The organism is Pseudarthrobacter sulfonivorans (assembly GCF_001484605.1).
GTDB lineage: Bacteria > Actinomycetota > Actinomycetes > Actinomycetales > Micrococcaceae > Arthrobacter > Arthrobacter sulfonivorans_A.
Genome location: NZ_CP013747.1, coordinates 749038 through 805732, shown reverse-complemented (window position 1 = coordinate 805732; position 56695 = coordinate 749038). Strand labels below are relative to the sequence as shown.

Below are 56695 nucleotides of genomic sequence, written 5' to 3'. Positions count from 1 at the left end.
CGGGCAGACCGCGGCTGAACGGGCAGCTGACCTACGCCAGGGGACCCCAATGGGCCCGGCGCGCCGATTTGCCCGCCTTTGCGACAATGGACAAGTGACTGTTACCGCAACGCCTCCCGCCCCCAAGCTGGAACTCCCGCCCCTGAAGCTGGGCCCCATCACGGTGGACACCCCCGTGATCCTGGCTCCGATGGCGGGCATCACCAACTCCGCTTTTCGTCGCTTGTGCCGTGAATACGGCGGCGGCCTGTACGTGGCGGAGATGGTCACCTCGCGCGCCCTCGTAGAACGCACGCCCGAATCACTGCGCATCATCTCCCACGATGACGACGAAAAAGTCCGCTCCGTCCAGCTGTACGGCGTGGACCCCGTTACGGTGGGCCAGGCAGTGCGCATGCTGGTTGAAGAGGACCGTGCGGACCACATCGACCTGAACTTCGGCTGCCCCGTTCCCAAAGTGACCCGGCGCGGCGGCGGCTCCGCCCTGCCCTGGAAGACCGACCTCTTCACGTCGATTGTCCAGACCGCGGTCAAGGAAGCGTCCAAGGGCAATGTCCCGCTCACCATCAAGATGCGCAAGGGCATCGACGATGACCACCTGACGTACCTCGACGCCGGCCGGATCGCCCGCGATGCCGGGGTCGCCGCCGTCGCGCTTCACGGCCGCACCGCGGCGCAGTTCTACTCCGGCCAGGCCGACTGGACCGCAATCGCCCGCCTGCGTGAGGCGCTGCCGGATATTCCCGTCCTGGGTAACGGCGATATCTGGTCCGCGGAAGATGCCGTCCGAATGGTCCGCGAGACCGGCGTCGACGGCGTGGTGGTGGGCCGTGGCTGCCAGGGCCGCCCGTGGCTGTTCGGCGACCTGATGGCGGCCTTCGAGGGAAGCGACGCGCGGCACAAGCCGGCCCTGCGCCAGGTCGCGGAAGGCGTGTACCGCCATGCTGAGCTGATGGTCGAGACCTTCGGCAACGATGAAGGCAAAGCGCTCCGGGAGATCCGCAAGCACATGGCCTGGTATTTCAAGGGCTATGTGGTGGGCAGTGAACTGCGGACCAAACTGGCCATGGTGACCAGCCTGGAGGTGCTGCGCGACACGCTGGACCAGCTGGACCTGGGCTCGCCGTACCCCGGCGTGGATGCCGAAGGCCCGCGCGGCCGCGCAGGCTCGCCCAAAAAGCCGGCCCTGCCCAAGGACTGGCTGGAATCCCGTGCCATGAACGCCGCGCAGTCCCAGGACATCTCCGCCGCGGAGCTGGATGTTTCCGGTGGCTGAGACGCGCACCACGGCACAGGCCCTGCCGGGCTACGAGGCCCACGATTCCGCCCGCTGGGTGGAGGAACCGCCCAAAAACAACTACCGCTCCGACTTTGAGCGGGACCGCGCCCGGGTGCTGCACTCTTCCGCCCTGCGCCGCCTCGGCGCGAAAACGCAGGTAGTTGCCCCGGACACCGACGACTTCGTCCGCACCCGCCTGACCCACAGCCTCGAGGTTGCCCAGGTGGGACGGGAACTGGGCCGCGCCCTGGGCTGCGACCCGGACGTTGTGGACACCGCCTGCCTGAGCCATGACCTGGGGCACCCGCCCTTCGGCCACAACGGCGAGTCCGCCCTGAACGAGGTGGCACATGCCATCGGCGGCTTCGAAGGCAACGCCCAGACCCTCCGGCTCCTCACCCGGCTGGAGCCCAAGGTCCTGGCCACCGACGGGCGCCCGGCCGGCCTGAACCTCACAAGGGCCAGCCTGGACGCGGCGGCGAAATACCCCTGGTCCGCGCTGAACGCGCCGGTCATCCACGGCCAGCGCACCAGCAAGTTCGGCGCCTACGAGGACGATCTGCCCATCTTCAACTGGATCAGGGAGGGTGCGCCGGAACGCCGCTCGTGCCTGGAGGCGCAGGTTATGGACCTGGCCGACGACATTTCCTATTCCGTGCACGACGTCGAGGACGCGATCGTGGCCGGGCACTTCCAGCTGCGCTGGATGGACAACCCGGACCACCGGGCCCGTGTTGTGGGCTACGCCAAGCAGTGGTACCTCCCGCACAACGACCCCGCCGCGATCGATGCCGCCCTGGCCCGGTTGGAAGCCACCGACGTGTGGGTCCGCGAGGCCGACGGCAGCCGGAAATCCATGGCCGCCCTGAAGGACATGACCAGCCAGCTGATCGGCCGGTTCTGCCAGAGCGCACTGGAGGCCACGCGTGCCGTCTACGGCCCGGAAAACCTCACCCGGTACAGCGCCGAGCTGATGGTCCCGGACGAGACAGTCATGGAGATCGCGGTGATGAAGGGCCTGGCCACCACGTTTGTGATGACCACCGAACACCGCCAGCCCATCTACGAGCGCCAGCGCGAGGTTCTGCACGCCCTGGTCACCGCCCTGAACGCCACGGGCGACCGCCACCTGGAGCCAATGTTCGCGGCCGACTGGCGGGACGCGCCCGACGACGGCGCACGGCTCAGGGTGGTCATCGACCAGGTGGCGTCGCTGACAGACGGCTCGGCGCTGGCTATGTACGAACGGCTCGTGGGGAGCCTGCCGTCGCTGTGGTGACAGACGCCATAGCGACGCGTTCGCTGTCAGACCCCGGGACTAGGATGGCTCTGTGGCTGGCCTGATCAAACGTGAAGACATAGACGAAGTACGCCAGCGCACGGACATCAAGGAAGTGGTTGACGGCTACGTCACGCTCAAGGGTGCCGGGCTGGGAACCTACAAGGGCCTGTGCCCCTTCCACGACGAACGGTCGCCATCGTTCACCGTGCGCCCCCAGGTGGGCAGGTACCACTGCTTCGGGTGCGGCGAAGACGGGGACGTCATCGCCTTTGTGCAGAAACAGGACCACACCTCATTCCACGAGGCAGTGGAAAAGCTGGCTGCCCGCATCGGGTACGAACTGCGCTACGAAGACGGCGGCACCGGCCCCAACCGTGAGGAAGTCGGCAAGCGCCAGCGCCTCCTGGATGCCCACAAAATCGCCGATGAGTTCTTCCGCGCCCAGCTGCTGACGCCCGGAGCCGCCGAAGGCCGGAACTTCCTGTTCGGCCGTGGCTTTGACCGCGCCGCCTCGGAGCAGTTCGGCGTGGGCTACGCACCGCAGGGCTGGGACGCGCTGCTGAAACACCTCCGCGGCCGCGGCTTCACGGACCAGGAGCTGAAGCTGACGGGCATGTTCTCCGAAGGCAACCGGGGCATCTACGACCGGTTCCGTGGCAGGCTCATCTGGCCCATCCGCGACATCGCCGGCGACACCATCGGCTTCGGTGCCCGCAAGCTGTATGAGGACGACCAGGGCCCCAAGTACCTCAACACCCCCGAAACCACGCTGTACAAGAAGTCCCAGGTGCTCTACGGGATCGACCTCGCCAAGCGCAGCATCGCCAAAGACCGCCAGCTCGTGGTGGTGGAGGGATACACGGACGTGATGGCCTGCCACCTGGCGGGTATTCCGACGGCGGTGGCCACCTGCGGCACGGCATTCGGCACCGAGCACATCAAGATCGCCCGCCGCCTGCTGTCCGACGACGGCAGCGGGGGAGAGGTCATCTTCACTTTTGACGGTGACGCCGCCGGGCAGAAGGCGGCACTGCGCGCCTTCGAGGAAGACCAGCGCTTTACCGCCCAGACCTATGTGGCGGTGGAGCCCACCGGCGCCGACCCCTGCGACCTGCGCCAAAGCAGGGGCGACGCCGCCGTGCGGGACCTGATCGCCACCCGCCGGCCGCTGTTCGAGTTTGCCATCAAAGCCACGCTCAGGCGCCACAACCTGGACACCGTGGAGGGCCGGGTGGCCGCGCTGCGGGAATCCGCTCCGGTGGTGGCCCAGATCCGCGACGCAGCCATCAGGCCCGAGTATGCCCGGGAACTGGCCGGCTGGCTCGGCATCTCGGTTGAAGACGTCAGCCGGGCTGTGGGCGTCGCCATGAAGCGTGCCGCCCCGGGCGGGCCGGCTGCACCGGGGACGCTCGCCGGTGCCCCAGGCCAGATGGCGTCCGCCCAGTCGGGGGCCGTGCAGGCGGGTTCCGCCCAGGCGGGCGGACCCGGCGTGGCTGCCGGGCCGACGTCGGGCGCTGTCCCTTCGTACCAGCGGCCCGACCCCCGGGACCCCGTGGCCTCCATGGAGCGGCAGGCGCTGGAAGTGGCGCTGCAGGAGTCCGCCCTCCTGGGCGGCGGCATCTGGGAGCGCTTCGCGGCCGCACGGTTCGTCACGCCGGCGTTCCAGGCTGTCCATGACGCCATGCGCGCCTCCGGTCCCGGATTGATCGGTGAGCCCCTGCGCTGGGTGGAACAAGTGATGCACGAAGTCCCGGAACCCCTCCGGCCGCTCGTGTCCGAGCTTTCTGTGGTGCCGCTTCCCGCGAGCACCGCGGAAGCCGTACAGAAGTACTGCAAGGACATTCTGTCCCGGCTGTTCGAGCTCCAGATCACGCGGGTCAAGGCGGACAAGATGGGCCAGCTGCAACGGCTGGATCCGGCAGCGAACCCGGAGGATTTCCAGCGGCTCAACAGGGAACTGATGATGCTCGAAATGGAACGCCGGGCACTGCGCTCGGACGCCTGAAACGCGCCGATTTCACTCCCTGCGGGGACTTTGCTAGGCTGGTACCCGCTTCATTCCTCCTTAGCTCAATTGGCAGAGCATTCGACTGTTAATCGAAGGGTTGCTGGTTCAAGTCCAGCAGGAGGAGCGCACAATCCCCGTTCCGGGTCTCCGGAACGGGGATTTTTTTATACCCGGGGAGGGTATTTCGTCTTGCGCCGCGGCCGATTTCACATTCCCGGGAAACCTTTGCTAATGTCATACCTGCTTCATTCCTCCTTAGCTCAATTGGCAGAGCATTCGACTGTTAATCGAAGGGTTGCTGGTTCAAGTCCAGCAGGAGGAGCAGACAAACAAAAAATCCCCGTCCTCTCTGTGAGGGCGGGGATTTTTTGCATTCACACAAAGTCCATTTCCACCTGCAGGAACCGCTCAGCCTCGGCTATGGCCGCGCGGAAGGCGTCCTGCTCGGTGGGGTACTTGCGGGGCTCGCGCGGATGCCATTCATGGGGTGCTGAGTACACCCGGACGAAGCCGGAGGCCGGTGGTGCGTAGAAGATCCCGAAGCGCTGCACGGGCCACTCAGGCGAGGTCTCCGGGGCCACCAGGAGGGCGGCGTTGAAGGCGGCGTTGAACCATTGCGCGATGGGCCGCCGCCGGTCGTCCGTGAAGAGTCCGGCGGCATAGAGGGCCGCGGACTGCTGGCCGGTTTGGGCGCACAGCCGGTCCCACCACATGGGCAATATACCTGAGTCGCAACGTTGCCAGGTGGCCGGGGGCGGCGAGTGGAACTTCCAGCTGGGCACGGAATTATTTTATCGTGGGAAAGCTCCCGGGCGGCAGGGGTGGGCCCTCCCCGGTGGACCGGGATTTGGCGGCACGTCCCAACAGCTAGGGACGGTTCCAAGGGCCTGGGTTGACCCGGTACAGCAGGGCAGCACCTGCAAGCGCGCCGAGGATGATGCCGATGGCGCCACTGCCGAACACTCGCCCAAGGAAGTAACCGGCGACGGCGCCCAGCACCGCCCCGAGGAACAGTCCCCGGGGGTTGCGGTGCGGTTTGCGTTTTATGGGTTTCATCATTGGGTCGACGGGGTTCAGTGGATCGAGGGCACGGTGCGGGGTCTGACGACCAGCCAGAGGCCCGCTATCGCCACCAGTATGCACGCGGCCTGCACGGCGCCCATGGGCGTGGAGCTGGTGATGCCCAGCCACCCCGCCACCGGTGAAACCAGGCCGGCCATCAGGAAGGTCGCGGCACCCAGGAGGGACGCGGCCGTCCCGGCCTGTGCGCCGTGGCTGCTCAGGGCCAGCACCTGCACGCAGGGGAACGTAAAGCCTGCGCCCATGATGTAGAACCAGAGCGGAACCATCACGCCCCAGAGCCCCAGGCCGGCCTGGTCAAAGACCACGATCAGCAGGGCCATAAGGAACATCCAGGCCGTGGAACAAGCAAGGATCCATTGCGGCGGGACAGTACGGATGAGCCTGGAGCTGGTCTGGACGCCGGCCACAATGCCCAGGGAATTGATGCCGAACAGCAAGCCGTATTCCTGCGGCGAGAACCCGAAAATGTCCTGGAACAGGAACGGCGACGCGGACAGGTAGGTGAAGAGGCCAGCGAAGTTCATGCCGCCCACCACCAGCAGGCCCACGAAGATCCGGTCCGTAAAAAGAACCTTGTAGCGCTGGCCGGCGGTCATACCGGTCAGGCCGCGCTTCTCCGGTGGCAGTGTTTCGCGGACCAGGAAGAGCGCGGCGATGATCACCACGGTGCCGTAGCCGGCCAGGAACACGAAGATTCCCGGCCAGGGCATCACCAGGAGCAGCTGTGATCCGATCACCGGGGCCAGGATCGGTGCCAGCCCGTTCACCAGGGCCATACGCGAGAACATCCGGACCATGGCATAGCCGGAGAACAGGTCGCGCACCATTGCCATGGCCACCACGCCGCCGCCCGCAGCACCCACGCCCATGAGGACGCGGAAGAGGCCCAGCGTGGAGATGTCGGTGGACAGGGCTGCTCCCACGGAGGAGACGATGTGCAGGGCGGTGGCCAGGATCAGCGGGAGCCGGCGGCCGAACTTGTCGCTGAAGGGGCCCACCACCAGCTGGCCGAGGGCAAAGCCCACGGTGGTGCCGGCCAGGGTCAGCTGGACCTGAGCCTCGGTGACCCCAAGGCTCGCTTCCAGTGCCGGGAACGCAGGCAGGTACAGGTCGATCGTGAACGGACCCAACGCGGTGAGGGCGCCGAGGAGGAGGATGTACAACAGTTTCCGGCGGCGGGTCAGCGAATCGCCCGGATTGGAGGGAGTGGTCACGGAGATCAATCCTAGGCCCGGAAGTTCCATCTTTCCGGGGTTGCAGGCGCGCCGTGCGGCCAACCCGGAAGTTTGCCCTGAACCTGAATGATAGTTTTGGGGGCGGGACCGTGCTGCCGCGGGCTCCCGCAGGACACGGAAGCCGAACCGACCAGGCAGCAGACTACGCAACAAGTTAGGCGGGAACCGATGAGCGGACGTCACACCGGGCGCACCAGCCAGGGATTGCGGATCACCGCGCTGCCCAGGACGCTGAAACTTCTTTTCCGTCTGGCCCCTCGCCAACTCAACGATGAAATCGCCTTCGCCAAAATCGAGCTCAAGCGCAAGGGCATCCAGGTAGGCGTCGCCGCCGCCTTCTTCGCCGTTGCGCTTATTTTTGTGGCTTTCCTGGTGGTTGGCCTGATCGTGGCCGCCATTATGGGCCTGGCCACCATCATGCCGGCGTGGCTCGCCGCGCTGCTCGTCTGCGCCCTGTTTCTGGTCATTGCCCTCATTGGCGGCCTGATCGGCGTCCGCAAATTCAAGCAGGCCATGCCCCTGGTCCCGGCCGAGACCATCCGCGGCATCAAACACGATCTCGGCATCGTCAAGGAAGGCTCGGACTTCAACGCCGCGCTGCTCGATCCGGCCAGCCCGGAGGCCAAGGCCGCCAAGGCTGCCAAGGACGAGGCTGCCGCGAAGGCCAAGGCCGAGAAGGCAGCCAAGGCCGAGGCGCACAAAAAAGAGTTCCCGCAGGCGTCCGAGCCCGAGCTTCACCGCCGCCTGGAACAGCGCCGGCGCCACCTGGCCCAGGTCCGCGACGAACTGGATACCGAGCTCGACATCAAGCCGCAGGCCATGTTCCTGCTGGGCGCTGCCAAGGAAAAACTGGGGGAGGGCAAGGCTGCCGTTGAACATGGCGCTGCCAAGGCCAGCCAAAAGTACGCTGACTTCTCCGGATCCCCGGACGGCGCCGGCCTCCGCTGGAAGCCACTTGCCGCACTTGCAGCCTCCGCAACGATCTTTGTGGTGCTCCTGCGCAGGCTGCTGCGGAACCCCTAACAACACAAATACGTCACGCTGGGCTCTGAAGTCACACTGGGCTCTAAGGAAGGGGGACGGATTGAGGTTCATCGGCGCTGGTGCGCGGCCCGGCCGCCCCCAGGTTGACCACGACCGCGTCTTCACCATCCCCAACGCCCTGACAGTGCTGCGCTTTATGGGCGTACCACTTTTTGTCTGGCTCGTGCTGGCCCAAAAGGAATATGGGACTGCCGTTGTGGTCCTGGTGGTCATGGCGGGAACCGACTGGATTGATGGCTACGTGGCCCGCCGCTTCGACCAGGCGTCCAAGCTCGGCCGCGTCATGGATCCGCTGGCTGACCGGCTTGCCCTGATAGCGGTGGCGGTCACCCTGGTGATTGCCGGCGTCGTCCATTGGCTGTACCTGGCCGCACTCCTGGTGCCTGACGCCGTGCTCCTGGTGCTGACGCTCTCCTACTTCCGGGGCCATCCGGACCTGCCAGTGAGCCGTGTGGGCAAAGTCCGCACCGGACTCCTGCTCCTGGGCACACCCCTGCTCGTCCTGTCGCGATTGGACACCCCGTTTGCCGGGCCGCTGTACATTGCAGCCTGGATCGTGCTGGGACTTGGGCTCACCGGCCACTGGATTGCCGCGTACAACTATTTCTGGGCCATTCTGCGGAAGGGCCGTCAGCAGTCCCATCACGACGGCGGCACCGCCTGATGGTATGGGTGGCGGTCCTGCTGGCGGTGCTTGGGGCATTCTGCCTTGCCCTGGGTGCGCAGAAGCAGGGGAGCGCCGTCAAAGCCGACACCGGCGGGCTGGCGCTGAGTTCAAACGGCTTCCTCCGTCTGCTCCGCAATCCGCGGTGGGTGCTGGGACTTCTCCTGCTGTGCCTCGGGATGGGAATGAACGCGGTGGCCCTGGTCTCCGCGCCGCTGACGGTGGTGCAGCCGATCGGCGCCATTGCGCTTGTCATTACCACCGTGGTGAACGCCCGCGACCAGGACATCACCATCAACCGGGCCACCATGGTGTCCATCGCGGCCTGCGTGACCGGCTCCGCACTCTTTGTCCTGCTCGCCGTCAACGTGACGCAGGAGAACCACCATGTGAGCCAGGAGGACGAGCTCACCATTGTGCTGCTGCTGGCGCTGGCGGTCGGCGTGTTCGGCACCCTGGCGGTCATGTTCCGGCACCGGATGAGCGCGTTTGTCTACATCCTCGGCGCCGGCGTCCTGTTCGGCTTTGTCGCGGTGCTGACGCGCATCATCGGCAAGCACCTGCTCGACCCGAACGGGCTGGCGCTGCTCAATGTCCAGTGGTATTCGGTGGTGGCCATCGCGGCGGCTGGCGGCCTGGGTTCCTGGTTTGTGCAGAGCGCCTACTCGGGCGGCCCGCCGGACCTTGTCATCGCCGGGCTGACAGTCATCGACCCGATTGTGGGCATCGCCATCGGCATCGTGATCCTGGGCGAGCTGCGCCCGGACGTCCACGCCGTGATGGCGATTGCCATGGCTACGGCTGCTTCGCTTGCTATCGTGGGGGTGATCGCCCTTTCCAGGCACCATCCCGAGGTCACCAAGCGCAGGAAAGATGCGCGGAAGGCGGCGGGCAGGGCGTCCCACTAGCTTGTTACCCAACTCGCGCACTTTCATGACCAGCCGATTCCAAGAGGCCCCGCGCTACCGTGCCGGCGGCCAACCGGTGCGGCCAGCGACAGCTGCCCGTGCCGTGACCTTCAGGAGCTCTTCACGTGACAACGCCCTCTGACCAGCCTCCCCTGACCATCCTGATTGCCGCGGATACGTACCCGCCCCACATCAACGGGGCCGCGCAGTTCAGCTACCGTCTGGCCAACGGCATGAGCGGACGCGGCCACAACGTGCATGTGCTGGCTTGCCGTGCGGACGACGGCGCGAGCTTCACCGAGTTCCGCTCCGAGGCCACCGTGCACCGGCTCCGTTCCCACGGGGTCTTCACCCACGAGTACTTCCGTATCTGCTTCCCTTGGGAAATCAAGAAGGAGATCGGCCTCCTTTTCGATCGGATCAAGCCCGATGTGGTGCACATCCAAAGCCACTACATGATCGGCGAGCACGTCCTCTACGAAGCGGCGAAGCGGGGCATCAGGATCGTGGCCACCAACCACTTCATGCCGGAGAACCTGAACCCGTTCCTGCCGTTCCCGCAGTGGTTCAAGGACATCATCGGCAAGATCTCCTGGAAGGACATGGGCAAGGTCATGGGGCAGGCCGACGTCGTCACCACGCCCACACCCCTGGCCGCCAAGGCCATGCACCAGCACGCTTTCCTGCACAAGGTACTGCCACTCTCCAACGGCATTGACTCCGCAGCCTATGAGCTGCAGCCCGGCGAAGTGATCGAACCAAACGCCCACCCAACAGTGGTGTTTGTGGGGCGCCTGGCCGAGGAAAAGCACGTGGACGTGCTCATCAATGCCGTGTCCAAGACGCCCGCAGAGCTCAACGTCCACCTGGAAATTGTGGGCGGCGGCGAAGTCCGCGCGGCTCTTGAAGCGCATGCGGAACGGCTCGGACTGGGGGAGCGGGTGAAATTCCTGGGACTGGCCAGCGATGAGGACCTCCGGGAGGCCTACATCAAGGCGGATCTTTTCTGCATGCCAGGGACCGCCGAGCTTCAGTCCCTGGTGACCCTTGAGGCGATGTCTGCCTCCACGCCCGTCCTGTTGGCGGATGCCATGGCTCTGCCGCACCTGGTGCGCGACGGCGAGAACGGCTATCTGTTCACACCCAACGACAGCGACGACCTCGCAGCCAAGATCACGCGGATCCTCCAGCTGCCAGCCGAGGAACGGGCGGCAATGGGCCAGGCAAGCCGGCGGATGGTGGAACCGCACAGCATCGAGGGCACACTGCAGACCTTCGAGGACCTCTACCGGGGTGCAAGCTACGACGACAAAGCCCTCTGACACTGGTCTCGCAGTGGCCCGCTCCAGCCTGCCCGGACCCCGGCGCCCTAACTGCGTGGTCCTGATGCCCGCCACTGTTTGCTAGAGTGTTTTTGCCCTGCTGAAGCCGAAGTCCTCCGCGGACCACGCCGGCAAGGGCAGGGGGCTATAGCTCAGCTGGTTAGAGCGCGGGACTCATAATCCTAAGGTCCTCGGTTCAAGTCCGAGTAGCCCTACCAAGCACGACACCGCAGGAACCAAACCATCGTGGAACCGCGGCTGACGAGAGATCGTCGGCCGCGGTTTCTTTCGTTTTCCCGCAATCTGCGGTATGTTACTGACCAGTAACTTACCGTGCCGCTGAGTCCCGGCCTGTCCTGCCATGGCTGGCCTGTCCGCGCTGCTGATCTTGCGAGGGAACCAAATGTCCAAAGCCTCTGTTGACATCAACAACCTTCCGTACGCCGACGGCGACTTCTTCGCCTTCGAGCAGCTTCTCACCGCCAAGGAGCAGGACCGGCTCGCCGAGATCCGGGGCTTCCTCGCCCGCGAAGTCCGGCCCATTGCCGTGGACTGCTGGAACCGCGGCGAGTTCCCCATGGAGCTCATTCCCAAGCTGGCCGAAATCGACCTGGTGAGTCCGGTCAGGCGCCAGGGCTACTCCAACCTGTTTGCCGGCCTGGTCCATGCCGAGGCCACGCGCGCCGATACTTCCATCGCCACCTTCATGGGCGTACACGACGGACTGTTTGCCGGCTCCATCGAAGCCCTGGCCTCCCAGGAACAGCAGGACGCCTGGCTCCCGGATATCTATTCGCTGAAGAAGATCGGCGCGTTTGGTCTTACGGAGCCGCTGGGAGGTTCCGACGTAGCCGGCGGCACGCGCACCACAGCACAGCGAAACGGCGACACGTGGATCCTCAATGGCGCCAAGCGCTGGATCGGCAACGCTACTTTCTCGGATTGGGTGGTCGTCTACGCCCGGGACCTCGCCGACAACCAGGTCAAGGGTTTCCTCGTGGATACGGCGCTGCCCGGCTTCAGCGCCACCAAGATTGAAAACAAGATCTCCCTTCGGACCGTCCAGAACGCAGACATCGTCCTGGAGAACGTGGTGGTTCCGGACTTCTTCAAGCTGGCGGGCGCCAACAGCTTCCGCGACACCAACAAGGTCTTGAAGGTCACGCGGCTGTCCGTCGGCTGGCAGGCAGTCGGACAGCAGCTGGCAGCCTTTGACGTGGCCCGCCGCTATGCCGTGGAACGCCACCAGTTCGGCCGCCCGCTCGCGTCGTTCCAGCTCGTCCAAAGCCAACTGGTGCAGATCCTCGGGAACGCCGTGAGCTCCATGGGCATGATGGTCCGGCTTTCCCAGCTGGAGGATGCCGGCCAGGCCAAGGATGAACAGTCCGCCCTGGCCAAGGCATTTACCACCGCCCGGATGCGCGAGAGCGTGGCGATCGGCCGTAGCCTCCTGGGCGGCAACGGCATCGTGACCGACTTCGAGATGGCCAAGATCTTTGCCGACGCTGAAGCCATCTACTCGTATGAGGGAACCCACGAGATCAACACCCTCGTGACCGGCCGAGCCATCACCGGGATCTCGGCGATCGTCTAGAGCCGTCAGCCGTCAGCCGTCAGCCGTCAGCCGTCAGCGCTCGGCGGTCAGCCAGTGTCCAGCCCCAGGGGCAGCAGGATGGACGGGCGGAGGTCGGTGACGAATTCCAGCGGATTGACGTAGGTGTCCCCCTGCCTGACGCCCCAATGGACGCAGGCAAGAGCGCCGCAGTGCCCGGGTTGCAGCGTTCCGATCATCTCGCCCTTCGCCACCACGGCCCCGGCCGTGAGCGGGCTTTCGACTGGCTCAAAACTGCTGCGGAGACCGCCCCCGTGATCGATGGTGATCACGGGGCGGTCCACCACTACTCCCGCGAAACTGACGGTGCCGGACTCCGGCGAGGTGACCGGGACGCCGTCGTGCGTTGCCTCGAGGTCCACGCCACGGTGCCCGCTCATCCACGGTTTGTCCGGCGGGTCAAAGGCGCGCAGCACCGCGGGCCTGGGGGATAGCGGCCACTCCCAGGAAGCGCGCGGCGCTGTATCCGCTGGAGCCGCCGCGACGGGCAGTAAGAGCACTGCCGCGAGGGCAACTATTGCTTTCATAAGCCCAGCTTTGCGTGCCGGATCCCTCAGCGGGAGTGCGCACTTTGGCCATGTGGAAAACGCCCGTCGAAGGCCCTCGGGTTGTCCTTCGGCTATTGGCTCCTGTTGTACACTTGATGGAGCAGTTTGCTGTGCCCTCAACGCTTGCGTCGGCACGCCTCATTCAGGAATGCGGGGGAGCAGCAACTGACTACGCGTATCCAGCCCTCCAAATCTGAAGCCCCGGCTTTGTATGAGGAGGATTGTGTCTCTTGCGGTCAGGGCCTCGCGGTCCTGATAAGAGTCGCAATGGATGCCAGGAGCACGGCCCGCCTTGGGCCACGCTAATTAACCGTCAACTATTGGCAGGGTAAGAGGGCCTGAAAGGCTCTCTCATGAATGACCTGCCGGAAGGAGCGCCGGCATGCCCGTCGTAACTATGCGCCAGCTGCTTGACAGCGGCGTCCACTTTGGACACCAGACCCGCCGTTGGAACCCGAAGATGAAGCGATTCATCTTCACGGAGCGCAACGGCATCTACATCATTGACCTTCAGCAGTCGCTGTCCTACATCGACCGTGCTTACGAGTTCGTAAAGGCCACCGTTGCACACGGCGGCACCGTACTCTTCGTCGGCACCAAGAAGCAGGCCCAGGAATCCATCGCTGAGCAGGCTACCCGTGTTGGACAGCCTTACGTGAACCAGCGCTGGCTCGGCGGTATGCTGACCAACTTCCAGACCGTTTCCAAGCGCATCCAGCGCATGAAGGAACTGGAAGAGATCGACTTCGACGACGTCGCCGGTTCCGCGTACACCAAGAAGGAACTGCTGCTCCTTCGCCGTGAACTCACCAAGCTGGAAACCAACCTCGGCGGTATCCGCAACCTGACCAAGGCACCTTCCGTGCTCTGGATCGTGGACACCAAGAAGGAACACCTGGCCGTTGACGAAGCCAAGAAGCTGAACATCCCGGTTGTGGCCATCCTGGACACCAACTGCGATCCTGACGAAGTCGACTTCCCGATCCCGGGCAACGACGACGCCATCCGCTCCGTGAACCTGTTGACCCGCGTTGTCGCCGACGCCGTTGCTGAGGGCCTCATCGCCCGCCACAACCGCGCCACGGGCACCACGGAAGCTCCGGAAGAGCCGCTGGCTGAGTGGGAGCGCGAACTCCTCGAAGGCAGCAAGACTGAAGAAGCACCTGCCGCTGAGGCTGCTCCGGCTGCTGAAGAAGCTGCCGCTCCGGCAGCCGAAGAAGCTGCTCCGGTTGCCGAGGAAGCTCCGGCTGCTGCCGAGGCTCCCGCCGCCGACGCTGACAAGTAACACTAGTAGATCCGGATTCTCCGGCGCTGCCTGCAGCGCCGGAGCACCTGACAGGATGGCGGCTCACCCGGTGAGCCGCTGTCCTGTCGGTCCGTACACCACATACATTTTCTAGACAGAGGGGTTCACATGGCGAACTACACTGCCGCTGATATCAAGGCTCTGCGCGAGCGCACCGGCGCCGGCATGATGGATGTCAAGAAGGCTCTTGACGAAGCCAACGGTGACGCCGAAAAGGCCATCGAGATCATCCGCATCAAGGGCCTCAAGGGCGCTACCAAGCGCGAAGGCCGCTCCACCGCTGAAGGCCTGGTGGCCGCAAAGGTCAGCAACGGCGTCGGCGTGATGATCGAGGTCAACTGCGAGACCGACTTCGTCGCCAAGGCTGACAAGTTCATCCAGCTGGCCGACAAGGTCCTGGCCGTGGCTGTGGAGTCCGGCGCTGCCGACCTCGACACCCTCCTGGCCATCGAAGTCGACGGCAAGCCGCTGTCCGAGGTTGTCGTCGAAGAAGGCGCAATCCTCGGCGAAAAGGTTGTTGTCCGCAAGCTGTCCCGCATTGAGGGCGGCACTGTTGACGCTTACCTGCACAAGACGTCCAAGGATCTCCCGGCCCAGGTCGGCGTCCTGTTCGCTGTTGACGGTGAAGGCGAAGCCGCTGCCACCGCCGCACACGACGTTGCAGTGCACATCGCAGCGATGTCCCCGAACTACCTGACCCGCGAAGACGTTCCGTCCGACCTGGTCGAGTCCGAGCGTCGCATTGCCGAAGAGACCGCCAAGGCTGAAGGCAAGCCGGAGGCTGCAATGTCCAAGATTGTGGAAGGCCGCGTTACGGGCTTCTACAAGGGTGAGGTCCTGGTTGACCAGGCTTTCGCCAAGGACGCCAAGAAGTCTGTGGCGCAGGTCCTCGAAGAGGCCGGCGTCAAGGGCACGTCCTTCGCACGTTTCCGCGTCGGCTCCTAGTCGAATCCGCAAAGGGGTGGCCACTTCGGTGGCCGCCCCTTTTGCATGCACCGGCTAAACGTCCGATGAGACCTTTGGCCACCCGGCACGATAACCTTTTTCAGAGTTCACCAACGGGAAGGCACCCATGGAAGCCGTCAATTCTTCAAGCCAGCCAGAGAAAAGCAGGCGCCGCGTCCTCCTGAAGTTGTCGGGCGAGGTCTTCGGCGGCGGCAAGCTGGGCGTTGATCCCGACACCGTGCGCGACGTCGCCAAGCAGATCGCCGCAGCGGTCCCGGAAGTTGAAGTTGCCATCGTCGTCGGCGGCGGCAACTTCTTCCGCGGCGCGGAACTGTCCCAGAGCGGCATGGACCGCTCGCGCGCCGACTACATGGGCATGCTCGGCACGGTCATGAACTGCCTGGCACTGCAGGACTTCCTGGAGCAGGCCGGCGTTGAAACCCGCGTCCAGAGCGCCATCACCATGGGGCAAGTCGCCGAGGCGTACATTCCCCGCCGGGCCATCCGCCACATGGAAAAGGGCCGCGTGGTCATCTTCGGCGCCGGAGCCGGCCTGCCGTACTTCTCCACGGACACAGTGGCCGCCCAGCGCGCCCTGGAGGTCCACGCGGACGTCGTCCTGATGGCCAAGAGCGGCGTGGACGCCGTCTACACCGCGGATCCCAAGAAGGACCCCACTGCCGAGAAGCTGGACACGCTGAGCTACGACGACGCCCTGCGCCGCGACATCAGGGTCATGGACCAGACCGCAATGACCATGTGCAAGGACAACAACCTGTCCATGGTGGTTTTCGGGATGGAAGGCGAAGGGAACGTCACCCGCGCCATCCTGGGCGAAAAGCTCGGTACCCTGGTGACCCCGTAGCTGCAGCTAGGATGATCTGAGCACGGTTCCATGCCCGCAACCGGGCAACAATGGAACCAGGAACCATGAACCAAGATTGTGCAGGGAACCGGTACCCGGACTGCACTGATTTCTGAGGAGAGACAGTGATCGAAGAAACCTTGCTCGAAGCCGAAGAGAAGATGGACAAGGCGGTAGAGGTAGCCAAGGAAGACTTCGCCTCGATCCGCACCGGACGGGCAAACCCGGGCCTTTACAACAAGGTCCTGGTGGACTACTACGGTTCGCCCACCCCGCTGCAGCAGCTTGCCTCCTTCGCCATTCCGGACGCGCGCACCATCCTCATCACGCCGTTCGATAAGACCGCACTGCGCGACATCGAGCGGGCCCTGAGTGATTCCGAGGTGGGCGCCAACCCCTCCAACGACGGCAACGTCATCAGGATCACCATCCCGGACCTGACCCAGGAACGCCGCAAGGAATACGTCAAGATCGTCAAGACCAAGGGCGAGGACGCGAAGATCTCCATCCGCAACATCCGGCGCAAGGCCAAGGAAACGCTGGACAAGCTCGTCAAAGACGGCGAAGCCGGCGAGGACGAAGGCAGCCGCGCCGAAAAGGAACTGGATGGCCTGACCAAATCGCACGTGGACGGCATCGACGAGCTGCTCAAGCGCAAGGAAGCAGAGCTGCTCGAAGTCTGATGAGCCAGGCAGAGCAGGCCCCCACCCAAAGGGCGCGCACCAGGGGGAAACAGTTGCGGAGCAATCCGACGCCCAAGGCCGGCCGGAATCTTCCGGCAGCCATTGTGGTGGGCCTGGCCATGCTGATCGGCGTGCTGGGCGGCCTGGTTTTCCTTCCACTCGGATTCGTGGCTGTTACCACCGGGTTCGCGGTCTTCGGAGTCTGGGAAATCTTCCGTGCCCTGGAGGCGAACGGGACCAGGATGCCCATCGTCCCGGTCATGGTGGGTACAGTCGCCATGCCGTTCGCCGCCTATCTCGGCGGTCTTGAGAGCCTGCTTTTCGCCATGCTCCTGAGCTGCGTGGCCGTCCTCCTCTGGCGTTCAGTGGAGAACCCCGCCGGATCAGCGAACAGCATCTTTGCCGGCGTGTTCACGCTGGGCTGGGTCCCGTTCTTCATCAGTTTCGCCACGTTGCCGCTGCACGCCGTCGGCGTCGCCACCCCGATGGGTCTCTGGCCTGGCGGAACCGTGCCGCCCGGGGCCTGGCAGGTGGCCGTGATGCTGCTGCTGGTGGTCTCGAACGACACGTTCGGCTACCTCGTGGGCGCATCGCTGGGCAAACACCCCATGGCCCCGAAGATCAGCCCCAAGAAATCATGGGAAGGCTTCGCCGGCTCCATTGCCGGGGCCATGCTGATCGGCGTCCTTGCCAGCATTTTCCTGCTGGGCAAACCCTGGTGGGTGGGTGTGATCCTCGCCGTCGGCGTCGTTGCAGCGTCCACCGCAGGAGACCTGGCCGAGTCGATGGTCAAGCGTGAACTCGGGGTCAAGGACATGAGCAGCATCCTGCCCGGACATGGGGGCGTTATGGACCGCCTGGACTCCATCGTCTTCGCATGTCCCGTTGCATTTGTGCTGTTCGCACTGGTTGCGGGCGTCTGACGCGACCCTCCCGGACCATCTCCGCCGGACCGCCGGCAGTGCCAATAGACTGGTGCGTAACCTCGTAACCTGACCCAGCTGAAGCAACAAAGGAACAACAGTGGCATTGGACTTTCAACGGAAAATCCCCGCGTCGTTTGAGCGCGTGCGGGGCAACGAATTCGGGTACAACGCCAAACAGGTGGACCAGTTCCTCCAGCGGGCCAGGGTGGCACTCGAGACGCCGAAGGCCGCCATCCACGCCGTCACCAGCGCCGATGTCCGGAGCGTCTCCTTTGACCCGGTCAAGGGAGGCTACGCTGCCGCCGTCGTCGACGCAGCGCTGGACCGGCTCGAAGACGCCTTCGCCCGCCGCGAACGGGACGAACTGATCGCCGCCAAGGGCGAGGATGCCTGGCTGCGGGAGATCGGCAGCCTCTCCGGGATCCTCCGGGGCCGCCTCCACCGGCCTGATGGTGAGCGCTTCCGGCGCCCGTCAAAAAAGAAGGCCCGGAGTTACAACATCCTGGACGTGGACAATCTTTGCTACGACCTGATCGGCTACCTCGAAGAGGACAAGCCGCTCAGCGTGGACAATGTCCGCCGGGTGGTCTTCCGTCCCGCCGTGGGCAAGGACGGTTACGAAGAGACCCAGGTTGATGCCTTCCTGGACCGCGTGGTTGAACTCATGGCGGCCATCGACTGACTGCCCGTTAGCTGATCACGGGACTCAGCGTTCGGTCACCAACGGCCGTTCGGGAGTGTGCAGCCGGGTCATGACGCGGCTCATGGTCCGCGGAATCCGGTGTTTTGTCCCCCGGGAGACGAGCACCATCACGGCGAAGGCGGCGGGAACCGTCCACGCCGCCGGCTGGGCCAGCCAGAAGGGCGTGCCGGAAGCGCCCAGGACCGTTCCCCACACCATGGCGCCGCCGCAGAGGACGCCGCCGGTCACCATTCCGGCAATGGCACCGGCATCGGTGAGTCCCCGCCACCAGATGCCCAGCAGGAGCACCGGGCACACAGTGGAGGCGGTAAACGCGAACACCAGGCCCACACTGCCGGCCAGAGCCAGGGAATCAGTCATCACGGCAAATCCCAGCGGGACCACAGCGGAGACGACGGCGGCGAGCCGGAATCCCCGCACGCTGCCGCCCAGGACGTCCTGGCTGATCACGCCAGCCAGCGAGACCACCAGGCCGGAGGTGGTGGACAGGAACGCGGCGAAGGCCCCGGCCACCACCAACGCTGAGAGCAGGTCGCCCGCGGTTCCACCGATCAGCTGCCCCGGCAGCAGGAGAACCACCGCGTCCGCCTGCCCTGACCGGGCGAGTTCGGGCGCGAACATCCGCCCCACCAGCCCGTAGGCGGTGGGAAACAGGTAAAAAACGGAGAGCAGCCCGAGCACGATCAGCGTGGTCCGCCGTGCCGAGTGTCCGTCCGGATTCGTGTAGAAGCGGACCAGGACATGGGGGAGCCCCAGCGTGCCGAACAGCAGCGCCACCAGCAGCGAGATGTTCTGGTACGGCCCGGCCGGGGCCAGCCCGGTGGGATTCACGACGGCGGGGGCCACGGCGGCACTCCCGTCACCGGCGAGCGTGAACACGATGAACAGGACGGGCACGGCAAGGGCGGTGAGCTTCAGCCAGAACTGGAAGGCCTGCACAAAGGTAATCGAGCGCATGCCGCCGGCCACAACGGTCAGGCACACCACAACCACCACGGCCACGGAGCCTACCCAGGCCGGCAGCCCGGTGCTGATCCGGATGGTTAAGGCCGCGCCGTGGAGCTGAGGCACAATATACAGCCAGCCCACCACAACCACCACCACGCTGGTCACACGGCGGACTGCGCGCGAATCCAGCCTCGCCTCGGTGAAGTCCGGGATCGTGTAGGCGCCGGACCGGCGCAGCGGTGCGGCAACAAAGAGCAGCAGCATCAGGTAGCCGGCGGTGTAGCCCACGGGAAACCACAGGGCGTCCGTACCGGACAGCAGGATCAGCCCGGCCACGCCCAGGAAACTCGCTGCCGAGAGGTACTCCCCGCCGATGGCCGAGGCGTTCCACCATGGCCTGACGGTCCGGGAAGCCACATAGAAATCGCCGGTGGTCCGGGAAATCCGCAGACCGTAGAACCCGATGGCGGCCGTTGCCAGCGAAACAACAACAAGCGCCACCACACCAACCGCGGGATTCATAGGGCCATCACTCGTCCCCGGCGAGGTCCCGGTAGCGGGCCTCGTTCCGTGTGGCGGTCCGGATATACAACCAGGCGCTGAGGCCGATGACGGGGTAGATGCCTGCACCGAGCAGGATCCAGTCGAACGGGATCCCCGCGATCCGGGTCTCGGCGAGTCCCGGTAGGGCTGCCAGCAGCAACGGGAACGCAGACAGGATCAGCATAAAGCCGATGGCCACCACCAGGGCCAGCCGCAGCTGGGAACGGATCAGGGAGCGAACGAAGACCTGCCCCACCTCGGATTCCTCCGCCGCCTCGCGCGACTCCCGGGCCGGCCGGGGTGCCGAGCGCGGAGCGGTGACACGGACGCGGGTCATGCCTGCGGCCGGATGCGGGTGGCTTCCAGCTTTTCCCTGACCGTGGGAAGGTGGCGGCGGCTGATGGGCAGGCCGGCACCGGCCACCGAGACGCTGGGTTTGTCGGCCGTCAGCTTCATGGACTGCACATGCTTCAGCGCCACGAGGTAGGACCGGTGCGTCCGGATAAACCCGGCCTCGGCCCACTGCTGCTCCAGGTCTGCCAGCGGAACCCGGATGAGATAGCTGGCATCCGCGGTGTGCAGCCGGGCGTAGTCGCCCTGCGCCTGGACGTACGTGACGTCGTCGCGCCTGATCATCCTGGTGGTGCCGCCCTGGTCAACGGTGATCATCTCGGGGGCGGGCCCGCCGCCGTCACGCAGTAGCTCGCTGATCCGTCCCACCGTCCGGGACAGCCGCTCGGCCCGGACGGGCTTAAGGAGGTAGTCCACGGCGGCAAGCTCGAACGCCTCCAGGGCGCAGTCCTCGTCCGCGGTGACAAACACCACCACCGGCGGTTTGCTGCTGCGCGCGATGGCGCGGGCAACATCAAGGCCGGACACGGCGGGCATGTGAATATCCAGGAAGACGGCGTCAACCGTTGCGGTGTTCAGGGCCCGCAATGCTTCTGTGCCCGAAATGGCCCGGTGGATGACCCCGATCCGGTCATCCTTGCCAAGGAGATAGGCCAACTCCTCCACGGCGGGTAGCTCGTCGTCGGCGACGAGGACATTAATCATGGTCCTACATTAGCCGCCGGAGGCGGCTGGGATCAGGCCGCCAGGTTCAGGCGTCGTGGCCGGGCTGGGACTTGGGCACGCGCATGGTGATCAGCGTTCCCTCGCCCGGGGCTGTCTCGATCACCAGGCCGTGCTGGTCCCCGTAAACCTGTCGGAGCCGGGCGTCCACGTTGCGCAGCCCCACGTGGTCGCCGTCGTGGTGCCCGGCCAGCATCGACTGGAGCTCGGCAGGGTCCATCCCCACGCCGTCGTCCTCTATGGTCACTTCCGCATAGGCGCCCGAATCATTGGCCGTGATGGTGATGTGGCCCGCCCCTTCCTTGGCCTCCAGGCCGTGCCTGACGGCGTTCTCTACCAGCGGCTGCAGGCTCAGGAACGGGATGACGGTGCTCAGGACTTCCGGCGCGATCCGCAGGCTGACCTGGACGCGGTCACCGAAACGGGCGCGCTCCAGCAGCAGGTACCGGTCGATGCAGCGCAGTTCCTCCGCCAGCGTGGTGAAGTCACCGTGGCGCCGGAACGAGTACCTCGTAAAATCAGCGAACTCCACCACCAGTTCGCGCGCCCGCTCCGGATCCGTGTTGATGAACGACGCGATCGCGTTCAGCGAGTTGTAGATGAAATGCGGACTGATCTGGGCACGCAGCGCCCGCACCTCGGCTTCCATCAGCAGCGTCCGGGACGCGTCCAGCTCAGCCAGCTCCACCTGGACGGCCACCCAGTCCGCCACTTCGCTGGTGGCACGGACCAGACCTGCGCCCGCCGCCGGGGCAAACGCCGCCACGACGCCCACCACCCGTGAGCCCGCACGGACCGGCGCGATGACGGCGGCGAAGCTTCCGGAGGCATGGCCCGTCCCCAGGTCCCGCGCCTGGAGCACCGCCGTCCGCCCGCCGATCAGGACGTCCGCAGCCAGTTCCATCAACCGGGGCTTCAGTTCCTCGGCGGCACCGTCCCAGGCCAGCACGCCGGCCGTATCGGTGATGGCCAGCGCATCACAGCCCAGCAGGTTCCTGAGCTGCCGGCTCGCCTTGGCGGCGCCCGCCGGATTGAGGCCCGTACGCAGATGCTGGCCGGCACTCGATGCAGCGTGGAGGGTGTTGTACGTGGCGCGCTCGGCGTCGGTGCCCAGCTCACGGAAGGATCGGAGCAGCTTGATGCCAACACCGACGACGACGGCGATCGCCAGGGTGATCACCGCGACGGCGGCCGCAGTCAGGAGGGGGGAGTCCGGCATGGTGCCCAGCGTAGCGGCGGGTGCCGTTAGTCGCAGCATCGTAACCGTTGAGCGACCGTTCCGGCCATGGTTCTGGAATAGACGACTACCGCAGCGCAGAGTGATTGCAGTCACATTGTCCGCATCCTGTCCGCAGGCCGGTCCGTGTGAACCAGGCAAGTCTCAATGAGGAGGAACGATGGGTAACGATGCCCACACTCCGGACGCAGCGGCGTCCGTGGACTTCGAACAGGTCCAGTCGACAGAGCGGTTCCAGAAACTGCGCAAACGTCACCGCAGCTTTGTGTTCCCCATGGCCGTGGCATTCCTGCTGTGGTACTTCGCGTATGTCCTGCTGGCTGACTACGCCGTCGAATTTATGTCCACCAAAGTGTGGGGCAACATCAACGTCGGCCTGATCCTCGGCCTGCTGCAGTTCGTCTCCACGTTCGCCATCACCGGCTGGTACGTCAGCTACTCCAACCGGAAGCTGGACCCCATCGCGGCGGAGATCCGCAACGAAATCGAAGGCCATGAGTTTGATAAGGACGGCAACATCCTGAGCGGAGTGACCAAATGATCGGGATTGCCACGGCCGTAGACGTTGCCGACCTGAAAGAAACCACGCTGCTCAACATGGGCATCTTCGGGCTGTTCGTCGCCGTCACCATGGTGATTGTGCTGCGGGCCAGCCGGAACAACAAAACCGCGGCGGACTACTACGCTGCCGGCCGCTCGTTCACCGGTTCCCAGAACGGAACGGCCATTGCCGGGGATTACCTGTCCGCCGCATCCTTCCTGGGGATCACCGGCGCCATCGCCATCAACGGCTATGACGGCTTTATGTACTCCATCGGGTTCCTGGTGGCCTGGCTGGTGGCGCTCCTGCTTGTGGCCGAACTCCTCCGGAACACCGGAAAGTTCACCATGGCCGATGTCCTTTCCTTCCGGCTCAAGCAGCGGCCGGTCCGCATCGCGGCGGCCATCTCCACCCTCGCCGTCTGCTTCTTCTACCTGCTCGCGCAGATGGCCGGAGCCGGCAGCCTCATTTCGCTGCTGCTGGGCATCAGCGACTGGGGCGGACAGGCACTGGTGATTATCGTCGTCGGCGCCCTGATGATCATGTACGTCCTGATCGGCGGGATGAAGGGCACCACCTGGGTCCAGATCATCAAGGCGATCCTGCTGATTGCCGGCGCGGCAGTCATGACCTTCTGGGTCCTGGCCATCTACGGCTTCAACGTCTCCAGCCTTCTTGGTGCGGCGGTTGATACCGCCGGCAACCCGGCTGTACTGAACCCCGGCCTGCAGTACGGCAAGACCGAGACCTCCAAGCTGGACTTTATGTCCCTGGGCCTCGCCCTGGTCCTGGGAACGGCTGCCCTGCCCCACGTCCTGATGCGCTTCTACACCGTGCCCACGGCCAAGGAAGCCCGGAAGTCCGTGGTGTGGTCCATCTGGCTGATTGGCCTCTTCTACCTGTTCACCCTGGTGCTGGGTTATGGAGCCGCTGCACTGGTTGGCGCCGAAACCATCAAGTCAGCCCCCGGCGGCGTCAACTCCGCGGCACCCCTGCTGGCCTTCCACCTGGGCGGGCCGATGCTGCTGGGCTTTATCTCCGCCGTAGCCTTCGCCACCATCCTGGCTGTGGTGGCCGGGTTGACCATCACCGCCGCAGCCTCCTTTGCCCACGACATCTACGCCAGCGTCATCTCCAAGGGCAAGGCCGACGCCGACACCGAGGTCAAGGTGGCGCGGCGCACCGTGGTGGTCATCGGGGTGATGGCCATCCTGGGCGGTATCTTCGCCAACGGCCAGAACGTGGCCTTCCTCGTGGCGCTCGCCTTTGCCGTCGCGGCGTCGGCGAACCTCCCGACCATCATCTACTCGCTGTTCTGGCGCCGGTTCACCACCCAGGGTGCGGTCTGGAGCATGTACGGCGGCCTGGGCTCGGCCATTGTCCTGATCGCCTTCTCGCCGGTGGTTTCCGGCCTGAAGACCTCCATGATCCCGGGGGCCAACTTCGCCTTCTTCCCCTTGAGTAACCCCGGCATTGTGTCCATCCCGCTGGCGTTCCTGCTCGGCTGGCTGGGTACGGTGCTGGACAAGAAGCGCGAGGACTCGGCCAAGCAGGCCGAGATGGAAGTACGCTCACTGACCGGTGTGGGTGCGGAGAAAGCCGTGGACCACTGACACGCTGAAAGCCGATCCGGCTGACTGATCGTCGCAGCGGATCTTGAACCACAGAAAAGAGTCCCCGGGCCATACGGCACGGGGACTCTTTTCTGCTCTGGTTCCCGGCGCTAGGCCTGGGGCTTGAGCTTGATGTTGATCATTTTCAGCTCGTCGGTGCCTTCGAAGCGGTAGACGAGGTCGATCTTCTTGTCGCCGTCGCAGGTGATGAGGCCGGCTACGTCGGCCGCCTTGGTGCCGTTCTCGGTGCTGGCCTTGACTTCGTTGTAGGCAGTCTTGCAGGTGCTGTCCATCTCCAGGGTCTTGATACCGGCGATGAAGTCCTCCTTGGTCAGCTGCTCATGGAGGGCGGGGTCAAGATAGTCGTCGTAGGCCTTGGAACTGTCGCCGGCAATCACCAGCTTGGTGAAGCTGTCAGCCAGGCCCCGGGCATGGTTGGTGGCTCCGTTGACAATGTTGACCAGGATGAGGACACCGACGACCGCCAGCAGCAGGACACCGCCCACAACGCCGAGGATGGTCCACAGCTTCCGGCGGCTTTGCGCCGGGGGCTCTTGTCCGGGCAGGCCGAATGGCCCCTCGGACGAGTATTGCCCGGGTGCACCGTATTGCCCCGGCGCACCGTGCTGTGGCGGGTTGCCGGGCAGCGGTGGCGCGCCATGCTCCCCGGGGTTGCCGGGCTGCCCCGTTGGTTGCGCGGGCCAGGCCGCCGGCTGGACCGGCTGGTACGGTCCCTGAGGATTGCTCACGATGGAGCCTTTCCGGCAACGCACTGGCACTGCCTTATTGTTGGGACCCGCTGAACGGCACCCATGGATTCACCTTGGAACAGCCTATAACCCAGCCCGCCGGGGCTGGGTATCGGGGCGGTAATAAGGGCTGCTGGCCCTAAGCGTCTCCGGATCCCCGCTCAAGCAGCGGCTGGATGCGGAACGGGATGAGTTCGCTCATGGCCAGTGCGGTGTCCGTCCTGTCCACTCCATCGCACGCCAGGATTTTCCCGTTGATCCGGAAGAGGTCCTCTGCGTCCAGGGCCACTACCCGGAGCAGGAGGTCAGCGGAGCCGGTGAGGCCGTAGCCTTCCAGGATTTCCGGAATGCCGGCGAGGTCATGGGCCAGCTGTCCCAGTTTCTGCTGCTGGACGTGGACGGAAATGAACGCCATGAGCGGATAGCCCAGGGATGCCGGGTTGATACGCCGTTCGAAGGACAGGAAGACGTGCTTCTTTTCCAGCTGGGCCATGCGCGCCTGCACGGTGTTCCGGGACAGCCCCAGCTTCTGGGCCAACGCCACCACGGTCCGCCGGGGGTCGCGGGCCAGTGCCGAGAGTAGCCGCGTGTCCGTGCCATCCAAAGCTTGCATAATGCGCAACGTTAGCACGGTGGGGGCACTGCAAACAGGGCACTATGCGCAATATCCGCCGCGGTGGTTGTACCCATTGAGCATTGTGAGTAGGGTCACAAATATCCGGGGCAACGGCGCCCGGGCGGCCGGCGGCGGGCGGGACCACAAGTCCCCAGGCTCCGGTCAAACGACGTGAGAAGGTTGCGTGCCATCGTGTCTACAGACAGGAACCTGATCCAGCTGGTTACCCCGGCAGGGGAGCGGATCAGCCACCCGGAGTTTGACCCCTGGGTGAAGGACATCGGGGATGAGCAGTTGTGTTCCCTCTACGAGGACCTGACGGTCATCCGGCGGATCGATGTTGAGGCCACCGCCCTCCAGCGTCAGGGCGAGCTCGGTCTTTGGCCCCCGTTGCTGGGGCAGGAGGCGGCGCAAGTCGGTTCCGGCAGGGCCCTGCGCGATGACGACTTTGTCTTCTCCAGCTACCGGGAAAACGGTGTGGCGTACTGCCGCGGCGTGGACCTGACCGACATTACGCGGGTGTGGCGTGGCACGGCCTCCTCCGGGTGGGATCCGTACTCCGTGAATATGGCCACCCCGCAGATCATCATCGGCGCGCAGACCCTGCATGCCACCGGTTACGCCATGGGCATCCAGAACGACGGCGCGGACTCGGTGGCGGTGACATACTTCGGCGACGGTGCCACCAGCGAAGGCGACGTCAACGAGGCCATGGTCTTTGCCGCCAGCTTCCAGGCACCCGTGGTCTTCTTCTGCTCGAACAACCACTGGGCAATTTCGGAGCCCGTGCGGTTGCAGTCCCACATTCAGATCGCGGACCGGGCCACCGGATTCGGCATTCCGAGCCTCCGGGTGGACGGCAATGATGTGCTGGCCGTGATGGCAGCCACGCGCGTGGCATTGGACCGTGCCCGGCACGGTGGCGGACCCACCTTCATCGAAGCGGTCACCTACCGCATGGGACCGCACACCACCGCCGACGATCCCACCCGCTACCGTGACGCCAATGAACTGGAGGACTGGGCTGCAAAGGACCCCATCCTGCGGATCAAGGCACTGCTGGAACGCAAAGGACTCCTCACGGATCAGGTCCAGCAGCACGTTCACGACAAGGCAGAGTCAGTCGCCCGCGAAATCCGTTCAGGCTGCATCGGCATGCCGGATCCGGAGCCGATGGACATCTTCAAGCACGTATACAGCGAGCCCAACTCGTGGCTGGACCGGCAGCAGGACCACTACGCCCGTTACCTGGCTTCCTTCGGCGATCCCGCGGGAGCCACCTCAGAAGAAGGTGCACGCTGATGACCCAGATGACCTTTGCCCGCGCCATCAATTCCGGCCTGCGCAAATCCCTCGAAAACGATCCAAAAGTCATCCTCATGGGCGAGGACATCGGTACCCTCGGCGGTGTTTTCCGGGTGACCGACGGCCTCCAGAAGGATTTCGGCACCCACCGTGTGGTGGACACCCCGCTGGCCGAGTCGGCCATCATGGGCACCGCCGTCGGCCTCGCCTACCGCGGTTACCGCCCGGTGGTGGAGATCCAGTTCGACGGCTTTATCTACCCTGCCTTCGACCAGATCGTGAGCCAGGTGGCAAAGCTGCACTACCGCACCCAGGGGGCCGTGAAGATGCCCATCACCATCCGCGTCCCGTTCGGAGGCGGCATCGGCTCACCCGAGCACCACTCCGAGTCGCCAGAGGCGTACTTCACGCATACATCGGGGCTTCGCGTGGTCAGCGTCTCCAACCCGCAGGATGCCCACACCGTGATCCAGCAGGCCATCCTGTCCGATGACCCGGTACTGTACTTCGAACCCAAGCGCCGCTACCACGACAAGGGTGAAGTGGATGAGGGCATCGATCCGCGCACCGCGCTGCCCATGGACTCCGCCCGCGTTGTCACCGAGGGCACGGACGTGACGCTCGTGGCCTACGGGCCGTTGGTGAAGACGGCCAAGGACGCAGCAACCGCGGCCGCCGACGAAGGCATCTCCATCGAGGTCATCGACCTGCGCTCGCTGGCACCCGTGGACTACGCCACCGTTGAAGCATCCGTCCGGAAAACGGGCAGGCTGGTGGTCACCCATGAAGCCGGCCAGTCCGGTGGCCTGGGCGCCGAAGTTGCGGCCAGCATTACCGAGCGGTGCTTCTACCACCTCGAAACCGCCCCCGTCCGTATCACCGGGTTCGATATTCCCTACCCGTACTCCAAGCTCGAAATGCACCATCTGCCCGGCCTGGACCGGATCCTCGACGGCGTGGACCGCGCCCTCGGACGCCCGAACTCCCTCAGCGGGTTGGAAGGATGAGCGCCACCATGATCAAGGAATTCAGGCTCCCGGACCTCGGCGAAGGCCTCACGGAATCAGAAATCCTCAGCTGGAAAGTGGCAGTGGGGGACACGGTGACGCTGAACCAGGTCATCGCCGAGGTGGAAACCGCAAAGGCCGTAGTGGAGCTGCCGTCACCTTTCGCGGGCGTGATCACTGCGCTCCATGAAGAGCCGGGAACAATCGTGGAGGTGGGCAAACCGATCGTCTCCTTCGAAGTAGCGGACGACGGCGGCGCCTCACCTTCAGGGGCTGCGCCCGCCGGGGCGGCCACTACTGCAGCGGGTACCGCGAAACGCGAGCCGAACCTGGTTGGGTACGGCGCCGTCGTCGAAAGCTCAGGCCGTCCCGCCCGCCGGGCCCGCACCTTCACAACCCCGGCGGTTGAGCCTGTTCGCGGCCCGGTGGTTGAGCCTGTCGAAACCGCGCTCGTCGAAACCGAGCCTGTCAGACCCGAAAACCCTGTGGTTGAGCCTGTCGAAACCGACGCCGCGGAGCGCCCACGCTCCACCCCGCCGGTCCGGAAACTGGCCAAGGACCTCGGCGTCGAGCTGGCCGCGGTCGCGGGCACCGGAGCCGGCGGCCTGATCACGCGGGAGGATGTCCAGAATTTTGTTGGCGGCGGCGAATTGTCGGCACCGGTACGCCATCTTTCCGCCGTATCCGATTCGGTTTCCCCCGCGGGACTGGCGCCACAGGGTGGGCGGGAAGTCAGGACTCCCATCAAGGGTGTCCGCAAGTTCACGGCCGCCGCGATGGTGGCAAGTGCGTTCACGGCTCCCCACGCGACGGAATTCCTCACGGTGGATGTCACGCCCACCATGGACCTGCTGGCCAAGCTGAAGACGAGCCGGGCCTTTTCCGGCTACAAGCTCACGCCGCTGACGCTGGTGGCGAAGGCTCTGCTGATCGCGCTGCGGCGGAACCCGTCGCTGAACTCGCGGTGGGAGGAAGCCAGCCAGGAGATCGTGCAGTTCAACTACGTGAACCTGGGCATCGCCGCCGCAACTCCGCGCGGGCTCACCGTGCCGAATATCAAGGACGCGGATACCCTGTCGCTGCTGGAACTCTCCGCAGCCCTGACCGGGCTGACCGAGACGGCACGGGCCGGCAAGACCGCCCCGGCAGACCTGTCCGGCGGCACTATCTCCATCACGAATATCGGGGTCTTCGGCATCGACGCGGGCACTCCCATCCTGAACCCCGGCGAGGCTGCCATCCTGGCCGTGGGGGCCGTGCGGAAAATGCCGTGGGAATTCCAGGATGAGGTGGCCCTGCGCCAGGTCATGACGCTGAGCCTGTCCTTTGACCATCGCCTGGTGGACGGGGAGCTGGGCTCGCGGTTCCTCGCCGATATTGGCGCCATCCTGGCCGAACCTGGCATGGTGCTCACGATGGTCTAACCCACGAGTTTTTGTCCAGATAATCCGGGTTTTGGGCGGTCTAACTCGGTTTATCTGGACAAAAGCTCCAGGGTCTGGGCCTTCGCAACGTCCTGCGTCATGTCGTGATTCGTAAGTGCGGCCTTGGCCCGCATTAGCGGTGCTGGGCCCAGCGCCGGTTATGCGGGCCAGGGCCGCTCCTGTTGCCGGGAGCCTCTGAGGGCCCGCTCTTGAAATCGTTTCCTGGTCAGGGGGCCGGGGGAACGTTCACCGTGAGCGCCGCAAGCGCCATGCTCTCGAGAAGAGGCCGGGCCGTTTTGGGCGCGATTTTCCGTCCGTGGTTGCGCACCGAGTGTGGCGTGGAGTTGATCAGGCCGAACGTAGCGTGCGCCCGCATCCGCAGTTCGACGGCGTCGGTGCCCGGATGCAGCAGCGCCAGGACCTCCACCCAAATCTCCACGTAGTTCCGCTGCAGTGTCCGGACCTCGGACTGGTCCTTCTGGCTGAGGTTGCTGAAATCGCGGTCCTGCACCCGGATTACGTCGGGCTTGCCAAGGGCAAACTCCACTTGGAATCCCACCAGCCTTCGGAGCGCTGCCATGGGGTCCTTGGTTTCGGAAATGACGCGCAGGCCGCCGTCGAGCAGCTCGCGGCTGACGGTGAGCAGCAGGTCTCCCAACACCGCCTGCTTGCCCTGGAAATGGCGATAGACGGCCGGGCCGCTGACACCGGCTGCGGCGCCCAGGTCTTCCAGCGATACCCGGTTGAATCCGTGCAGGGCGAAGAGTGCCGCGGCGGCGGTAAGCAGCGCCTGGCGGCGGTTCTCCTTCGCCTGGCTGCGGGGCGTTCCGGGAGCTGCGTGGGCTATCGCGGCCGCGGGTCTTCCTGGAACTGCCGGCGTCGCCGCAGCGGCCTGCGCTGCCGAAACGGGTCGTGTTGCCGAGTTCGGATGCTCAGACTGGGCCGGTGCGGACGGCTTGACCGGTCGGGTGGTGGGCACGCTTTTCCTCCTAGGAACAGCAGATTCTAGCAATGTCCTGTTGTGTTGGACATCACAGTTAATAAAGACTAACCTGAATTCCAGTTATAAAGCATTAACCGAGCTGGCTTTTACGGCTCTTGCCGGAGCCTTGGTGGCTTTCAATAGATGACGAACGGATGCAGTCGATGGAGACTCTCGCCAGCCGGCTTGATGCCGCAAGTGAAGCGTTTGCTGCAAACAACGCTGCCCAGCTCGCGCTGGCCGCCGAGCTCCGGACCAGGCTGGCTGAGGCCGCGTTGGGCGGGCCGGAGAAGTCGCGGGAGCGCCATGTGGGGCGCGGGAAGCTGCTGCCCCGGGAGCGCATTGACCGGCTGCTGGATGATGGCAGCCCGTTCCTGGAGATCGCGCCGCTGGCAGCCAACGGCATGTACAACAACGACTCGCCGGGAGCCGGGGTTATTGCCGGCATCGGCCTGGTCCACGGCCGCCAGGTGCTGGTGATCTCCAACGACGCCACTGTCAAGGGCGGCACCTACTACCCGATGACCGTGAAGAAGCACCTCCGCGCCCAGGAGATAGCGCTGGAGAACCGGCTGCCGTGCATCTATCTGGTGGATTCGGGCGGGGCGTTCCTCCCGAAGCAGGACGAAGTCTTTCCTGACAAGGAGCATTTCGGCCGGATCTTCTTCAACCAGGCGAAGATGTCTGCCGCGAAGATCCCGCAGATCGCCTCGGTGATGGGCTCCTGCACGGCAGGCGGCGCTTATGTTCCGGCGATGAGCGATGAGACGGTGATCGTGCGGAACCAGGGCACTATCTTCCTGGGCGGTCCGCCGCTGGTGAAGGCTGCCATCGGGGAGATCGTCACGGCGGAGGAACTCGGCGGCGGTGACGTGCACTCGAAAATCTCCGGCGTCACCGACCACCTGGCGGAGAACGATGAGCATGCCCTGCAGATGGTCCGGGACATCGTCTCCACGCTGCCGAGGCCGGCTGCCCCTGCCTGGGATGTGGACACCGTCGTCGAGCCCCTCGCGGATCCGGCGGAGTTGTACGGCGCCGTCCCCACGGACGTCAACGCGCAGTACGACGTCCACGAGGTCATTGCCCGGCTGGTGGACGGCAGCAGGTTCCACGAGTTCAAGAAGGAGTACGGCACCACCCTGGTCACAGGTTTTGCCAGGCTGCACGGGCACCCGGTGGGGATCGTGGCCAACAACGGCGTACTCTTCAGCGAGTCCTCGCTCAAGGGCGCGCACTTCATCGAACTCTGCGACCAGCGCGGCATTCCGCTTATTTTCCTGCAGAACATTTCCGGGTTCATGGTGGGCAGGGATTCCGAGCAGGGTGGCATTGCCAAAAACGGCGCCAAGATGGTCACCGCCGTCGCCACCGCCCGGGTGCCCAAGCTGACCGTCGTCATCGGCGGGTCCTTCGGCGCCGGCAACTACTCCATGTGCGGGCGGGCGTACTCGCCGCGCTTCCTGTGGATGTGGCCGGCAAGCCGCATCTCGGTGATGGGAGGGAACCAAGCCTCCGGCGTTCTCGCAACCGTCAAGCGTGACCAGTACGAGGCCCGTGGCGAGGAATGGTCCGCAGAGGACGAGGAAGCCTTCAAGGCCCCGATCAAACAGCAGTACGAGGACCAGGGCAGCCCGTACTATTCCACCGCCCGCCTCTGGGACGACGGCGTGATCGACCCCGCGGATACCCGCACCGTCCTGGGACTGGCGCTCGACGTCGTCTCCCGCACCCCCCTGCCGGAGACCTCCTTCGGCCTTTTCCGGATGTGAGCCAGCCATGACCGTTTCCATGCCCGCCGTTCCTTCCGCAATCCGGCAGAAGCCGCTGTTCAGCACCGTGCTCGTCGCCAACCGCGGGGAGATTGCCTGCCGCGTCATCCGCACACTGCGTGCCCTGGGCATCCGCTCCGTAGCCGTCTACAGCGACGCCGACGCCGGGGCCCGCCACGTTCGCGAGGCTGACACCGCCGTGCGGATTGGCCCTGCCGCCGCAGGAGAAAGCTACCTGAAGATCGAGGCGATCCTCCAGGCCTGCCGCGACACCGGCGCCGAGGCAGTCCACCCCGGCTACGGCTTCCTCAGCGAGAACGTCGATTTTGCCCGCGCCCTCGAAGCCGCCGGCATCACCTTCATTGGCCCCGGCGTTGAGTCCCTGAACGTCATGGGCGACAAGATCCGGTCCAAGAACCACGTGGCCGGCTACGGAGTCCCCGTAGTGCCGGGCATCGCCGAACCGGGCATGACTGACGCGCAACTCATGGAGGCCGCGCCCGCCGTCGGGTTCCCGTTGCTCATCAAACCGTCAGCGGGCGGCGGCGGCAAGGGCATGCACATCGTGGAGCGCCACGAGGACCTCGAAGCCACGCTGGCCACCGCCCGCCGCGTCGCCGCGAGCGCCTTCGGCGATGACACCCTTTTCCTCGAACGGCTCGTCCGCACGCCGCGGCACATCGAGGTCCAGGTCCTGGCGGACAACCACGGCAACGTGATCCATCTGGGGGAGCGGGAGTGCTCGCTGCAGCGCCGCCACCAAAAGGTGATTGAGGAAGCGCCGTCGCCGCTGCTGGAGTCATTGCACGACGGCGGGGCCACCCGGGCCCGGATCGGCGAGGCCGCCTGCCAGGCGGCCCGCAGCGTCCACTACAGCGGCGCGGGAACTGTGGAATTCCTGGTCTCCGACGAGGCCCCTGACGAGTTCTTCTTTATGGAGATGAATACCCGTCTCCAGGTGGAGCACCCGGTGACCGAAATGGTCACCGGCGTGGACCTGGTCGAATGGCAGGTCCGCATCGCCGCCGGTGAGGAACTGACGGTCCGCCAGGCCGACGTCGAACTCAACGGGCACGCCGCCGAAGCCCGCGTCTACGCGGAAATCCCGGAGCGGAACTTCATGCCGTCCACCGGGACCGTGCTCCTGCTGGACGAAATGCCCGATCACGGAGCCGGCATGATCCGGGTGGATTCGGCCCTGCTCGAGGGGCTCGAGATCTCCTCCAGCTACGATCCGATGATCTCCAAAGTCATCGCGTGGGGCCCGGACCGCACCGTTGCCCTGGATACCCTGGACGCGGCACTCGCCGGCTACACAGCCCTTGGCATCGATACGAATGTTGAGTACCTGAGGCTGCTGATCAACGACGACGACGTCCGCGCCGGGCATCTCGACACCGGCCTGATCGAGCGCAAGATGCCGGACTTCGCCTTCCGGCGGATTGACGACGCCGAACTGGTCGCGGCCGCCTTGTACGCCGTTGTGAGCGGGGAACAGGACATCACGGGGACGCCCCCCGGTCCATGGCAGGCCAGCAACGGCTGGCGGATCGGCGCGCCGGCGCCCCGGCGGATCAGCCTGGGAACGCCCGACGGCGGCATCGCAACAGTGAGTGTCACAGGCCGCGTGGCCGCCGGCCCGGTCCAGGTCTGTGTCGGTGACGGGCAATGGCGGACGGCCTCGCTGCGACTGCCGGGCCGCGGGAGCCTGGTCCTTACCCTGGATGGCGAACCCACGGACTACTCGCTGGCGCCGGCGGACGCGGGCCCGGTCAACCTCACCCGGGACAACCTGCCCTCAGGAGTTCCCGCGGAACTGTTCCTCGGCAACGGAGGCTGGTCCTGCCGGCTGGAGCCGCTGACGCGGGAGTCTCGGCTTGTCCGGGTTCTCGCCGCCGTCGAGCGCGAGGAAGGCACCGCGGACCCGGAGGTGCGCTCGCCCATGCCCGGCACGGTGGTATCCGTTGCGGTCAGCAACGGCGACACCGTGGAAGCCGGCCAGGTCCTTCTCTCCGTGGAAGCCATGAAGATGGAACACCAGCTCGTGGCAGAGGTGGCCGGCACGGTCCACATCAGCATCAAGGCCGGTCAGCCGGTCAAAGCAGACCAGGTGCTGGCCACCATCCACCCTTCAACCACCGATTCAGACGCAGATTCACTTCAGGATTCCAACACGGAGTCGAACAAGGATTCCAACAAGGACTCCAACAACACAGGCAAGGGAGCCTAGCCATGGCAGATTTTGAGCTCAGCGAGGAATACCAGGACCTCAGCGACACCGTCCGGGATTTCGCGGACAACGTGGTGGCGCCGGTCTCGGCCAAGCACGATGAGGAGCACAGCTTCCCGTACGAGGTGGTGTCGCAGATGGCGGACATGGGCCTGTTCGGGCTGCCGTTCCCGGAAGAGCACGGTGGGATGGGCGGGGACTACTTCGCTTTGGCACTCGCCCTCGAACAGCTTGGCCGGGTGGACCAGTCCGTGGCCATCACGCTGGAAGCAGGCGTCTCCCTCGGCGCAATGCCGGTGTACCGGTTCGGTACCGAGGCCCAGAAAGAGGAGTGGCTCCCGCTGCTGGCCTCGGGCAAGGCGCTCGCCGGCTTCGGACTCACGGAGCCGGAAGCAGGCTCTGACGCCGGCGGGACCAAAACCCACGCCCATCGTGAGAACGGCGACTGGGTGATCAACGGCAACAAGGAATTCATCACCAACTCCGGGACCGACATCACGCGCCTGGTCACGGTCACCGCGGTGACGGGTCAGAAGGAACGCAAGGATGGCAGCCTCAAGAAGCAGATTTCCACCATCCTGGTGCCCACCAATACCGCGGGTTTCAGGGCGGAGAAGGCCTACAACAAAGTGGGCTGGAACGCCTCGGACACGCACCCGCTAACGCTCAAGGACGTCCGGGTGCCGGAAGCGAACCTGCTCGGTGCGGAGGGGCGGGGTTACGCGAATTTCCTTTCCATCCTGGACGAGGGCCGGATCGCCATCGCGGCTTTGGCGACGGGGGCGGCGCAGGGCTGTGTTGACCTGTCGGTGAAGTACGCCAAGGAACGCAGCGCGTTTGGTCATCACATCGGCAAGTACCAGGCCATCTCGTTCAAGATCGCCCGCATGCAGGCCCGGGCCCATACGGCCCGCCTGGCGTACTACGACGCCGCGTCGAGGATGCTGGCGGGGAAGCCGTTCAAGACGCAGGCGGCCATCGCTAAGATGGTCGCAGGCGAGGCGGCCATGGACAACGCGCGGGATGCCACCCAGGTATTCGGCGGCTATGGCTTCATCAACGAATTCACCGTGGCACGCCACTACCGCGACTCCAAGATCCTTGAAGTCGGTGAGGGCACCACGGAAGTCCAGCTGATGCTCATCGCCCGCGAACTCGGACTGTAACCAGCCCGCTGGTCGGGAATGCCACGCGGTGGTCGAGCCTGTCGAGACCCTTGAAAGGACCAACGATGATCAACAAGGTTGTTGCCAGCGCCGAGGAAGCCATAGCGGACATCCCCGACGGCGCCTCCCTCGCCGTGGGAGGGTTCGGCCTCTGCGGAATCCCGGTGGCCCTGATCGATGCCCTGCACCGGCACGGCACGAAGGACCTCGAAACCGTCAGCAACAACTGCGGCGTGGACGACTGGGGGCTGGGCGTCCTGCTCCGTGACGGCAGGATCCGGCGGACCGTCAGTTCCTACGTCGGCGAGAACAAGGAGTTCGCCCGCCAGTACCTGTCCGGTGAGCTTGAGGTGGTCCTCACCCCGCAGGGGACGCTGGCGGAAAAGCTCCGGGCCGGCGGCGCCGGGATCCCCGCTTTCTACACCAAGGCCGGGGTCGGCACCCAGGTGTCCGACGGCGGCCTGCCGCAGAAGTACGACGCCCACGGCGGCATCGCCATCGCCTCTTCCCCCAAGGAAGTGCGGACTTTCCACGATGTGGACTACGTCCTGGAGGAATCCCTGACACCCGACTACGGACTGGTCCACGCCTGGAAGGGTGACCGCCACGGCAACCTGGTTTTCCACGCCACCGCCATGAACTTCAACCCGCTCTGCGCCATGGCGGGAAAAATCACCATCGCTGAGGTGGAGGAGCTGGTGGAACCGGGGGAGCTGGACCCCGAACACGTCCACACTCCCGGCATCTTTGTCCAGCGGGTGGTGGTTGTGCCCGCCGGTGAGAAGCGGATCGAGAAACGGACCGTCGCCCTTGCCCGGGCCGCCGGAACCGAAAGCGCCACCGAACAGGCAGGAGCGTAGCCATGGAGTCCAACAGCACGCAGGGAGCGCCTCCCCGCCCCGAAGCCGTACGGCCCGAATACCGGCGTGCCACCGTCGGCCATCCGGAAGGCACCAATCCGGAGGCCAAAGGGTGGACGCGCAACGAACTGGCCGCCCGGGTGGCCCGGGAGCTCAGCAACGGGCAGTACGTCAACCTCGGCATCGGCATGCCCACGCTCATTCCCAACTACATCCCGGCAAGCGTCGAGGTGGTGCTCCACTCGGAGAACGGGATCCTGGGCGTGGGACCGTACCCCAGCGAGGACGCGGTGGATCCGGACCTCATCAACGCCGGCAAGGAAACCGTCACCGTAAACAAGGGGGCCGCGTTCTTCGACTCCGCCTCGTCGTTCGGCATGATCCGCGGCGGGCACGTGGACGTGGCAGTGCTCGGCGCCATGGAAGTGGCGCAGAACGGGGACCTGGCCAACTGGATGATCCCGGGCAAGATGGTCAAAGGCATGGGCGGGGCCATGGACCTGGTCTTCGGCGCCAAGAAGGTGATCGTGATGATGGAACACGTGGACCGCAACGGCAACCCCAAGATCGTGGAGCACTGCTCGCTGCCGCTCACCGGCAAGGCCTGCGTGGACCGGATTATCACCGACCTCGCCGTGATCGACGTCGTCACCGAAGGCGGGCGTTCCCGGTTGGTTCTCCGCGAGCTGGCCCCCAACGTCTCCGTGGAGGATGTGGCGGCGGCCACCGGCGCCGAGCTGTTCGAAGAGGACCAGGAGCTCACCGTATGAGCGGGGCTTCGGCAGGCTCAACCCCCGACAGTCCGGGCGCAAACACCGCCGCCCCCCGGGTCATCGAGCAGCGCGGCCTGTACTTTGACGAACTCGAAGAAGGCGTTGTCTACGCGCACCGGCCCGGCCGCACCGTAACCGAGGCGGACAACGTCCTGTTCACCACGCTCACCATGAACACCCAGGCCTTGCACCTGGATGCCGCCTGGAGCGCAGGGCAGCCGTTCGGCCAGCGGCTGGTGAACTCCATGTTCACGCTGTCCACCCTGGTGGGGCAGTCCGTCTCCCAGCTCACCCAGGGCACCATCATCGCGCAGCTGGGCCTGACGGACGTCTCCTTCCCGCACCCGCTTTACCACGGGGACACGCTCTACACCGAGACGGTGATCACCGGCAAGCGGCTCTCGGGATCGCGTCCCGGCCAGGGGATTGTGACCATGCAGCACACCGGCCGGAACCAGGACGGCACCGTGGTGGCGCTGGCCACACGGAGCTGCCTGATGTGGACCCGGGCCGCCCATGTGGCGCAGTCTTCTGGACAACAGGTGCAGCCTGAGGCGGGAGCTGAAAAGGGGAGCGTGCCGGGCCCCGAAAAGAGGACAATGTCCGTATGACATTTGTGATGGGTCCCGCCCTGCTCTTCTGCCCTGCCGACCGTCCGGAGCGCTTCCCCAAGGCCGCCCAACGCGCCGACGCTGTCATCGTGGACCTCGAGGACGCCGTGGCACCTGCGGACAAGCAGCGGGCGCGCGGCGCCATCCTGGCCCAGCTGGGCGCTGCCGGGGACGGGCCCGAACTTGATCCCAGCCGCACCATCATCAGGATCAACCCGGCGGGCACCGACGAGTTCGAGAAGGACCTGCACTGCCTGGCCCACACGCCGTACCGCACGGTGATGCTGGCCAAGGCTGAGAGTGCGGCCCAGCTCGAAGCCCTGGCGGACTACCACGTCATCGCCCTGTGCGAGACCGCCGTCGGGGTCCTGAACGCGCCCGCCATCGCGGCTGCCCCCAACGTGGTGGCACTGATGTGGGGCGCCGAGGACCTCCTGGCTTCCCTTAGCGGTACGTCCAGCAGAGCGGACGACGGCGGCTACCGCGCCGTGGCGCTGCATGCCCGGTCCGCGGTGCTGCTCGCCGCCCGGGCTTTCGGGAAAGAAGCCGTGGACGCCGTGTACGTCAACATCCCGGACCTTGACGGGCTGGCTCTGGAGGCCGCTGATGCCGCAGCGTCAGGATTCGGCTCCAAAGCCTGCATCCATCCCACGCAGGCGCCCGTTGTACGGGGCGCCTACGCCCCGTCCGAGGCCGACGTCGCCGCCGCCACAGAACTGCTTCAGGTCGCGGCTGTTGCCGGATCCGGCGTGTTCCAGCACGGCGGCAAAATGATCGATGGCCCCATCCTCAAGCACGCCGAAGCCACCATCCGCCGGGCAGGCATCCACTCCTAGGGCTGTGGGCACCGAATCACCGCCGGCGCCTCCGGGAACCGCCGAGCGAAAGCGGTGGGATGGCCTCATAGAGCGGCATCCGGACCCAGCGCTCGCCCGTCTCCCGGAACTCAGCCCTGGTGGCGAAACGGTACAGGTAGCTGTTGACACGCACCCAGCGCGGCGGATCGCCGTCGAACGGGTCGGCGCGGAGTAGCCGCAGCGTCCGCTGGTCCGCCTCCAGCAGTTTCGTGAGGAACGCGTAAAACCACTCCTCGTGGACGGTGCGCAACGGCAGGAACCACATCAGCCAGTCCAGCCGCAGGTGGTAGGGCGCCCACTGGCGGGGCAGCCGGCGGAGATCTCCGGGTTTGCCCTTAAACGCATATTCGCGCCAGTCTGCTGAGTCCTCAGGTTCTTCGTCCAGGGTGCCCTCCACGACGATCTCGACGCGGTGCTTCGTCACGGTGCCAAACGCGCCGTACGTGTTGACCAGCTGCCAGCGGTTGAAGCTGGCATTCATCAGCTGCCCCTTGGAGAGCAGGTTGCGCACGGGCCAGTAGCTGAGGACTACCAGCAGCATCGTGGCCACCAAGGTGATGGCAAGCCAGTACGGGGGATTGCTGCCTTCCTCAGGATCCCCGTCCAGCGGCAGGAACGGCAATACGGCGTGGGCCACGGGGTCGCTGACCGCGGCGAAGGCCAGCACAATGGCCATCCAGTTCAGCCACGCGAAGTTGCCGCTGGCCACCAGCCAGAGCTGGGTAAAGATGATGATTCCGGCGGCGGCACTGGCCAGGGGCTGTGGTGCGAAGATGAAGAACGGCACCACGAGCTGGGCGAAATGGTTCCCCAGGACCTCCAGCCGGTGGAAGGGTTTGGGCAGGAGATGAGCCTGGCGGCTCAGCGGCCCCGGCATCGGCTGCGTTTCATGGTGATAGTAGAGGGCGGTCAGGTCACGCCACTCCCGGCCGCCGCGGATCTTGATCATCCCGGCGCCGAACTCCAGCCGGAACACGAGCCAGGCCAACAGGAGCAGAATGGTGCGCGGTGGCTCCGTCTGGTCCGAGCCAAGGAAGGCCACCGTGAACCCGGCCTCCAGCAGCAGCATTTCCCAGCCGAAGCCATAAAACGTCTGCCCCACGTTGACGATCGACATGTAAAGCAGCCACAGGGCCAGAAACGCGATCAGCGGAACCCACGGCGGCCCAAGCTGGGGGATGCCGGCCACCAGAAGGGCGGAAATTGCCAGTCCGGTGAGGCAGACACCACGCAGCAGCCGGTCCGAATAGCGCCAACGGAACAGCGTGGGCCGCCGGCGCGCGCTGAACCCTTCCAGATAGTCCGGAACCGGCAGCAGGCCACGTTCGCCCAGCAGCGCAGGGAACTGGTTCAGGGAGGACAGGAACGCAACGAAGAACAGTGCCGCCACACCTCGCTGCAGCACCTGCCGGGCGAATCCGTACTCCGGCGCATCGAACCAGGAAACCCAGTCCACGCAATCCACGTTACGCCCGGCGTCGCTGTCCGCCCACTAGGATCGGATGGTGTTTGCATTGGTGCTCATTGCCGTTGTTGCAGGGGCACTGGCCCAGCGGCTGGCCGGCCTCGGATTCGGCCTTCTCGTCTCTCCCGTCCTGGTGGTGCTGCTCGGCCCCTTCGACGGCGTCATGATCATCAACCTGTGCGGCGCAGCCTCATCCCTCCTGATCCTCTCCAGGGTCTGGCGGCATGTGGAGTGGAAGCGCTATTTCGGACTGGCGCTCGCGGCCCTCGCAGGGGTATTGCCGGGTGCCTGGTTGGCCAGCAACGTGGCCGAAGCGCCGCTGGAGATCTGCATCGGCATCCTCCTCATCATCGCCCTGCTGGCTTCGCAGCGGCTGACCCGCAGCTCATGGCGTGCCAGTGGCCCCGTTCCGATGGTCTCCCTCGGCTTCACCAGCGGACTGATGAACGCGGCAGCGGGCGTCGGCGGGCCAGCCATCACCGCGTACGCCATTGCCACCCGGTGGGAGCAGAAGAGTTTCGGCGCCACCCTCCAGCCCTATTTCGTGACCACCGGACTGTCTTCCCTGGTGATCAAGTACGTACTATCCGGTGGACATGTTCCCGGCCTGGATGGCTGGCAATGGCTCAGTATCCTGGCCGCCATGGTGGCGGGAATCATCGCGGGCGATCTGCTGTCCGGCAAGGTCAAGCCGGCCGCCGTGCGGCGGATCGTTGTGGCCATCGCCTACATCGGAGCCGTGTCCACGCTGACCAAGGGTTTCATCGAGCTGGCGGCGGGCTGACGGGACCGCGGGCCAGGTGCGGGCCGGGGTGCGGGATACTTAACCAATGCAGCCTCGCAGAATCGTCATCCTCGGATCCACCGGTTCCATCGGCACTCAGGCGATTGACGTCGTCGACGGCGCCCCGCACCTTTTTGAGGTCGTGGCGCTCAGCGCCGGCGGAGGGAACCTGCAGCTCCTGGCCCGCCAGGCCGTCCACACCGGTGCCGCCGCTGTGGGCATCGCCGCGGGGGATCCGCGCAAGCTGCAGGAACTGATCTCCGAGGCCGCCCGCCTCGCCGGGCGGCAGGACTACCGACCCGAAATCATCGCCGGCCCGGACGCCTCGGCCCGCATCGCCGCGGTAGAAGCGGACGTGGTGCTCAACGGCATTACCGGCTCCATCGGGCTCGCCCCGACCCTCGCCGCCCTGAAGTCAGGTGCAACGCTGGCGCTGGCCAACAAGGAATCGCTGATCGTCGGCGGAGCGCTCGTCAAGGCTGCCGCCCGCGAGGGGCAGATCGTGCCTGTGGATTCCGAGCACTCAGCGATAGCGCAGTGCCTGCGCTCAGGCTCCGCGGCCGAGGTTGAGAAGCTCATCCTGACGGCGTCCGGAGGTCCGTTCCGCGGCCGGACAAGGGAACAGCTCCACGACGTGACGCCGAAAGAGGCCCTGGCGCACCCCACGTGGGACATGGGGCTGATGGTCACCACCAACTCGGCCACGCTGGTCAACAAGGGCCTTGAGCTCATCGAGGCCCATCTGCTGTTCGACGTGCCGCTGGACCGGATCGACGTTGTGGTCCACCCGCAGTCGGTGGTCCATTCCATGGTCCAGTTCATCGACGGGTCCGTCATCGCCCAGGCGTCCCCGCCGGACATGCGCCTCCCCATTGCCTTAGGGCTCGGCTGGCCGGACAGGGTCCCCAAAGCGGCCTCCCCATGTGACTGGACCAAAGCCACCAGCTGGACGTTCGAACCGCTGGACACCGTCGCTTTCCCGGCCGTGGACCTGGCCAAGGACGCCGCCAAGCAGGGGAGCACTTTTCCCGCCGTCTTTAACGCGGCAAACGAGGAAGCAGTCATGGCGTTCCACTCGGGACGCATCCGCTTCACCGAAATCGTGGACACCATCGATGCTGTCCTCAGCGAACATTCAGGATCCTCCGTGCTGACGCTGGAGTCGGTACTGGATGCTGAAGACTGGGCACGCACGCGTGCCCACGAACGTTTAGCAGTCAGCAGTCTCTAGGAAGCAGCAGATCCACGCATGAGCCCCGTCCTCCTCTTTATCCTCGGCGTCGTCTTTGTGGCGATCGGCATTGCCGCGTCCATTGCGCTGCACGAAGTGGGGCACCTGGTGCCCGCCAAGCTGTTCAAGGTGCGTGTCACCAAGTACATGATCGGCTTCGGCCCCACCCTGTGGTCCAAGCGGAAGGGCGAAACTGAATACGGCGTGAAAGCGATCCCGCTGGGTGGCTACGTGTCCATGATCGGCATGTATCCGCCCAACAAGGACGACGGAACCGTCCGCCCTTCCAGCACCGGCATGTTCCAGACACTGGCCACGGAAGCCCGGTCCATGGCACACGAGGAAGTGGGCCCGGAGGACGCAAACCGCGTGTTCTACCGGCTGCCGGTGTGGAAGAAAATCATCGTGATGCTGGGCGGGCCGGCCATGAACCTGCTGATCGGCGTGGTCCTGACCGCCGTCCTGCTGATGGGCTTCGGCATGGCCACGGCCACCACCACCATCGCCGACGTCTCCAAATGCCAGGTGGCGGCCGGCGAGACCGTTGATCCTGATTCCCCGGACTGCCAGCTGACCCCCGCGGCCGCTGCCGGGCTCCTGCCCAACGACGTGGTCACCTCCTTTGACGGGAAAGCTGTCACCGGCTGGGACGAGCTGACCGAATGGATCCGGGCCTCCGCGGGCAGGGAAGTCAGCATTACTGTGGAGCGCGACGGCGCGCCCGTCACCACCACGGTGACGCCGGTGCTCTCCGCCCGCCCCGTCGTCGGCGTGGACGGACGACAGGCAAAGGACGACGCCGGCACCCTCCTGTACCAGGACGTCGGCTTCCTGGGCATCGGCGCGCAGACCGAACTGGTTCCCCAGCCGGCGTCGTCCGTCCTGCCCATGGCGGGCGAAAACATCAAGCAAGTGGCCGGCGTCGTCTTCAATCTGCCCGCCCGGGTGGTGGGCGTTGCCAAGGCGGCCTTCAGCGAGGAAGAGCGCGACCCCAACGGCCCCATCAGCGTGGTGGGCGTGGGGCGCGTGGCCGGTGAAGTGGCGGCCATGGAGGAAGTGCCGCTGCAGTCCAGGATTGGGGCACTGGTAGGGCTGCTCGCCGGCTTGAACTTTGCGCTTGCGGTCTTCAACCTGATCCCGCTGCTTCCGCTCGACGGCGGCCATGTGGCCGGAGCGCTGTACGAGGGGGCGCGGCGACGGGTGGCCAAGCTGTTCGGCAAACCGGATCCGGGCGCTTTCGACATCGCCAAACTGCTTCCCGTGACTTACGTGGTGGCCACGTTGCTGATGGGCATGAGTCTGCTGCTGATCTATGCCGACATCGTGAAGCCGGTGAACCTGTTCGGCTGACTCCTGCGGACGTCTGGCTGGACGGATGTCCCGGATCTACCATGAAACATGGGCACGTTCGCCGTCCAATCAAAGAGCATCAGCCGCTGGATCCGGGCCGGGTTGTGGGCGCTGCCTGTCTCGTGGCTTGTCACTGCCTGGTCCACGCTGGACCCGCAGCCGGACCAGGCGAAGGACCCGGAGGCGTGGGCCCGTTTCGTCAGCTCCGATGCGTACCAGATCAGCCATCTTTTCGGCAGTACCGCAGGCACCATCCTGGCCCTGTTCGGTTTCTTTGCTTTGGGCTGTTCCATGGCCAACAGCAGGACGGGGCGCCTGGCAATCGCCTCGATGGTCACAGCTGTTGCCGGCACGGCTTTGCTGCTTGTGCCGGCGGTGATTTCCACGTTTGCCACCCCCGCCATCGGAAAGGCATACCTGGGCGGAAACCAGGACGTGATGCAGCTGGAATTCCCGGCGTCCATGACCGGGGCGTTCCTGCTGGGCCTGCTGCTCGCATTCGTTGGCACGGTGCTGCTGGGGATCGCGGTATGGCGTTCCCACGTGCTGCCGCGCTGGGCCGGGGCCCTCTGGGCGGCCGGCGCTGTGGTGTTCTACGTCCTGGGCGTTGTCCTGGGGCAGGCAACCACGGGAAGCAGCCTGCCGTCCCAGGCCGCCGGGGCCGTACTGATGGCAGGCGCCGGTGGGTGGATCGCCTGGAGCGGATCCCGGCAGGCCACGACAGCGCCTGATCGGATCGGGTGATTCTCGCCAATCAGCCTTTATTGGCTGATATTTAATAATCAGCTATTTTTGATTGATTATGAGTGATCACCTGCGTACGGTTAGGGCATGTACGTACTGACCATCGACCAGCGAGGCAGCACTGCCGACGTCGACCGTGTTCCCGATCTGATCGCCGCACTGCGCAGCCTCACAGCGGCGCCCTTCGAACGGTCCGTGGGTGATGAACTCCAGGGTGTGGTGGAACATGCCGAGGACGTAGTGGAGATCGCCTTGTACGCACTCCGGAGCGGGCATTGGTACGTCGGGATCGGGATCGGGGCCGTACAGCTCACCCCGGGCGGAAGCCCCCGGGAAGGTTCCGGGAGCGGCTTTGTGGCAGCACGAAAGGCCGTGGAACTCGCCAAGGGCTCGGCTGGTCAGGTGCCATTGTCGGTGGTGTCCGGCAGTATTGGCCGTGGACGGGAGATGCCTCCCCACGCCAAGGAGGGAGCCATGACCAGTGCAAATGCCCAGGCGGTGCTTCGCCTGATCGGACGGGTGGTGCAGCAACGCACACCAGCCCAGTGGCGGGTGGTGGACCGGTTGCGCGCGCTCCAGGGCGGCGATGGAAAGCACGGCAGCCAGAAACACGTGGCCCAGGAACTGGGAATCACGGAGCAATCGGTGAGCCGTGCTGTGCTCAGGTCCGGCTGGCTTGAGGAATGGGCCGCCAGGCCTGCCGCGGCCATGCTCCTGGACCACGCCCATTCCCAGATTGAAGGAGACCGGTGAACGCACTCTGGATCGCAGTTGCCCTGTTGGTGGCCGGATTCGCAGGATGGCCTGTGACCGCACTGGTGTTCCGGCTCGCCAGGACCATTGACGACAAAGCGGACGCGGCCACCAAGTCGGACCAGGACGCGTCAGCCCAGGACCCTTCAGCCGACGTCACGGTAGACGCCGTTTCGGAAGCCCCGCGGGCCAGTACGGGGCAAACCGTCGACGGCGAGCTGACTACGGGTGGCGGCCAGCCGCCGTCGGACGTTCCTCAGGTGGCGCCGGCGCTGCCGGCCCAGCGGATCCTGCGGGGTGGGGCAATCATCGGAGTCCTGGAACGGTTGGGCGTCTGCGTGGCCATCCTGACCGGACAGCCGGTGGCCATTGCCTACATCGTGGCCATCAAGGGCCTGGGCAGGTTCGCCGAATTGAAGGAGACCCCCGTCGCTGCGGAGCGGTTCATCATCGGAACGCTCACGTCCATGCTGTGGGCTGCGGGAACGGCGGCAGTGATCAAGGTAGTGTTCCTGCAGTGACTCTTGCTGACTGCCCGGATCGGCGACAGCCCACCCCTGGGGATAGGGTGTCTTTATGACTGTTTTTGCCGTTGAGTATGTGTACGCCGCCGATTCCTCCGCCGTCCGTGATGATCACCGCCCCGCGCACCGCGCCTGGCTGGCGGGTCTGGCGGACGGGGGCCAGCTGCTGACCAGCGGACCCTACGGTGACGGGGCAGGCGCCCTGCTGATCTTCAAGGTCCAGGACGAAACCCAGTTGAACGATCTCCTCAAGCAGGACCCGTTCGCCGTCGCCGGAACCATTGCCGGGATCCGGACAACCGAGTGGACTCCCGTGATCGGCCTCCTGGCCGCGCACGCATCCTGATTCCCGGACCCTTTTTTACTACCGAAACACCTACCCAAGGAGTCCACGTGACCTCGGTCAGCCTGGGAATGCCGTCAGCACCGCCGCCCGTTCTCGCCCCCCGCCGCAAGACGCGGCAGATCAAGGTCGGTTCCGTCGGTGTCGGTTCGGACTCGCCCATCAGTGTGCAGTCCATGACCACCACGCCCACCACGGACATCAACGCCACCCTGCAGCAGATCGCGGAACTCACCGCCTCCGGTTGCGACATCGTGCGCGTCGCCTGCCCGTCGGCCGATGATGCCGAGGCCCTGCCCATCATCGCTCGCAAGTCCCAGATCCCTGTCATTGCGGACATCCACTTCCAGCCGAAGTACGTCTTCGCGGCGATTGAGGCCGGCTGCGCGGCAGTGCGGGTGAACCCGGGCAATATCCGCAAGTTCGATGACCAGGTCAAGGAAATCGCTCGCGCGGCGAAGGACCACGGGACCTCCATCCGGATCGGCATCAACGCCGGATCGCTGGAGCCCGGCATCCTGAAGAAGTACGGCAAGGCCACCCCCGAGGCACTCGTGGAATCCGCCGTCTGGGAAGCGTCGCTGTTCGAAGAGCACGGTTTCAACGACTTCAAGATCTCGGTCAAGCACAACGACCCGGTCATTATGGTTGCTGCCTACGAGATGCTGGCTGAGCAGGGCGACTGGCCCCTGCACCTGGGCGTCACCGAAGCCGGGCCCGCCTTCCAGGGCACCATCAAGTCCGCCACAGCCTTCGGGGCGCTCCTGGCCAGGGGCATCGGCGACACCATCCGGGTTTCCCTGTCGGCGCCTCCGGTGGAGGAAATCAAGGTGGGCAACCAGATCCTCCAGTCCCTGAACCTGCGTCCGCGCAAACTGGAAATCGTCTCCTGCCCGTCATGCGGCCGCGCCCAGGTGGACGTGTACACCCTCGCCGAACAGGTCACCGCAGGGCTGGAAGGCATGGAAATTCCGCTCCGCGTGGCAGTGATGGGCTGTGTTGTCAATGGACCGGGCGAAGCCCGCGAAGCCGATCTGGGTGTGGCGTCCGGCAATGGCAAGGGGCAGATCTTTGTGAAGGGCCAAGTCATTAAGACTGTGCCTGAGAGCGAGATTGTTGAGACACTGATCGAAGAGGCCATGCGCATAGCTGAAGAGATGGGGGAGGCCGATGGCGAAGATGCTGTCAAGGGTAGCCCCGTGGTTAGCGTCTCATAAAGAGGACGCGGCGCCGGCGGGAATATCTGTCCGGACCCTCGCCGGCGCGGACACCGCTGCCCTGCGGCGCCTAGCGTCGCAGGATCCGGTGGCCAATGTCTTTATCCTGGCGCACCTCCGGGCGGCGGGCTCTGCCGCGCCCACCGCTGGTGGTGCCGGCGTCCTGGGAGTTTTCGACGACGGCATCCTGGTCGGCGCGTGCTGGGCAGGGGCAAACCTGGTCCCGGTCCAGCTTAACCCCGAATTTGCCGGGCTTGTCGCTGCCGCAGCAAGCAATTCCGGCCGCCGATTCGCCTCCGCCTTTGGCCCCGCAGATGCTGTCCTTGCCCTCCATGCTGAGCTGGCTGAACTGGGGCATGCGGCCCACGAGGTGCGGGATGAACAGCCGCTGATGACGCTGTGCGGGCCGCCATCGGTGGAGCCGAACGCGGATCTGGGGCTTGGCCGGCTGGCCGATTTTGACCGGATCCTTCCCGCCTGCGCCGCCATGTTCGAAGAGGAAGTGGGCTACTCGCCGTTCCTCGGGGGCAAGGAGTTCTACAGCCGCCGCGTGGAAGGCCTCATCCGGCAAGGCCATTCATTGGCACACGTCAACGACTCCGGCGACGTTGTGTTCAAGGCCGAACTGGGTGCTGTGACAGCCGACGTCACGCAGATCCAGGGTGTATGGATGAACCCCGGTTACCGCGGACAGGGTCTGAGCGCCGGCTACATGGCTGCCGTGGTGGAGAAGGCGCGCACGCTTGCCCCCATCACCAGCCTGTACGTCAACGGATTCAACCTCCGGGCGCGGTCCACGTACGAGCGTGTGGGCTTCCGCCAGGTTGGTACCTTCGCTACCGTTCTGTTCTAGCCTCCACGTCACTGGCCTCAGCGTCGCCGCCTTTCAGGCCGCGCCCGCCACCGGTTCACCCGTCAGCTTTCAGGTCACCCGTCAGGTAGTGCTGGACGTTCGGAGCCACGAGCCGCACAACGTCATCGGGGGAGGAAGACGCGAGCGGTTCCAGCCGCACCACATACCGGACCAGCATCACGCCAACCATCTGCGTGGCCACAAGGTTTCCGCGCATGGCCACTTCTTCGGGCGGGCCGGGGACTCCTGCCATGATCCGGCTGAGGATGGTCCGCTGCACCAGTTCCCGCAGCAGCAACGTCTTGGCCTTGGAGCCGATGGTTCCTCTGAGGAAGGCCACCAGACTGTGCTGGGCCGGGCTCTCCCACAAGCGCAGCACGGCCCGCACGATCGCCTCTGCCCGGTCCTCTGGCGAGTAGCCGTCAACGCCCGCCAGGACCTTCTCCGGGTCGGCCGGCAGTGCCACACTCAGCGCAAAAAGCTCGTCCTTGCCCTTGAAGAAATGGTGGACCATGGCGGGGTCCACGCCGGTTTCCCGGGCGATCTGGCGCAGGCTGGTCCCTTCGAAACCGTGTTCGGCGAAAAGCCGCCGGGCTGTGTCCAGGATCTGTTCCCTCGACTCGGTTGCCCCGCCGCGCCGGCCCCGCCGGCCCGTACCAGCCGCGCTGCCTGCGGGACCCGGGGCGTCCGCCGGATCATGCTGTCCGTTCACGCGGTCCGCCGCCGCAGGGTCAGGGATGCGAGCACCAGGACCGCCAGGACAATGGCCACGATGACTCCGGCATCCATCCACAGCTGGTCTGTGGGCTCGGTGTTGGCGGCGATCTCCTGCAGTGCATCCACCGAAAAAGTCAATGGAAGGACATTCGACACAGCCTCGAGGGCCTCGTTCATCCTTTCGCGGGCCACAAAGAGGCCACAGAGCAGGATCTGCGGGACTACCACCACCGGCATGAACTGCACGGCCTGGAATTCCGTCCGGGCGAAGGCCGAACAGAGCAGCCCCAGCGCGACGCCAAGAACCGCATTGATCACGGCAATCATGACCACCAGTCCAGGGCTGCCTTGGATGTCGAGCCCGAAGATCCAGTAGGCGACGGCGGTAGCCACCAGCGACTGCAGGGCGGCCATGATGGAAAATGCCAGCCCGTAGCCGAACAGCAGGTCGGCCTTGTGGATGGGAGTGGTCAGCAGCCGTTCCAGGGTCCCCGAGGTGCGTTCCCGCAGCATCGTGATGGACGTAACCAGGAACATCACCACAAACGGGAAGATCGCCAGCATCATCAGGCCAACCCGGTCAAAAGTCCTGGGAACGCCCGGCGGCAGCGTTTCATTCTCATAGAGAAAGTACACGGCGGTGAGCAGCAGCGCAGGGACCACCAGGATCAGCGCGATGCTGCGGTGGTCGTGCCGGAGCTGGTCCAGGACGCGCCGGGTGGTGGCCAACAGCATCAACAGGTTCATGACCGTACCGTCCTTTCGGGGGAACCGCTGGGCACTTTGGCGGCGTCCTGGATGATGTGCAGGAAAGCCTTCTCCAGATCGGCACTGTGCCCGCGTTGACTCAATTCCGCCGGCGTCAGCTGCGCCAGGAGCTTTCCTTCCCGCAGCAGGAGGAGTGATCCGCAATGGCTGGCTTCCTCCATCACATGGCTGGAAACCAGCAGGGTGGTCCCGGACTCGGCCATGGACCGGAAACGGTCCCACAGGTCAGCCCGGAGCACCGGATCAAGGCCCACGGTTGGCTCATCCAGGACCAGCAGACTGGGGCGAGCCACCAGGGCACAGGCCAACGACACCCGGCTCAGCTGTCCGCCGGAGAGGTCACCGGTTTTCTGCCTGGCCTGCGGTTCAAGCCCGACGGCGGCGATCGCCTCTGCGGCCTCGGCGCGGCCCTTGCGGTGCATGGCGCCGAAGTAGCGGACATTGGCTTCGACCGTGAGGTCCGGATACACGCTGGGGGACTGGGTCACATAACCCACCCGGTGTCGCAGGCCAGGGTGCCCGGCGGGCAGCCCCAGCACTTGGACCGAGCCGGACGTGAGCACCTGCACGCCCATGATGGCCCGCATGAGGGTGGTCTTGCCGCTGCCGGACGGGCCCAGCAGCCCGGTGATCTCGCCTGCCTGGATGGCAAAGTCCAAGCCGCGCAGGACGGGAACCTTTCCCCGTGTGACGTGCAGGGTGGTGGCGGCCACAGCGATGCTGGCTTCCGTGACGGCCGGGGCGGTAGCTGCTGAATGGGACATTAATGCCTCCGAATGCTGGGAGTCCGCGTTTGAATTCACCAGGTGATGAATTCAAACTAGACCTGCCAAAGGCGGCCGTCAATTACTTCGAATGGAAAAACCCTTGTGGATGTGTCGGCTATCACATATGTTCGATCTAGCTGCGCTGGAGTGGGTGGGCGGTCTCACCAGTCCTCACCAGTACCTAGGCGTCAACGGCCATGGAGCCACGTCCGCATGTAATGACCAGCCGTTTACGGCCAGGGGCTTTGCATGCAGGGCGTGGCTCTATTGCGTCCCGCCCCTGCGGTCTCTGGCCCGGCTCAGGTTCCGCCGCCTGGCGTGCCGTCGATAGCCGGTAGATTAGTACCCAGAAGAATTGCCCGGCCCTGCTTTCCAGCAGCTACTCCCCAGAAACGGATAACCCACCCGTGGTCACAAGAATGTCCAAGCTTTTCCTGCGCACCTTGCGTGAAGATCCCGTCGACGCTGAGGTCGCCAGCCACCGGCTCCTGGTCCGGGCCGGCTACATCCGCCGCGCGGCGCCCGGCATCTACACCTGGCTTCCGCTGGGGCTGAGTGTGCTGCGCAAGGTCGAGGCCGTCGTCCGCGAGGAAATGGATGCCATCGGTGCCCAGGAAGTCCACTTCCCGGCGCTGCTGCCGCGCGAGCCCTACGAGGTCACCAACCGCTGGACCGAATACGGCGAAGGTCTGTTCCGGCTCCAGGACCGTAAGGGTGCCGACTACCTGCTGGCCCCCACGCACGAGGAAATGTTCACGCTTCTGGTCAAGGACCTGTACTCGTCCTACAAGGACCTGCCCCTGAGCCTGTATCAGATCCAGAACAAATACCGCGACGAAGCACGCCCCCGCGCGGGCCTGCTGCGCGGCCGCGAGTTCATCATGAAGGATTCCTACTCCTTCGACGTGGACGACGCAGGCCTGGACGCCAGCTACGCCGCCCACCGTGGCGCCTACCTGAAGATCTTTGCGCGCCTGGGCCTGGAAGTCATTCCCGTTGCGGCCACCGCCGGCGCCATGGGTGGGTCCAAGAGCGAAGAGTTCCTGCACCCCACCGAGATCGGCGAAGACACTTTCGTGCGCTCCGCCGGCGGCTATGCAGCCAACGTTGAGGCCGTCACCACCGTTGTTCCGGCCGACATCGACTTCAGCAACGCCCCTGCCGCCGAGGTCCTCGATACCCCGAACACTCCCACCATCGACACGCTGGTTGCCGCGTCCAACGAACTGGCTCCCCGGAGCGAGGCCGACGGCGGCGCGTGGACTGGCGCCGACACCCTCAAGAACGTGGTTCTTGCCGTCACCCTGCCCACTGGTGAGCGCCAGCTTGTGGTCATCGGCCTGCCGGGTGACCGCGGCGTTGACTTGAAGCGCGTGGAAGCCAACATCGGTTCCTTCCTGCCCATCGGCGGCGAGATCACGCTCGAAGCAGCCAACGACGACGACCTCAAGAAGCAGCCCCTCATCGTCAAGGGCTACCTTGGACCCGGCCTGACGCTGGACCAACCCCTGCTGGGCAGCGAAAGCTCAACCAAGCTCCTCTACCTGGTGGATCCCCGCGTTGTCAGCGGCACGGCCTGGATCACCGGGGCCAACGAAGCAGGAAAGCACGTGTACGGCCTGGTCGCCGGCCGCGACTTCACCTGGAACGGCGTCATCGAGTGCACCGACGTCCGCGAGGGTGACCCGGCCCCGGACGGCTCCGGTCCGCTGGAGACGGCCCGCGGCATCGAAATGGGCCACATCTTCCAGCTGGGCCGCAAATACGCTGAGGCCCTTGAGCTGAAGGTCCTGGACCAGAACGGCAAGCAGGTGGTGGTTACCATGGGCTCTTACGGTGTTGGTGTCACCCGTGCCGTCGCCGCACTGGCCGAATCCAACCACGATGACAAGGGTCTGGTCTGGCCCCGCGCCGTTGCCCCCGCCGATGTCCATGTAGTGGCTGTCGGCCGCGGCGAGGAAATCTTTGCCACCGCCGAGCAGCTGGCCCTGGAACTCGAGGCCGCCGGCCTGGACGTCATCTACGATGACCGGCCGAAGGTCTCCCCGGGCGTAAAGTTCGGCGACGCGGAACTCGTCGGCGTCCCCACCATCCTGGCCGTCGGCCGCGGCCTGGTGGACGGCGTTGTCGAGATCAAGGACCGCCGCAGCGGCGAAGCGGAGAACGTGGCCGTGGACAAGGCCGTTGACTATGTGGTCACCGCCGTCCGCAGCTGACCTGCGGCGGTGATTTCCGGGTTCGAGTCGATCCAGCTCACCACAATCATCCTGATTGTGGTGGCTGGATTTGCTGCCGGCTGGGTGGACGCCGTGGTGGGCGGCGGCGGTCTGCTCCAGCTGCCGGCCATGCTGCTGGTACCCGGGATTACGCCGGTCCAGGCCTTGGCCACCAACAAGATGGGGTCAATTTTCGGCACCGCAACGAGTGCGGTGACGTTCTACGGGCGGGTGAAACCGGACCTTCGGACAGCCGTGCCCATGGCGGTGATCGCCCTTGCCGGCAGCTTCGCCGGGGCGGTGCTCGCCGCCACGCTGCCGGCGAGTGTCTTCAAGGCGGTCATCGTGGTGGCGCTGGTCGTCGTGGCGCTTTTTACGGCGCTGAAGCCCAACGTCGGTGACCTCACCGTGCTGCGGCACGATGGCCGTAGGCACTACGTGGTGGCATGCATGATCGGGGCCGTGATTGGCTTCTATGACGGCCTGATTGGTCCGGGCACCGGCTCCTTCCTCATCATCGCGCTCGTCTCGGCCATGGGCTATGCCTTCCTGGAAGCAAGCGCCAAAGCCAAGATCGTGAACATGGCCACCAACGCCGGCGCCCTGCTGTTCTTCCTGCCCCATGGGTCAATCCTCTGGGGTGTCGGGCTGCTGCTGGGCCTGGCCAACATGGCGGGCGGCTACCTGGGCGCGCGGACCGCCGTAAAGCAGGGAAGCCGCTTCATCCGCGTTGTATTCCTGCTGGTGGTGGGCGCCCTGATCATCAAACTCGGCGTCGACGTTTGGCAGGAAAACTTCGCCTGACCGGGGTGGCGGAACCCGCGTAGCCTGTATCCGTCGCAGCCCTGCTTGGCCGGGCGTACCATGCAGGTATGTCCGCAGGCGGGGAACCCTATTCGGAAGCGTTGTCAGCCGCGGCCCGTCGCGCCGCCGAGTGGCTGGCGAGCCTGCCGGACAGGCGCGTCGGGCCCGCCCAAAGCGCCCACGATCTCGCGGCTGCCTTCGCGGGACCTCTCCCGGCGGAGGGAATGCCCGCTGCTGACGTAGTCGAGTACCTGGCGGACAAGGCCGAACCGGGGCTGATGGCCATGCCCTCCGGGCGCTTCTTCGGCTGGGTGATCGGCGGGACGTTGCCTGCCGCCCTGGCCGCGGACTGGCTGGTCAGCGCGTGGGACCAGAACGCGGGCCTGCGTTACGCCACCCCCGCCATAGCCGCCATCGAAGAAGGAGCCGGCCACTGGCTGCTGGACCTTCTCGGGCTGCCGGCGGAATCCGACGTCGGCTTCACCACGGGTGCCACCATGGCCAACTCACCGGGCTGGCCGCTGCCCGGTGGCGGTTGCTGGCCGATGCCGGCTGGGACCTCGACGGCGATGGCCTGGCCGGCGCCCCTCGGATCAGGTGCTTTGTGGGCCAGGAGCGCCACGAGACCATTGACCTGGGCCTGCGGTACCTCGGCCTCGGCCGGCCCGTGGCGGTCCCCGCAGATGCCCAAGGCAGGCTCCTGGCGGTGGAGCTGGACCGGCTGCTGTCGGAAGGGTCCGGGCCCGCGCTGGTCTGCCTCCAGGCCGGCAACCTCCACTCCGGAGCCTTCGACCCCTTCGACGCGGCCATCGAGGTTGCCCGGCGGCACGGTGCTTGGGTGCATGTGGACGGCGCGTTCGGGCTGTGGGCCGCGGCCGTGCCGGAATTCGCGGACCTCACCCGCGGCATGGCCCTGGCCGATTCGTGGGGGACCGACGCGCACAAGACCCTCAACGTCCCGTACGACTGCGGTATTGCCATCGTCAGGGATTCGGCAGCGCTGCGCAGCGCCATGGGACTGCAGCACACCAGCTACCTGATCCACGACGTCGAGGGCCCGGGCGACCCGTTCGAAAAAGCGCCGGAGCTGTCCCGCCGCGGCCGCGGAGTACCGGTGTGGGCCGCCCTCCGCTCCCTGGGCCGGGACGGCGTGGCAGCCCAGGTCCGCGGGCTCGCCGACGCCGCTTCGCAGATCGGCAGCCGCCTGGCCGACGTGGACGGCGTCGAGGTGCTCAACACGGTGGACTACACGCAGGTTTCGCTCGCCTTCGGGGACGATGCCACCACGCGCGCCGTGACAGCCCGGGTGATCGAGGACGGCAAGGTCTGGATGTCCGGTTCACACTGGCAGGGCAGGGATGTCCTGCGCGTCTCGGTCAGCAACTGGAGCACTGACGCGGACGACGTCGGCACTGCCGTCGAAGCGGTCAGCTCCGCTTTGGCGGCTGTGCGGGCAGCTGGCTGACCGCCGGCGAGGCCCTACGCGACCACCGGGGGGGCACTGTCCCGCACGGAAGACATCCGTCCTGCCCGGGGAGGCACCCGTCGCTCAGCTGTCGCCCTGCCCCGGCTCAGGCAGGGCGTGCGCAGAGGGGAGACCATCGAGGGTCCGCCCGGCAAGGGTGCTGGCCACCCAGAGTGACCGGGCCAGATCTCCCTGGTGGCGCGGCAAGGACGCGTAGCAGAGGGCGTTCTCCACTTCGCGTGCCACGGCCCACTGGCGCGCAGCTTCGGCGTCGAGGCCGGCCGCGGCGCTGAAGTCCTGGCACCGCCGCCTCAACCCTCCGGCCGGATCGCTCCGGGGCAGGTCGCCGAGGCGGTTCCACAGCAGCGGTGCCACAGCGAACTCCGGTTCGCCGATCATGGGCTGCGGGTCGATGGCGACGAAGGCCTCCCCGGGCAGCCCTCCGCTGATGGTGTGGGGCCGGGCCAGGATGTTCAGGAAATGCAGGTCCGTATGGACCAGGACATCGCGGCCCGAGCGGCGGCCAACGGCGCCGCGGGTCTGGCAGACTTCCAGGGCCGCCTCCAGTAGCCAGCGCGGGAACGGGCGGCCCTGCTGTTCCCAGTCGGCGGGCAGGTCATCGCTCCACTGTTCGGCCCGCCCGGCGATGTGATCGAACTCCTGCCACTGCGGCCGGCCGTCCGGCACCAGGCCCAACTGCCGCATGGTGCTGCCCCACGCCACCGCCGCTTGATCCAGCGGAAGGGTCTGGAGCGAGGAGTCCGCATTCAGCCGCTCAAGCAGCATGGCGCACGTTCCGGCGTCGGATTCCAACAGCCGGACGGCGCCGGAGCCACCCCACAGCGCCAGCGCATGGCGTTCCACCCGTGCCTCATCGTGGGGAAACGCGATCTTGAGCGCCGCCGGAGTCCCGTCCGTCCGGCGGACTGGAACCACCACGCCGCCGTGGCCATGCCACGGGAGGGCACCGTCTTCCAGGTCAACAGCCAGTTCCCAATGCTCCAGCCGCCCCTGCACCAGTCCCGGAAGGGAGGAAAGCCAGGCCCGTCCCGCGCTGCTGTGGCTGTAACGCCCGCTGAGGGCTGGCGGGATCGGTACGCCAATTTGGACAGTCACAGGACGCCGCTTGCGCCAAGCAGGTTGCCGATGGTGAACGTGGCAGCCAAGGCCAAAGCCCCGCCCGCCACCACCCTGGCGGCGGCCCGCAGCTTCGAACCGCCACCGATCCAGGCTCCCAGCGCCCCGGTGGCAGCGAGGGCCGCCAGCACGGCCGCGAACGTCAGGGGGACCCGGATGCTCTCCGGTGGCAGCAGGATGGCGGCCATCGGCAGGATGGCGCCGGTGACGAACGCAATCGCCGAAGCAAAGGCTGCATTCCAGGGGCTCACAATGTCTGTTTCGTCGATGTTCAGTTCGGCGGAGAGGTGCGCGCCCAGGGCATCGTGGGCCGTCAGCTCCCTGGCCACTGCCAAGGCTGTGTCCACACTCAGGCCCTTGCCCTGGTAGATCGCCGCAAGTTCCTCCAGTTCTTCCTCGGGCTGTTCCTGCAGCTCCAGGCGTTCCTTTTCGATCAGGGCCTGCTGGCTGTCCTTCTGGCTGCTGACGGACACGTACTCGCCCAAGGCCATGGATACTGCTCCGCCCACCAAACCGGCCATGCCGGCGACGAGGATCGGTCCGGACTGCGTGGTGACACCGGCGACGCCCACCACGATTGCGGCGACCGAGACGATGCCGTCATTGGCACCCAGCACGCCGGCTCGCAGCCAGTTCAGGCGCTGAGCGACGTCGTTTTGGTGGGGCTCATTCTCATGAAGGGCGGGGGCACCGGCACTGTCCATGCCTCCAGCAAAGCATTAGTGCCTGCGGCTGGCCAGTGTGCCGTGCCTTGGCTACGAATTGCCGGGAGTGCTGGTTGTGGAAGTTCCGGGAGTTGATACAGGCTCCGGCAGTGGCGGCAGGAGTGCTTCGTC

56 protein-coding genes, 3 tRNA genes and 1 pseudogene (2 of these 60 running past the window's edge) are annotated in these 56695 nt (G+C 65.7%); 42 read left to right on the top strand and 18 right to left on the bottom strand.

Annotated features, from left to right (window positions below; genetic code table 11):
* The 6 genes from AU252_RS03600 to AU252_RS03575 form a co-directional block, all read left to right on the top strand.
* Positions 1–18, top strand: partial view of a YibE/F family protein gene (locus AU252_RS03600; protein WP_083510245.1) — the 3' end only. 1446 nt of this gene lie to the left of the window's left edge; only the last 18 of its 1464 coding nucleotides appear in the window; its start codon lies beyond the left edge, outside the window; its stop codon occupies positions 16–18.
* 76 nt (positions 19–94) lie between these two features.
* Positions 95–1276: a tRNA dihydrouridine synthase DusB gene (dusB, locus tag AU252_RS03595; protein WP_058929543.1), complete on the top strand. Its 1182-nt coding sequence runs from the start codon at positions 95–97 to the stop codon at positions 1274–1276.
* On the top strand, positions 1260–2558 hold the full coding sequence (locus AU252_RS03590; RefSeq protein WP_056348248.1) for a deoxyguanosinetriphosphate triphosphohydrolase: 1299 nt from the start codon (positions 1260–1262) through the stop codon (positions 2556–2558). The genes dusB and AU252_RS03590 overlap by 17 nt, the downstream gene beginning before the upstream one ends.
* Before the next feature lie 52 nt (positions 2559–2610).
* Positions 2611–4566 carry a DNA primase gene (gene dnaG, locus AU252_RS03585; RefSeq protein ID WP_058929542.1) on the top strand — a complete coding sequence of 652 codons (1956 nt, stop codon included), beginning with the start codon at positions 2611–2613 and terminating at the stop codon, positions 4564–4566.
* Between the two features lie 54 nt (positions 4567–4620).
* Positions 4621–4693: transfer RNA gene (locus AU252_RS03580), tRNA-Asn, on the top strand.
* A 125-nt stretch (positions 4694–4818) separates the two neighbouring features.
* Positions 4819–4891 (top strand) — tRNA-Asn (locus AU252_RS03575).
* 52 nt (positions 4892–4943) lie between these two features.
* Here AU252_RS03575 and AU252_RS03570 read toward each other — a convergent pair.
* The 3 genes from AU252_RS03570 to AU252_RS03560 form a co-directional block, all read right to left on the bottom strand.
* Positions 4944–5351, bottom strand: coding sequence for a hypothetical protein (locus tag AU252_RS03570; RefSeq protein WP_058929541.1), 408 nt, complete (start codon positions 5349–5351; stop codon positions 4944–4946).
* An 85-nt stretch (positions 5352–5436) separates the two neighbouring features.
* Entirely contained in the window at positions 5437–5628 is a 192-nt protein-coding gene (locus AU252_RS03565; protein WP_056348256.1) for a hypothetical protein, read from the bottom strand.
* A gap of 14 nt (positions 5629–5642) precedes the next feature.
* Positions 5643–6866: a multidrug effflux MFS transporter gene (locus tag AU252_RS03560; protein WP_240484312.1), complete on the bottom strand. Its 1224-nt coding sequence runs from the start codon at positions 6864–6866 to the stop codon at positions 5643–5645.
* 189 nt (positions 6867–7055) lie between these two features.
* On the opposite strand from AU252_RS03560, the gene AU252_RS03555 reads away from it, so the two are divergent.
* From AU252_RS03555 to AU252_RS03530, 6 genes are all read left to right on the top strand, one after another.
* Positions 7056–7910, top strand: a complete 855-nt coding sequence (locus tag AU252_RS03555; RefSeq protein ID WP_058929540.1) for a phage holin family protein — start codon at positions 7056–7058, stop codon at positions 7908–7910.
* Positions 7911–7971: 61 nt separating this feature from the next.
* A complete protein-coding gene (locus AU252_RS03550; protein ID WP_058929539.1) occupies positions 7972–8595 on the top strand; it encodes a CDP-alcohol phosphatidyltransferase family protein in 624 nt (207 codons plus the stop codon).
* Positions 8595–9503, top strand: a complete 909-nt coding sequence (locus AU252_RS03545; protein WP_058929538.1) for a DMT family transporter — start codon at positions 8595–8597, stop codon at positions 9501–9503. Before AU252_RS03550 ends, AU252_RS03545 begins: the two co-directional genes overlap by 1 nt.
* A gap of 125 nt (positions 9504–9628) precedes the next feature.
* Positions 9629–10825 (top strand): glycosyltransferase, encoded by a 1197-nt coding sequence (locus AU252_RS03540; RefSeq protein ID WP_058929537.1) that lies wholly within the window; start codon positions 9629–9631, stop codon positions 10823–10825.
* 141 nt (positions 10826–10966) lie between these two features.
* A tRNA-Ile gene (locus AU252_RS03535) sits at positions 10967–11043 on the top strand.
* A gap of 185 nt (positions 11044–11228) precedes the next feature.
* Positions 11229–12419: an acyl-CoA dehydrogenase family protein gene (locus AU252_RS03530; protein WP_058929536.1), complete on the top strand. Its 1191-nt coding sequence runs from the start codon at positions 11229–11231 to the stop codon at positions 12417–12419.
* A gap of 47 nt (positions 12420–12466) precedes the next feature.
* Here the strand turns inward: AU252_RS03530 and AU252_RS03525 are convergent, their stop codons facing one another.
* Entirely contained in the window at positions 12467–12964 is a 498-nt protein-coding gene (locus AU252_RS03525; RefSeq protein WP_058929535.1) for a M23 family metallopeptidase, read from the bottom strand.
* 403 nt (positions 12965–13367) lie between these two features.
* On the opposite strand from AU252_RS03525, the gene rpsB reads away from it, so the two are divergent.
* The 6 genes from rpsB to AU252_RS03495 all read left to right on the top strand — a co-directional run bounded on the left by rpsB (position 13368) and on the right by AU252_RS03495 (position 18392).
* On the top strand, positions 13368–14270 hold the full coding sequence (rpsB, locus tag AU252_RS03520; RefSeq protein ID WP_056348267.1) for a 30S ribosomal protein S2: 903 nt from the start codon (positions 13368–13370) through the stop codon (positions 14268–14270).
* 129 nt (positions 14271–14399) lie between these two features.
* On the top strand, positions 14400–15236 hold the full coding sequence (tsf, locus tag AU252_RS03515) for a translation elongation factor Ts (protein WP_058929534.1): 837 nt from the start codon (positions 14400–14402) through the stop codon (positions 15234–15236).
* Positions 15237–15363: 127 nt separating this feature from the next.
* The gene (gene pyrH / locus AU252_RS03510) at positions 15364–16101 is read left to right on the top strand and encodes a UMP kinase (protein ID WP_056348271.1); all 738 of its coding nucleotides are present in this window, start codon (positions 15364–15366) and stop codon (positions 16099–16101) included.
* 125 nt (positions 16102–16226) lie between these two features.
* Positions 16227–16784, top strand: coding sequence for a ribosome recycling factor (frr, locus tag AU252_RS03505; RefSeq protein ID WP_056348274.1), 558 nt, complete (start codon positions 16227–16229; stop codon positions 16782–16784).
* Positions 16784–17707 (top strand): phosphatidate cytidylyltransferase, encoded by a 924-nt coding sequence (locus AU252_RS03500; RefSeq protein ID WP_058929533.1) that lies wholly within the window; start codon positions 16784–16786, stop codon positions 17705–17707. The genes frr and AU252_RS03500 overlap by 1 nt, the downstream gene beginning before the upstream one ends.
* 100 nt (positions 17708–17807) lie before the next feature.
* Positions 17808–18392 (top strand): DivIVA domain-containing protein, encoded by a 585-nt coding sequence (locus tag AU252_RS03495; RefSeq protein WP_056348278.1) that lies wholly within the window; start codon positions 17808–17810, stop codon positions 18390–18392.
* Between the two features lie 24 nt (positions 18393–18416).
* On the opposite strand, the gene AU252_RS03490 is transcribed toward AU252_RS03495, so the two are convergent.
* The 4 genes from AU252_RS03490 to AU252_RS03475 are packed head-to-tail and all read right to left on the bottom strand — an operon-like array spanning position 18417 to position 22197.
* Positions 18417–19883, bottom strand: a complete 1467-nt coding sequence (locus AU252_RS03490; RefSeq protein WP_058929532.1) for a cation acetate symporter — start codon at positions 19881–19883, stop codon at positions 18417–18419.
* 7 nt (positions 19884–19890) lie between these two features.
* Positions 19891–20241, bottom strand: coding sequence for a hypothetical protein (locus tag AU252_RS03485; RefSeq protein WP_058929531.1), 351 nt, complete (start codon positions 20239–20241; stop codon positions 19891–19893).
* Positions 20238–20960 (bottom strand): LytR/AlgR family response regulator transcription factor, encoded by a 723-nt coding sequence (locus AU252_RS03480; protein ID WP_058929530.1) that lies wholly within the window; start codon positions 20958–20960, stop codon positions 20238–20240. Before AU252_RS03480 ends, AU252_RS03485 begins: the two co-directional genes overlap by 4 nt.
* A 46-nt stretch (positions 20961–21006) precedes the next feature.
* A complete protein-coding gene (locus AU252_RS03475; protein ID WP_058932722.1) occupies positions 21007–22197 on the bottom strand; it encodes a sensor histidine kinase in 1191 nt (396 codons plus the stop codon).
* A 178-nt stretch (positions 22198–22375) separates the two neighbouring features.
* On the opposite strand from AU252_RS03475, the gene AU252_RS03470 reads away from it, so the two are divergent.
* Together AU252_RS03470 and AU252_RS03465 are read left to right on the top strand one after the other, a co-directional pair.
* Positions 22376–22756 (top strand): DUF485 domain-containing protein, encoded by a 381-nt coding sequence (locus AU252_RS03470; RefSeq protein WP_058929529.1) that lies wholly within the window; start codon positions 22376–22378, stop codon positions 22754–22756.
* Entirely contained in the window at positions 22753–24369 is a 1617-nt protein-coding gene (locus AU252_RS03465) for a solute symporter family protein (RefSeq protein WP_058929528.1), read from the top strand. Before AU252_RS03470 ends, AU252_RS03465 begins: the two co-directional genes overlap by 4 nt.
* A gap of 110 nt (positions 24370–24479) precedes the next feature.
* Here the strand turns inward: AU252_RS03465 and AU252_RS03460 are convergent, their stop codons facing one another.
* Both AU252_RS03460 and AU252_RS03455 read right to left on the bottom strand, forming a co-directional pair.
* The gene (locus AU252_RS03460) at positions 24480–25118 is read right to left on the bottom strand and encodes a collagen-like triple helix repeat-containing protein (protein WP_058929527.1); all 639 of its coding nucleotides are present in this window, start codon (positions 25116–25118) and stop codon (positions 24480–24482) included.
* A 139-nt stretch (positions 25119–25257) separates the two neighbouring features.
* The gene (locus AU252_RS03455; RefSeq protein WP_058929526.1) at positions 25258–25731 is read right to left on the bottom strand and encodes an Lrp/AsnC family transcriptional regulator; all 474 of its coding nucleotides are present in this window, start codon (positions 25729–25731) and stop codon (positions 25258–25260) included.
* Positions 25732–25926: 195 nt separating this feature from the next.
* On the opposite strand from AU252_RS03455, the gene pdhA reads away from it, so the two are divergent.
* The 3 genes from pdhA to AU252_RS03440 are packed head-to-tail and all read left to right on the top strand — an operon-like array spanning position 25927 to position 29470.
* On the top strand, positions 25927–27036 hold the full coding sequence (gene pdhA, locus AU252_RS03450) for a pyruvate dehydrogenase (acetyl-transferring) E1 component subunit alpha (RefSeq protein WP_205630629.1): 1110 nt from the start codon (positions 25927–25929) through the stop codon (positions 27034–27036).
* Positions 27036–28046, top strand: coding sequence for an alpha-ketoacid dehydrogenase subunit beta (locus AU252_RS03445; RefSeq protein ID WP_058929524.1), 1011 nt, complete (start codon positions 27036–27038; stop codon positions 28044–28046). The genes pdhA and AU252_RS03445 overlap by 1 nt, the downstream gene beginning before the upstream one ends.
* Before the next feature lie 8 nt (positions 28047–28054).
* Positions 28055–29470 carry a dihydrolipoamide acetyltransferase family protein gene (locus AU252_RS03440; protein WP_240484311.1) on the top strand — a complete coding sequence of 472 codons (1416 nt, stop codon included), beginning with the start codon at positions 28055–28057 and terminating at the stop codon, positions 29468–29470.
* Positions 29471–29696: 226 nt separating this feature from the next.
* Here AU252_RS03440 and AU252_RS03435 read toward each other — a convergent pair whose 3' ends face one another.
* Positions 29697–30317, bottom strand: coding sequence for an SACE_7040 family transcriptional regulator (locus AU252_RS03435; RefSeq protein ID WP_058932721.1), 621 nt, complete (start codon positions 30315–30317; stop codon positions 29697–29699).
* A gap of 299 nt (positions 30318–30616) precedes the next feature.
* On the opposite strand from AU252_RS03435, the gene AU252_RS03430 reads away from it, so the two are divergent.
* The 7 genes from AU252_RS03430 to AU252_RS03400 all read left to right on the top strand — a co-directional run bounded on the left by AU252_RS03430 (position 30617) and on the right by AU252_RS03400 (position 38700).
* Positions 30617–32224 carry a carboxyl transferase domain-containing protein gene (locus AU252_RS03430; protein WP_058929522.1) on the top strand — a complete coding sequence of 536 codons (1608 nt, stop codon included), beginning with the start codon at positions 30617–30619 and terminating at the stop codon, positions 32222–32224.
* 7 nt (positions 32225–32231) lie between these two features.
* A complete protein-coding gene (locus tag AU252_RS03425) occupies positions 32232–34454 on the top strand; it encodes an acetyl/propionyl/methylcrotonyl-CoA carboxylase subunit alpha (protein WP_058929521.1) in 2223 nt (740 codons plus the stop codon).
* A gap of 2 nt (positions 34455–34456) precedes the next feature.
* Positions 34457–35620, top strand: a complete 1164-nt coding sequence (locus AU252_RS03420) for an acyl-CoA dehydrogenase family protein (protein WP_058929520.1) — start codon at positions 34457–34459, stop codon at positions 35618–35620.
* Between the two features lie 65 nt (positions 35621–35685).
* Positions 35686–36480, top strand: coding sequence for a CoA transferase subunit A (locus tag AU252_RS03415; protein WP_058929519.1), 795 nt, complete (start codon positions 35686–35688; stop codon positions 36478–36480).
* Between the two features lie 2 nt (positions 36481–36482).
* Positions 36483–37250 carry a CoA transferase subunit B gene (locus tag AU252_RS03410; protein ID WP_058929518.1) on the top strand — a complete coding sequence of 256 codons (768 nt, stop codon included), beginning with the start codon at positions 36483–36485 and terminating at the stop codon, positions 37248–37250.
* Positions 37247–37864: a MaoC family dehydratase gene (locus tag AU252_RS03405; RefSeq protein WP_058929517.1), complete on the top strand. Its 618-nt coding sequence runs from the start codon at positions 37247–37249 to the stop codon at positions 37862–37864. The genes AU252_RS03410 and AU252_RS03405 overlap by 4 nt, the downstream gene beginning before the upstream one ends.
* Complete coding sequence (locus AU252_RS03400; protein WP_058929516.1) at positions 37861–38700, top strand: HpcH/HpaI aldolase/citrate lyase family protein; 840 nt, start codon at positions 37861–37863, stop codon at positions 38698–38700. The genes AU252_RS03405 and AU252_RS03400 overlap by 4 nt, the downstream gene beginning before the upstream one ends.
* A 16-nt stretch (positions 38701–38716) precedes the next feature.
* On the opposite strand, the gene AU252_RS03395 is transcribed toward AU252_RS03400, so the two are convergent.
* Positions 38717–40177: a lipase maturation factor family protein gene (locus tag AU252_RS03395; protein ID WP_058929515.1), complete on the bottom strand. Its 1461-nt coding sequence runs from the start codon at positions 40175–40177 to the stop codon at positions 38717–38719.
* A 46-nt stretch (positions 40178–40223) separates the two neighbouring features.
* Here AU252_RS03395 and AU252_RS03390 point away from each other — a divergent pair, with 46 nt between their 5' ends.
* From AU252_RS03390 to AU252_RS03350, 9 genes are all read left to right on the top strand, one after another.
* On the top strand, positions 40224–40970 hold the full coding sequence (locus tag AU252_RS03390) for a TSUP family transporter (RefSeq protein ID WP_240484310.1): 747 nt from the start codon (positions 40224–40226) through the stop codon (positions 40968–40970).
* Between the two features lie 46 nt (positions 40971–41016).
* Complete coding sequence (dxr, locus tag AU252_RS03385; RefSeq protein WP_058929514.1) at positions 41017–42201, top strand: 1-deoxy-D-xylulose-5-phosphate reductoisomerase; 1185 nt, start codon at positions 41017–41019, stop codon at positions 42199–42201.
* An 18-nt stretch (positions 42202–42219) separates the two neighbouring features.
* Positions 42220–43551, top strand: a complete 1332-nt coding sequence (locus tag AU252_RS03380; protein WP_058929513.1) for a M50 family metallopeptidase — start codon at positions 42220–42222, stop codon at positions 43549–43551.
* A gap of 48 nt (positions 43552–43599) precedes the next feature.
* Positions 43600–44295 carry a hypothetical protein gene (locus AU252_RS03375; RefSeq protein ID WP_058929512.1) on the top strand — a complete coding sequence of 232 codons (696 nt, stop codon included), beginning with the start codon at positions 43600–43602 and terminating at the stop codon, positions 44293–44295.
* Positions 44296–44382: 87 nt separating this feature from the next.
* Entirely contained in the window at positions 44383–45048 is a 666-nt protein-coding gene (locus tag AU252_RS03370) for a MarR family transcriptional regulator (protein ID WP_058929511.1), read from the top strand.
* Positions 45045–45569, top strand: a complete 525-nt coding sequence (locus AU252_RS03365) for a hypothetical protein (protein ID WP_058929510.1) — start codon at positions 45045–45047, stop codon at positions 45567–45569. The genes AU252_RS03370 and AU252_RS03365 overlap by 4 nt, the downstream gene beginning before the upstream one ends.
* A gap of 55 nt (positions 45570–45624) precedes the next feature.
* Positions 45625–45918, top strand: a complete 294-nt coding sequence (locus AU252_RS03360) for a YciI family protein (RefSeq protein WP_058929509.1) — start codon at positions 45625–45627, stop codon at positions 45916–45918.
* 47 nt (positions 45919–45965) lie between these two features.
* The gene (ispG, locus tag AU252_RS03355; RefSeq protein ID WP_056348354.1) at positions 45966–47132 is read left to right on the top strand and encodes a flavodoxin-dependent (E)-4-hydroxy-3-methylbut-2-enyl-diphosphate synthase; all 1167 of its coding nucleotides are present in this window, start codon (positions 45966–45968) and stop codon (positions 47130–47132) included.
* A complete protein-coding gene (locus tag AU252_RS03350; protein WP_058929508.1) occupies positions 47095–47985 on the top strand; it encodes a GNAT family N-acetyltransferase in 891 nt (296 codons plus the stop codon). The genes ispG and AU252_RS03350 overlap by 38 nt, the downstream gene beginning before the upstream one ends.
* A 55-nt stretch (positions 47986–48040) precedes the next feature.
* Here the strand turns inward: AU252_RS03350 and AU252_RS03345 are convergent, their stop codons facing one another.
* The 3 genes from AU252_RS03345 to AU252_RS03335 are packed head-to-tail and all read right to left on the bottom strand — an operon-like array spanning position 48041 to position 50234.
* A complete protein-coding gene (locus AU252_RS03345) occupies positions 48041–48697 on the bottom strand; it encodes a TetR family transcriptional regulator (RefSeq protein WP_083510244.1) in 657 nt (218 codons plus the stop codon).
* Positions 48694–49437, bottom strand: coding sequence for an ABC transporter permease (locus AU252_RS03340; RefSeq protein ID WP_056348486.1), 744 nt, complete (start codon positions 49435–49437; stop codon positions 48694–48696). Before AU252_RS03340 ends, AU252_RS03345 begins: the two co-directional genes overlap by 4 nt.
* Positions 49438–49445: 8 nt before the next feature.
* Positions 49446–50234: an ABC transporter ATP-binding protein gene (locus AU252_RS03335; protein WP_058929507.1), complete on the bottom strand. Its 789-nt coding sequence runs from the start codon at positions 50232–50234 to the stop codon at positions 49446–49448.
* A 410-nt stretch (positions 50235–50644) separates the two neighbouring features.
* Between AU252_RS03335 and AU252_RS03330 the strand changes: the two genes are divergently transcribed.
* The 3 genes and pseudogenes from AU252_RS03330 to AU252_RS03320 all read left to right on the top strand — a co-directional run bounded on the left by AU252_RS03330 (position 50645) and on the right by AU252_RS03320 (position 54722).
* Positions 50645–52453, top strand: coding sequence for a proline--tRNA ligase (locus AU252_RS03330; protein ID WP_058929506.1), 1809 nt, complete (start codon positions 50645–50647; stop codon positions 52451–52453).
* A 9-nt stretch (positions 52454–52462) separates the two neighbouring features.
* The gene (locus AU252_RS03325; protein WP_058929505.1) at positions 52463–53257 is read left to right on the top strand and encodes a sulfite exporter TauE/SafE family protein; all 795 of its coding nucleotides are present in this window, start codon (positions 52463–52465) and stop codon (positions 53255–53257) included.
* 68 nt (positions 53258–53325) lie between these two features.
* A pseudogene (locus AU252_RS03320) lies at positions 53326–54722 on the top strand (pyridoxal phosphate-dependent decarboxylase family protein).
* An 84-nt stretch (positions 54723–54806) separates the two neighbouring features.
* Here the strand turns inward: AU252_RS03320 and AU252_RS03315 are convergent.
* The 3 genes in view from AU252_RS03315 to AU252_RS03305 are tightly spaced (at most 51 nt apart) and all read right to left on the bottom strand, a layout consistent with a single transcriptional unit that may run on beyond the window.
* Complete coding sequence (locus tag AU252_RS03315) at positions 54807–55838, bottom strand: aminoglycoside phosphotransferase family protein (RefSeq protein ID WP_058929504.1); 1032 nt, start codon at positions 55836–55838, stop codon at positions 54807–54809.
* Positions 55835–56563 carry a VIT1/CCC1 transporter family protein gene (locus AU252_RS03310; RefSeq protein WP_058929503.1) on the bottom strand — a complete coding sequence of 243 codons (729 nt, stop codon included), beginning with the start codon at positions 56561–56563 and terminating at the stop codon, positions 55835–55837. Before AU252_RS03310 ends, AU252_RS03315 begins: the two co-directional genes overlap by 4 nt.
* 51 nt (positions 56564–56614) lie before the next feature.
* On the bottom strand, positions 56615–56695 hold the 3' end of the coding sequence (locus AU252_RS03305; RefSeq protein WP_058929502.1) for a DUF4439 domain-containing protein. It continues 1068 nt past the right edge of the window; only the last 81 of its 1149 coding nucleotides appear in the window; its start codon lies off the right edge, out of view — the gene reads right to left on this strand; its stop codon occupies positions 56615–56617.

Excerpts from the sequence above, each read along its gene's own strand:
- AU252_RS03590 (WP_056348248.1), top strand. The coding sequence starts at position 1,260 with ATGTTTCCGGTGGCTGAGACGCGCACCACGGCACAGGCCCTGCCGGGC.
- AU252_RS03565 (WP_056348256.1), bottom strand. The coding sequence starts at position 5,628 with ATGATGAAACCCATAAAACGCAAACCGCACCGCAACCCCCGGGGACTG.
- AU252_RS03555 (WP_058929540.1), top strand. The coding sequence starts at position 7,056 with ATGAGCGGACGTCACACCGGGCGCACCAGCCAGGGATTGCGGATCACC.
- AU252_RS03545 (WP_058929538.1), top strand. The coding sequence starts at position 8,595 with ATGGTATGGGTGGCGGTCCTGCTGGCGGTGCTTGGGGCATTCTGCCTT.
- AU252_RS03530 (WP_058929536.1), top strand. The coding sequence starts at position 11,229 with ATGTCCAAAGCCTCTGTTGACATCAACAACCTTCCGTACGCCGACGGC.
- AU252_RS03525 (WP_058929535.1), bottom strand. The coding sequence starts at position 12,964 with ATGAAAGCAATAGTTGCCCTCGCGGCAGTGCTCTTACTGCCCGTCGCG.
- rpsB (WP_056348267.1), top strand. The coding sequence starts at position 13,368 with ATGCCCGTCGTAACTATGCGCCAGCTGCTTGACAGCGGCGTCCACTTT.
- tsf (WP_058929534.1), top strand. The coding sequence starts at position 14,400 with ATGGCGAACTACACTGCCGCTGATATCAAGGCTCTGCGCGAGCGCACC.
- pyrH (WP_056348271.1), top strand. The coding sequence starts at position 15,364 with ATGGAAGCCGTCAATTCTTCAAGCCAGCCAGAGAAAAGCAGGCGCCGC.
- AU252_RS03500 (WP_058929533.1), top strand. The coding sequence starts at position 16,784 with ATGAGCCAGGCAGAGCAGGCCCCCACCCAAAGGGCGCGCACCAGGGGG.
- AU252_RS03490 (WP_058929532.1), bottom strand. The coding sequence starts at position 19,883 with ATGAATCCCGCGGTTGGTGTGGTGGCGCTTGTTGTTGTTTCGCTGGCA.
- AU252_RS03485 (WP_058929531.1), bottom strand. The coding sequence starts at position 20,241 with ATGACCCGCGTCCGTGTCACCGCTCCGCGCTCGGCACCCCGGCCGGCC.
- AU252_RS03480 (WP_058929530.1), bottom strand. The coding sequence starts at position 20,960 with ATGATTAATGTCCTCGTCGCCGACGACGAGCTACCCGCCGTGGAGGAG.
- AU252_RS03475 (WP_058932722.1), bottom strand. The coding sequence starts at position 22,197 with ATGCCGGACTCCCCCCTCCTGACTGCGGCCGCCGTCGCGGTGATCACC.
- AU252_RS03470 (WP_058929529.1), top strand. The coding sequence starts at position 22,376 with ATGGGTAACGATGCCCACACTCCGGACGCAGCGGCGTCCGTGGACTTC.
- AU252_RS03465 (WP_058929528.1), top strand. The coding sequence starts at position 22,753 with ATGATCGGGATTGCCACGGCCGTAGACGTTGCCGACCTGAAAGAAACC.
- AU252_RS03455 (WP_058929526.1), bottom strand. The coding sequence starts at position 25,731 with ATGCAAGCTTTGGATGGCACGGACACGCGGCTACTCTCGGCACTGGCC.
- AU252_RS03445 (WP_058929524.1), top strand. The coding sequence starts at position 27,036 with ATGACCCAGATGACCTTTGCCCGCGCCATCAATTCCGGCCTGCGCAAA.
- AU252_RS03440 (WP_240484311.1), top strand. The coding sequence starts at position 28,055 with ATGATCAAGGAATTCAGGCTCCCGGACCTCGGCGAAGGCCTCACGGAA.
- AU252_RS03430 (WP_058929522.1), top strand. The coding sequence starts at position 30,617 with ATGGAGACTCTCGCCAGCCGGCTTGATGCCGCAAGTGAAGCGTTTGCT.
- AU252_RS03425 (WP_058929521.1), top strand. The coding sequence starts at position 32,232 with ATGACCGTTTCCATGCCCGCCGTTCCTTCCGCAATCCGGCAGAAGCCG.
- AU252_RS03420 (WP_058929520.1), top strand. The coding sequence starts at position 34,457 with ATGGCAGATTTTGAGCTCAGCGAGGAATACCAGGACCTCAGCGACACC.
- AU252_RS03415 (WP_058929519.1), top strand. The coding sequence starts at position 35,686 with ATGATCAACAAGGTTGTTGCCAGCGCCGAGGAAGCCATAGCGGACATC.
- AU252_RS03410 (WP_058929518.1), top strand. The coding sequence starts at position 36,483 with ATGGAGTCCAACAGCACGCAGGGAGCGCCTCCCCGCCCCGAAGCCGTA.
- AU252_RS03405 (WP_058929517.1), top strand. The coding sequence starts at position 37,247 with ATGAGCGGGGCTTCGGCAGGCTCAACCCCCGACAGTCCGGGCGCAAAC.
- AU252_RS03400 (WP_058929516.1), top strand. The coding sequence starts at position 37,861 with ATGACATTTGTGATGGGTCCCGCCCTGCTCTTCTGCCCTGCCGACCGT.
- AU252_RS03390 (WP_240484310.1), top strand. The coding sequence starts at position 40,224 with ATGGTGTTTGCATTGGTGCTCATTGCCGTTGTTGCAGGGGCACTGGCC.
- dxr (WP_058929514.1), top strand. The coding sequence starts at position 41,017 with ATGCAGCCTCGCAGAATCGTCATCCTCGGATCCACCGGTTCCATCGGC.
- AU252_RS03380 (WP_058929513.1), top strand. The coding sequence starts at position 42,220 with ATGAGCCCCGTCCTCCTCTTTATCCTCGGCGTCGTCTTTGTGGCGATC.
- AU252_RS03375 (WP_058929512.1), top strand. The coding sequence starts at position 43,600 with ATGGGCACGTTCGCCGTCCAATCAAAGAGCATCAGCCGCTGGATCCGG.
- AU252_RS03370 (WP_058929511.1), top strand. The coding sequence starts at position 44,383 with ATGTACGTACTGACCATCGACCAGCGAGGCAGCACTGCCGACGTCGAC.
- AU252_RS03360 (WP_058929509.1), top strand. The coding sequence starts at position 45,625 with ATGACTGTTTTTGCCGTTGAGTATGTGTACGCCGCCGATTCCTCCGCC.
- AU252_RS03350 (WP_058929508.1), top strand. The coding sequence starts at position 47,095 with ATGCTGTCAAGGGTAGCCCCGTGGTTAGCGTCTCATAAAGAGGACGCG.
- AU252_RS03340 (WP_056348486.1), bottom strand. The coding sequence starts at position 49,437 with ATGCTGTTGGCCACCACCCGGCGCGTCCTGGACCAGCTCCGGCACGAC.
- AU252_RS03335 (WP_058929507.1), bottom strand. The coding sequence starts at position 50,234 with ATGTCCCATTCAGCAGCTACCGCCCCGGCCGTCACGGAAGCCAGCATC.
- AU252_RS03310 (WP_058929503.1), bottom strand. The coding sequence starts at position 56,563 with ATGGACAGTGCCGGTGCCCCCGCCCTTCATGAGAATGAGCCCCACCAA.